A 53016-nucleotide genomic window follows, 5' to 3' on the forward strand; every position below is an offset into this window, starting at 1 on the left:
TGCGGGTGATCACCTGCGGTGGGGGTTACTCACGGAGCACCGGATATCAGGGGAACGTGGTCGTCTTCGCGCACCTCACGGGCAGCCGGTGAGCCGTTCAGCACGTTCTCCCTGCCCCACGCGCCCAGCGGCGCCAGTGCCTCGTTGAGGGCCGCCCCTCGGGGCGTCAGCGAGTACTCCACGCGCGGTGGCACCTCGTCGTACGCCTCCCGGTGGACGATGCCGTCCGCCTCCAGCTCCCGCAACTGCGCCGCCAGCACCTTCTCGGTCACCCCCCGCAGCCCGCGGCGCAGCTCGCCGAAGCGGCACGGGCGCACCGAGAGCTCCCAGAGGATGAGCACCTTCCACTTGCCGCCGATCACGTCCATCGCCGCGTCGATCCCGCAGACGTACGCTCCCGGCCGTCGTCCCACCACCATGTCCGCCCCCTCCCGCCTGGACCCTTTCCCTGCGGTAACCACCCACTCGTAAGTACGTACTTGAGCCGGCCGTTCCCCTGCGACGAGCCTAAACGGCATGTCTGACAACACGGTTACCCCTCTTGCTCCTCTGACCCTTCTCGGCACCGGCGCCATGGGCACCGCGCTCGCCCGTACCTGGCTCGCCGCCGGACATCCGCTCACCGTCTGGAACCGCACGCCGTCCCGCGCCGAGGCCCTGGCCGCCGAGGGCGCGACAGTGGCCGCCAGTGCCGCCGAGGCGGTGGCCGCGAGCCGTCTGGTGGTCACCTGTCTGCTCGACGACGATTCGGTGGGCGAGACGCTCGACGGGGTCGATCTGACCGGCCGGGACCTGGTGAACCTGACCACCGGGACGCCGGCCGACGGCCGCTCGCGCGCGGCGTGGGCCGAGGCGCGCGGGGCGCGTTTCCTGGACGGCGGCATCATGGCCGTACCGCCGATGATCGGGGCCCCTCGGAGCGGGGCGTACGTCTTCTACAGCGGGTCCGCCGAGCTCTTCGAGGAGCACCGGGAGACTCTCGCCGTCCCGGCCGGGACCACCTACGTCGGGGCGGACCCGGGGTTCGCCGCGCTGTGCGACGTGGCGCTGCTGAGCGGGATGTACGGCATGTTCGCGGGTGTCACGCACGCCTTCGCGCTGATCCGCGGGGAGGACATCGAGCCGAAGGAGTTCGCGCCGCTGCTCGTGTCCTGGCTCACGGCGATGGCCCAGTCGGCGTACGGGACCGCCGACCGGCTGCAGAGCGGTGACTACCGCACGGGCGTCGTGTCCAACCTGGCCATGCAGGTCGCCGGCAAGGCGACCCTGCTGCGCACGGCCGAGGAGCAGGGCGTCGACCCGGATCTGCTGACGCCGTTCATGACCCTGATGGAGCGCCGCCTCGCCGACGGGCACGGCGACGAGGACACGACGGGCCTGGTGGAACTGCTCGCGCCCGGAAAGGACTGAGCCGCAGGCGATCTCACAGCCCGCCCCCCACGCCTCCCGGGAACCCTCACATCCCCGCACCGGCCCCGCTGAGGGCAGCGTTCCTCGCGGGAAACAACCGTGATGCGGTCGGGAAACCTCAGCACCGCACGCTCAAGGACATGACCTCGAATACGCGTGTGGTGGTGATCGGAGCCGGCCTCGCGGGCGTACGTCTCGCCCGGCGGCTCGGTGAGCTCGGCACGCCCGCGCTGCTCGTCGGCGAGGAGGAGCACCGGCCGTACAACCGGGTCCTGCTCGCCGACGTGCTGGCCGGACGCTACAGCCCGGACGTCATCGCCCTCCCGGCGCCCGCCGCACTGACCCGCGCCCGGGTCACCGGCATCGACCGCGAGGCGCGCACCGTGGCCTGCGCGGACGGCTCGGAGATCGCATACGACACGCTGGTCCTGGCCACCGGGTCCAACCCGGTGCTCCCGCCGCTGCGCGGCCTGTTCACACCCGACCACGTCCTGCCCGAGGGCGTCCACGCGTTCCGCACGATGGACGACTGCCTGGGCCTGTCGAAGGCGGTGCGTCCGGGCGTGCGGGCGGTCGTCATCGGCGGCGGGCTGCTCGGGGTCTCGGCCGCCCGCGCGCTGGCCCAGCGCGGCGCGCAGGTCGTCCTCGCCCAGCAGGCCGAGCGCCTGATGGAGCGCCAGCTCGACCCGGCGGCCTCCAAGCTGGTCCGGCGCCACCTGAAGGACCTGGGCGTCGAGGTGCACACCGAGTGCCGGGTGCGTGACGTGCGCTGCGTCGGCGGCGCGGTCCGCTCGGTGGAGATGGCCGACGGTTACGCCCTCGACGCCGACCTCGTCGTCCTGGCCTGCGGGGTCCACCCGCGCGCAGGCATCGCCAAGGACGCCGGACTCGCCGTCCACAAGGGCGTCCTCGTCGACGACGAACTGCGCACCTCCGACCCCCACATCCGGGCCATCGGCGACTGCGCCCAGCACGAGGGCACCCTCTACGGCCTCGCCGCACCGGCGCTCGAACAGGCCGACGTCCTCGCGGAGTTGCTGGCGGGCGACACCGACGCCCGTTACACCGGTACCCGTTCCCTGACCCGGCTCACCCTCGCCGGTCAGGACTTCTTCGACCTTGCCGCGTTCGGCGAGACCGAGGCCCTCCCCGGCGACGACGTCGTGCAGCTCACCGACGCCACCCGGGGCACCTACCGCAAGGTCGTCGTCCGCGACGACCGCCTGGTCGGCGGGGTCCTCGTCGGCGAACTCGGCACCGTCGGCGCGCTCGCGCGCGCCTGGGAGGGAGCAGAGCCGCTCCCGTCCGACGGCGGCCCCCTGCTCCACCTGCTCACCAACGACGGAGGCTCCTGATGACGGCCACCCCCGGTACGAACCCCACGATCGTGCTCGTCGGCCACGGCATGGTCGGCCAGCGCTTCCTCGAAGCGCTGGCCGAGCGCGGCCTGACCGCCACGCACCGCGTGGTCGTGCTGTGCGAGGAGCCGCGTCCGGCGTACGACCGCGTGGCGCTGACCTCGTACTTCTCGGGCAAGACGCCCGAGGAACTGTCCATGACGGACATGGAGTTCATCGAGACGCACGGCATCGAGCTGTACGTCGGCGACCCCGCCGAGACGATCGACCGCGAGGCGAAGCAGGTCACCGCCAGGTCCGGCCAGGTCTTCGAGTACGAGACCCTCGTCCTCGCCACCGGCTCCTACCCGTTCGTGCCGCCGGTGCCCAACAAGGACGCCAAGGGCTGTTTCGTCTACCGCACGATCGAGGACCTCCTCGCCATCGAGGAGTACGCGAAGACCCGCACGACCGGTGCCGTGGTCGGCGGCGGTCTGCTCGGCCTGGAGGCCGCGGGCGCGCTGAAGGGTCTCGGACTCACCTCCCACATCGTGGAGTTCGCGCCGCGCCTGATGCCGGTGCAGGTCGACGAGGGCGGCGGCGCGGCGCTGCTGCGCACCATCGAGGAGATGGGTCTGAGCGTCCACACCGGTGTGGGCACGCAGGAGATCGTGGTCGACTCCGAGGGTGCCGTCACCGGCATGAAGCTCTCCGACGGTTCAGAACTCGCCACCGACCTGGTGGTGTTCTCCGCCGGTGTCCGCCCCCGCGACCAGCTCGCCCGCGACTGCGGTCTGACGGTCGGCGAGCGCGGCGGCATCACGGTCGACGAGCAGTGCCGTACGGTCTCCGACCCGCACGTGTTCGCGATCGGCGAGTGCGCGCTGGCCGCCGACGGCCGGGTGTACGGCCTGGTCGCGCCCGGTTACGAGCAGGCCGAGACGGCGGCGGCGACCATCGCCTCCGACGAGGCGGCCTTCCTGGGCGCCGACCTGTCCACCAAGCTGAAGCTGCTCGGCGTGGACGTGGCGTCCTTCGGCGACGCCCACGGCACCACCGAGGACTGCCTCGACGTCGTCTACTCCGACTCCCGCGCGGGCCTCTACAAGAAGCTGGTCATCGGCCGCGACGGCACTCTGCTCGGCGGCATCCTGGTCGGCGACGCGGACGCGTACGGCACGCTGAAGGCGTTCACCGGCTCGGTCCCGCCGGTCTCCCCCGAGTCGCTGGTGCTGCCCGCCGGCGCCGGTGAGAGCGTCCAGCTCGGCCCGTCCGCGCTGCCGGACGAGGCGGTCATCTGCTCCTGCCACAACGTCACCAAGGGCGCGATCCGCGGCGCGGTCACCGACCACCAGTGCACCACGGTGCCCGAGGTCAAGAAGTGCACCAAGGCCGGCACCGGCTGCGGCTCCTGCGTCAAGGTGCTGGGCCAGCTCGTCACCGCCGAGCTGGAGGCGTCCGGCGTCGAGGTCGACAAGGGCCTGTGCGCGTGCTTCTCGCAGACCCGCGAGGAGCTGTACGAGATCGTCCTCGCCCTGCGCATCAACACCTACCAGGACCTCCTCGACCGCTACGGCCGCGAGGACGCCCGGGGCGGCGACGGCTGCGACGTCTGCAAGCCCGCGGTCGCCTCGATCATCGCCTCCCTCGCCCCGACGATCGGCGCGAGCGGCTACGTCCTGGACGGCGAGCAGGCCGCGCTCCAGGAGACCAACGACCACTTCCTCGCCAACCTCCAGAAGAACGGCTCGTACTCGGTCGTGCCGCGCATCGCCGGCGGTGAGATCACCCCCGAGGGGCTGATCGTGATCGGCGAGATCGCCCGGGACTTCGGCCTCTACACGAAGATCACCGGCGGCCAGCGCATCGACATGTTCGGCGCGCGGGTCGAGCAGCTCCCGCTGATCTGGACCCGCCTGGTGGACGCCGGCTTCGAGTCGGGCCACGCCTACGGCAAGTCGCTGCGCACCGTGAAGTCCTGCGTGGGCCAGACCTGGTGCCGCTACGGCGTCCAGGACTCCGTGCGCATGGCGATCGACCTGGAGCTGCGCTACCGGGGCCTGCGCTCCCCGCACAAGCTCAAGTCCGCCGTCTCCGGCTGCGCCCGCGAGTGCGCCGAGGCCCAGTCGAAGGACTTCGGCGTGATCGCCACCTCCAACGGCTGGAACCTGTACGTCGGCGGCAACGGCGGCGCGACCCCGCGCCACGCGGACCTGCTCGCGCAGGACCTCACCGACGCCGAACTGATCAAGCTGATCGACCGGTTCCTGATGTTCTACATCCGCACCGCCGACCGTCTGGAGCGCACCTCCACCTGGCTGGAGCGCATCCCCGGCGGCCTGGACCACGTACGGGACGTGGTCGTGGAGGACTCCCTCGGCATCTGCGAGGAGCTGGAGTCGCTGATGACGGCCCACGTGGCGCACTACCGCGACGAGTGGGCCGAGACCATCAACGACCCGGAGAAGCTGGCCCGGTTCGTCTCCTTCGTCAACGCGCCCGACACGCCCGACCCGGTCGTCGGCTTCGTCCCCGAGCGCGACCAGATCAAGCCCGACCTGCCGCTGCTCAGCATCGGCATGCGACCCACGCACGACGTCCTGGAAGGGAGCGCCCAGCGATGACCCTGGCACCCGAGACCACCGACCTCAAGGTCCAACTCCGCCTCGACGACGACTGGTTCACGGTCTGCGACCTCAGCCAGTTGATGCCCGGCCGGGGTGTGGCCGCGCTGCTGCCCGACGGCCGCCAGGTCGCCCTGTTCCGCGACCGGGCCGGTGAGCTGTACGGCATCGACAACCGCGACCCGTTCGTCGGCGCGGCCGTCCTCTCCCGCGGCCTGACCGGCACCCACGAGGGCCGTCCCTTCGTCGCCTCGCCCCTGCTCAAGCAACGCTTCGACCTGCTGAGCGGGCAGTGCCTGGACGACGAGACGGTCAAGGTGACGGCGTACGAGGTGCGCGCCCGCTGAGACGGGCCCTCGTCCGCGGACATCAGACAGCCGGAGACCGGCGCCCGAAGCTCCAGAGCCGCGGAGCTTCGGGCGCCGGTCTCCGGCTTTCGCCCTTGGTCCTTCTTCAGCGGGTGGTGACCTCCAGCGGTCTGGACGGGCGCTGGGACGGTGGTGAGGGGGTGCCGTCTCCGCGGTCCGGGGCGGGGGCCAGGAGGATCACCGCGTCGAGGCCGCCGCGGGGCGCGGCGCGCAGCACCGCCTCGCCGCCACCGGCGTGCGCGAGGCGCTGGACGAGGGCGAGGCCCAGGCCCGTACCGCCCTTGGGGGCGTCGGGGGCGCGCCAGAAGCGGTCGAAGGCGCGGCGGCGCTGTTCCTCGGTCATGCCGGGGCCCTCGTCCATGACGTGCAGCTCGACCCGGGCGGGGCCCGACGGGCGGTGGGGGTGGACTCGGTGCGGGAAGCGGCGTTCGTGCGGGGCGGGGCGGCGCAGGTCGACGGAGACGGTGGAGCCGGGGGGCGCCACCCGCAGGGCGTTGGAGAGCAGGTTGTCCAGGATCTGCTCCACCGCTCCGGGCACCGCCAGCACCTCCCCCGCGTAGTCGCCCACCAGCACGAGCCGAACGCCGTGCTGCTCGTACAGCGGGCCCCACGCCCGGTACCGCTCCCCGCACACGCCGTCCAGGTCGACCCGCTCCCGTCGGGCGGCGCTCTCGTCGAGCCGGGCCATCGCCAGCAGCCCCTCGACCATCCGGGCCAGCCGGTCGGTCTCGGTCATCGCCGCGGTGAGGCTGCCCCGGGCGTTCAGGGCGATGTCGGACTCCAGGTTCTCCAGGCGCAGCCGCAGCGCCGCGAGGGGGGTCTTGAGCTGGTGGGAGGCCTCACCGGCGAAGGCCCGCTGGGAGGCGAGGAGGTGTTGCAGTCGGGCCGCGGTGTGGTTGAACGCGGCCGCGAGACTGCGGACCTCGGGCGGGCCCTTGGTGATGCCGACCGGGGTCGCCGTGCCGCCGTCGGCCAGCTCGCGGGTCGCGAGCTCCAGTTCGCGGATGGGACGGCCGGTCCAGCGGGCGATCGCGAAGCCCACCACGGCGACGGCGGCGAGGACCGCGAGCCCGCCGAGGATCAGCAACAGCCATACGTGCCGGACGCGTTCGACCACCATGTGGGTCGGCACGGTGATCCGGACGGCGCCCTGCTTCAGGACTCCGTGCTTCACCGGCGCCGCCACCGCGATGTACTCGACACCGCCGATCGTGGAGGTGCGCACGTCGACCGAGGAGGTGCCCCGGAGGGCGGCCGCGATACCGGGCCGGGAGGACAGGTCGTCCGACTCGGCGGCGTCCAGCCGGTGCGAGGTGGCCAGCAGCTTGCCGGAGTGGTCCACGATCAGCACCTTGCCGCCGATGCGCTCGGCGCAGTGGGCCGCCCGGCCGGGCAGGTCCTTCGCCTCGCTGCCGGCGGTGATGGACAGCGAGGCGTACGCCGACACCGACTCCGCCTCGTCCTCGGCCGCGCTGACCACCCGCTCCAGCTCGCCCCGTGAGTAGACGAAGCCCAGCGGGATCTCCAGGCAGAGCAGGACCAGGGCGGTCAGGACGAGGTAGCTGAGCAGCAGCCGACGGGTCACCGGAAGGCCGCCGGTCGACCGGACGCGGACTGCGCGGCGGGCGGCCCCGTCTGCACCGCCAGCCGGAACCCGACCCCGCGCAGGGTCTGGATCCACGCCGGGTTGCCCAACTTCCGCCGCAGCGTGGCCACATGGACGTCCAGCGTCTTGGTGGGGCCCTCGTAGTGCGGGTCCCACACCCGGTCGAGGATCTGCTGCCGCGAGTACACCGCCCCGGGGTCCTCGGTGAGCAGCGCGAGCAGCTCGAACTCCTTGGGCGTCAACGCGACGGGCGAGTCACCGACCCACACCTGCCGGGTACGGCGGTCGACCACGAGGGGGCCGGGGCCGCCACCGGCGCCGGGGGGTGGGGCCGGGGCCGGCTCGGGGGAGCGGACGGGCTCGGAGAAGCGGTTGCTCGGCTCGGAGAAGCGGTCCGACTCCGGGAAGCGGCTGCTCGGCTCCGAGAGGTGGGGGCCGGTGCCGAAGGGGTCGTTCTCGAAGTTCTGCGGGGCCGTGTAGGGCCGTTCTGCGTCAACCGGTCGGTACGAGGCGCCGGCGGGCGACTCGCCGAACGCCGCCCCGCCGGACGCCGCCCCGCCGAACCACTCACCGCCCAGACTCCGTGGGCCCGGCTCTCCGTTCCACGCCGCCCCCGCGAACTCGCCCGGGCTGCCGCCGGCGCCGGGCGCTCGTTGCGTCCGCCGGGTCACCGCCCGTACCCGAGCGACCAGCTCACGCATGCTGAATGGTTTCGCCAGATAGTCGTCGGCCCCGAGTTCGAGGCCCAGGACGCGGTCCGCCTCCTCGCCGCGCGCGCTGAGGATGATGATGGGGACGTCCGAGGTCCGGCGGATGCCGCGGCAGACGTCGATGCCGTCCACGTCCGGCAACCCGAGGTCGAGCAGGACGACGTCGCCGTACGGCCCCCTCAGCCCCTCCGTGCCGGTGCGGACGTGGTCCACCGTCAGACCGAAGTGCCCGAGGCCTTCGGTGAGAGGTTCCGCGATCGTCTCGTCGTCCTCGATGAGCAGCACTCGTACGCCCATGCGTTCCCGTCTCTCCGTGAACCAATTCCGCCGTGGAGGTGACACGTTACAAGAAAAAACTCCCGAAAACCTTCCGGACAAACTTTGTTGCATTCCTGTCCGGCTTTTAGTGTTCCCCTAACCTTCGCCTTGATCGCACTCCTCTACGGTGATGACAACCTGGTCGCGTCCCCCTCTGACCTGGTCATACACCTGCCCGGGAGGAACCGTGAAGGCATTGCTGGACCGCGCCCGCTCGTTCAAGCGACGGGTCGACTTCGAAAGCGGCGAATACCGGAAACTGGCCGAGGGACAATACCCCGAGGCATTGTTCATCACCTGCTCGGACTCACGGGTCATACCCGCGCTGATCACGGGCGCGCGGCCCGGAGAAATATTCGAGCTGCGAAACGCGGGCAATATCGTTCCGCCGCATGGCCGGCCCGGCGCCTCCGGCGAGGCGGCCACCATCGAGTACGCGCTGGAGGTGCTCGGCGTTCAGGACATCGTCGTGTGTGGCCATTCCCACTGCGGTGCGATGGGCGCCCTGAAGTCCGGCGACGACCTCTCCGCCCTGCCCGGCGTCGACGCCTGGCTGGAGCTGGCCCGCCCGAGGCTGACACCGGTCCTGGACGGTGACGTACGGGACCCCTCGCTGCCGGACGTGGCCCAGCTGAACGTCGTCAACCAGTTGGCGGTGCTGCGGAGTTACCCGGCGGCACGGCAGCGCATCGAGGAGGACCGGCTGCGACTGCACGGCTGGTACTACGAGGTGGACACCGGCCAGGTCCACGAGCTGGACGCGGACGGCCGCTTCCGGGTGCACGCGGCATGAGCGGCTCGCACAGGCGGCACGCGCGCGGCCGTTCGGGCCCCGGCGACACGGGACGCGGGGGGTGGGTGAACGACACCGGCCCCCAGCCGACGGTGCGTTCGCATCCCCCGGACGACTGGGGGGCACCGGGGCAGCACCGGACGGGCCAGGACGCGTGGTCGGACTCGTGGTCCGACTCGCGATCCGACTCACGGTCCGGCTCGTGGTCCACCCCCGCGGACCAGAACCCGTGGGCGGGCACCGCGTTCCAGGACGACTGGGGGGCACCCCCGGCCCACGAGGCGCGCGGGCCGCGTACGGACGCCGTACGGCCCGACGCTCCCTATGCGCACGATGCTCCCTATGCGTCCGACGCTCCCGACGCCCCCGCGGCCGGGAAGACGTCCCGCATGCCCAAGCTCCCCCGGGCACCCAAGGTGCCCGGGGGTGCCCCGAAGAGTGACCTGGCCACCGAGATCACGGCGTCCCTCGTCGTCTTCCTCGTCGCCCTCCCCCTGTGCATCGGCGTGGCCGTCGCCTCCGGAGTCCCACCGGAGCTCGGCATCATCTCCGGTGTGATCGGCGGTCTGGTGGTCGGCGCGGCCAGGGGCAGTACGCTCCAGGTCAGCGGCCCGGCCGCCGGGCTCGCGGCGCTCGTCTCGGAGACCGTGCTGGAGCACGGCGTGGCGATGCTCGGCGTGATCGTCCTGTTCTCGGGCATCCTGCAGATCGTCCTCGGCCTGGTCCGCTTCGGCCGGTTCTTCCAGGCCATCTCCCTGGCCGTCGTCCAGGGCATGCTGGCGGGCATCGGACTGCCGCTGATGTTCAGCCAGGCGTACCCGGTGGCCGACGCCAAGGCCCCCGGCACCCCGATCGAGAACATGGCCGGCATCCCCGGTCTGCTCGCCGACACCGTCGCCGGCCCGCAGACGATGATCGCGGCCGGCCTCGGCATCCTCACGGTCGTCCTCAGCTTCCTGTGGAAGAAGGCGCCGGGCCCGATCAAGAAGGTCCCCGCGGCCCTGGTCGCCGTGGGCATCGGCATCGCGGTCGCCGCGCTTCCCGGCGTCGAGGTGAAGACCCTCCAGGTGGGCAACCTGCTGGCCTCCGTCGACGTACCCGGCCCGGAGCAGTTCGCGGGGCTCGCCGACGGCGGCATCATCACCGCGATCCTCACCTTCACGGTGATCGCCTCGGCGGAGTCCCTGTTCACCGCGGCCGCGGTGGACCGTATGCACGACGGCCCGCGCACCCGCTACAACCCCGAACTCATCGCCCAGGGCGCCGGAAACACCGTCGCGGGCCTCCTCGGCGCGCTGCCGGTCACGGCGGTGGTGGCCCGTAGTTCGGCGAACGTCCAGGCGGGCGCCAAGACCCGGATGTCCCGCACCCTGCACGGTCTGTGGCTGCTGGCCTTCGCACTGCTGCTGCCGCAGGTCCTGGCCCTGATCCCGATCTCGGTCCTCGCGGGCGTCCTCGTGCACAGCGGCTGGAAGCTGTTCGCGCCGGAGCAGTTCCCGAAGATGTGGCGCCAGGACCGGGGCGAGTTCGCGGTCATGACGATCACCACGCTGGTCATCGTGGCGACGGCCCTGCTGGAGGGCGTCCTGGTCGGCCTCGCCGCGGGGATCGTCCTCGCCGCCCTGCGCATGTCGCAGACCGTCATCAAGCAGCACGTCGAGGAGGACACGGCGAAGGTGGTGATGGCGGGCAACGCGACGTTCCTCCGCCTCCCGCAGGTCATCGAGGCCCTGGAGGCCGCCGCCGAGTCCGGCAAGCCCCGTATCCGTCTCGACCTCACCGGTGTGACCCACCTGGACCACGCCTGCCGCAGCCAGGTCGAGGAGTTCACGGCCCAGCAGCGCGGCAAGGGCGTACGCGTGGAACTCCTGATGCCGGGCCCGGCGAAGGCGACGGCGACGGCCGCCGACGTACCCGAGCAGGAGAACGGGCCCCTGCCCCGGCGCCCGGCCACCCCGCCGGCAGACACCGGCCCGCTGCCGGGACCCACCGCCGAGTGGTTCTACCTCGACACCCGTCCCATGCCGGACGAGTACGCGGACCAGTACGTCTCGCGCTGACCAGCTCCGCGTGCGTGCCCCGCACTCTCCCCTCGGGTCACGCACGCGGTCATCGCCCGTACGTCTGCACCCTCTAGATCGGCTGCTCCACCTGACTCACACCTTGAGGGCGTCGTACGACACCCCGGTCAGGCGCTCGGAGGCGGCCCACAGGCCCCGCGCCGACCTGTCGTCCCGGGTCCAGCGGGCCCGCGGGGACGGTGCGGGTGCACCGCGCCACATGGCGACGGACGGGCCGGTGAACGAGTCGGGGCGTACGCCGGGCGCGGTCGCGGCGTACAGCAGGGGCAGCGCGCCGGCCTCCGCGGGCTGGGCGACGATCTTGTTGCCGATCTCCACCAGCCGCTCGGCGACCCGGCGCCCTTCGGCCCGCACCCCGGCCGTCTGGAGGTTCGTGGCCGCGTACCCGGGGTGGGCGGCGGCCGCGACCACGTCCGCCCCGGACGCGTCCAGCCTGCGCGCCAGCTCGTGCGTGAAGAGCAGGTTGGCGGTCTTGGACCGGCCGTAGGCGATCCAACGCCGGTAGCGACGCTCGCTGTTGAGGTCGCGCGGGTCCAGGTTGGCGACCAGGTGCATCATGCTGGACACGGTCACGACGCGGGCGCCGGGCGTGCCGAGCAACGCGGGCAGCAGCAGTCCGGTCAGGGCGAAGTGCCCCAGGTGGTTGACCCCGAACTGGGTCTCGAAGCCGTCGGCGGTCGTCCCGTACGGCAGCGCCATCACCCCGGCGTTGTTGACGAGCAGGTCGATCCGCTCGTACGGCAGCGAGGCCGCGAACTCCCGTACGGAGGCGAGGTCTCCGAGTTCCAGCGCCCGCAACTCCACCTCGGCACCGGGCACTTCCGCCGCGATCCGCTCGACCGCGGCCCTGCCCCGCGCCGCACTGCGGCAGGCGAGCACCACTCTGGCCCCCTTGCGGGCCAACTCCCGTGCGGTGACGTACCCGAGGCCACTGTTGGCTCCGGTGACGACGGCGGTACGCCCGCTCTGGTCGGGGATGTCGTGCGTGTTCCAGCCGGCCATGGCGGAACTCCCTTCGCTGCCGTCGACCTACGCCGCACCCGTCCGTCACGGCGCGGCCCCGGGGCGGCCACTCCGCCCCTCTCCAGCGTTGCACAGCGCGCGACCACGCCTTCTCCCGGGACGGCAGCCGCCGGTACTTCTCCAGCCGGCGGGGCACCAGCGGGAGCTCCCACCGTCGCCGCCGGTGACACGCCTCTGTACGCGGGTGATCCCGGCTACGACCGCCATCTCGACCGGGACGGGGACGGCGTCGCCTGCGAGTGACGTGCGGGTCGGCTCACTGGGTCAGCGACTCCAGGCCCCGGCTCCGGGCGGCCTGGTCCGTGGTGCCCGCCGGGGTCGACGAGGTCGTGCCACGGCCCAGCAGGACCAGGAGGAGGCCGAGGGTGCAGGCGATGGCCGGCCAGTACACGTAGCGGTAGTTCGTCGCCGGCATGATCGGCAGGTAGCCGAGGACGTAGGCCGCCGAGCTGATCCCCAGCGCACGGACGGGCATCGCGAACGTGCCCCTGCCCGGGCGGACGGCGAGCACGAGCGCGAGGGTGAGCCAGAACCAGCCCCGGAAGAGCGGCCGTAGGTCCGCGACCGCGCCGTTGACGTAGGTGTCGAGCGCTTCCTCGAGCCGGGCGTGTGTCACCTCGAGCCCGAGGTCGTTGCCGCTGACGCCCGGGTGGTACGGATAGCCGGTCTGGAAGAGGAGTCTCGTGAACAGCAGCAGCCGGTACTGGAGATAGCCGGGGACGTGGCCGCTCATCTCGCGCAGCCACAGGGACGTGATCTGGCCGGAGTCCCCGACCAGTCCGTCCGCCGGGCGGTCGTAGCAGGTCCAGTAGGCGTCGGACAGGGAATGGATGCGGGCGCACTTCCGCGCCGCCACCACGAGGCGGTCGCGAAGGTCCGGTGACACGTCGGCCGACCGCAGTTCCTTGACGGTCAGCACGTGGACCAGGTCGTCGAGCATGATCTGCGCGCCCTGCTTCGTCTGTACGGGCCGTGCGATCCCGGAGATGGCGACGGCGGGCACGACGAGGGCGACCACGAGTGCCGCCGTGGCCAGGGTCCACACCCGGCGCCCGGGCCGGGGCCACCAGGCGAGGACGAGCATGGCGAACACCGGGATCGCGGCGAAGAACGCGTTCTTGCGCACCAACATCGCGTAGGCGAGGAAGAGGACCCCCACCCCGAAGAGGCCCCACCGCAGCGCCCGGCGAGTACGGCGGCCCCTCAGCCGCAGCCCGACGAACGCGACCGCGGTGGCGGCGAGAAGCGCGAACGCCGTGTGGACGTCCTTCCACACCACCCCGACGAACGTCAGGACCTGGGGGGTCAGCCCGACTCCGAGGACGGCGAGCGAACCGGAACGGCGGGCGGTCAGCTCCCAGACGCACCAGGCCGTCACCCCGAGCGCCGTCCAGAAGACGACGGACTGCAGGACGGCCATGGACGCGGCCGACCCGGTCACGGCGAGGAGCGCACGCCACACCAGGCTCAGAACGGGCGGATGCCAGTCGGTCAGCGGCTTCCTCCCCATCGCCTGCCGGAGCTGGTCGAGGCTGTCGGGGCTCATGTACCCGGGGGCGAAGACGACGGTCGTGGCCAGGCAACATGCTGCGGCGATGACGCACAGCACCCAACTCCACCGCACATGCCCCATATGCACCATGTGCCGGATGCTAACAGGGCGTCACAAGGACACGAAGACATAGCGCCGATAGGTGACGAAGCGGAACACCGTGGCGAGCACCCAGCCGAAGACGCGGGCGACGTTGTCACTCAGGGCCGAGTCGAGCCCGAGCAGATATCTCGCCAGGAAGACCGTACCGGCCGTGACGGCGACGCCGACGACGTTCACGAAGAGGAACAGGGCCAGCTCCTGGGCCAGGTTCTCGCGATGCCGCCGGCGATAGGTCCAGTAGCGGTTCCCGGCCCAGCTGAAGAGCGTCGCGGCAGCCGTGGCGACCACGGACGCCAGGACGGGCGCAGCCCCCATCACCCCGCCACCCGCACCGCCGGGCAGTCCGAAGACCAGCAGGTTGTAGCCGCCGTTGTCCACCACGAAGGCCAGCGCCCCGACGATCCCGAACTTGGCGGCCTCACGCCAGACGGCCCGGACGGCGTCACGCATACGGAGCGTCAGAAGCGCTAGGACCGACACGAAGCCGAGCGTAACGACACGGCGCGCCCTCACGTACGAAACGCGCCCATAACGCATCATTTCATTTCATATAGGCGCGTGACCGGCCAAGAAGCGAAGGAGGGGCGGAGTGGCCGTGAGACCGACGATCGCTTGTGTCGTGCCGTGCCACAACGAGGAGGCGGCCGTCGGCAAGGTGGTGTGCGACCTGAGGGCGGCGCTGCCCGAGGCCGACATCTACGTCTACGACAACGCCTCGACCGACCGCACGGTGGAGGTCGCCCGCGAGGCGGGTGCGATCGTGCGGCAGGAGCCGCGCAAGGGGAAGGGCAATGTCATCCGGCGCGCCTTCGCGGACGTTGACGCCGACGCGGTGCTCATCGTCGACGGTGACGACACCTACGACGTGTCACGGGCGCGGGAGCTCGTGGACCTGCTCTTCGAGGGGCCCTACGACCAGGTCGTCGGCGCCCGGCGCGAGACGGTCAGCGGTGCCTACCGGGCGGGGCACGCCGTCGGCAACAGGCTGCTCACCGGGGCGGTGCGGTCGCTGTTCGGCAATGACGTGACCGACATGCTGAGCGGCTACCGGGTCCTGTCCCGACGCTTCGTCAAATCCTTCCCGGCGCTGTCCCGCGAGTTCGAGACGGAGACGGAGATGACCGTCCACGCGCTCCATCTGCGGCTCCCCACGGCAGAGGTGCCGGTGGACTACCGGGTCCGCCCCGACGGAAGCGAAAGCAAGCTGCGCACCTACCGGGACGGCTGGCGCATCCTCCGCCTCATCCTCAACATGGCGCGCCGCGAGCGGCCCTCCCTCGTCCACACCGTGATCGCGGGTCTGCTCGCCCTCGCCTCCCTCATCCTCGGCATCCCCGTCATCACCGACTTCATCGAGACGGGCACGGTGCCCCGCTTCCCGACGGCCATCCTGGCCGCCGCGATCATGACCATCGCGACGCTCGTGCTGCTCGTGGGCTACATCCTCGAGTCCCTCACGTACATGCGCCAGGAGCAGTCCCGCCTGGCGCACCTCGCCCTTCCGGCCCCCCACCGCCCGCCCCAGCAGCCCGCCACCGCCCCCGTGCCGCTAGTGCCGTGACCGGAAAGGTTTGCCGGGAAGCTCGCGGCGTCCGGTGCGGTGCATCGCAAGGCGGAGCATCGCCCGTGTACTGGATGTACTCGGGTGATGCGACAACGCGGCGGTGGGGGCCCCTCCCGCGCGAGCGAAGCCGAGCGTGGGGGAGCCGTGCCGGGCGCCGCGAGCCGGTGAACCTTTCCGGTCACGGCACTAGGGAAGGCCTCCACCAACTCACGCCCCCACTGAGGCGCCGGGCCTACTGCTGCCCCTGACACGCGGACCAGATCTCCCGCAGCAGCGTGCGGTAGTCGTCCCCGTAGGTGACCACCGCCGCGTACACCGCGTCGAGGGCCGCCCGGAGCGGATCCGCCTCGGCGGCGCCGAGCATCGCGGGGAGGGCCATGTGCGGCTGGGACATCGGCAGGGACCGGGCCGGCGCGCCGACCGTGATCGCCATCCGTACGGACGGGGCGTCGAGCCCCGACGTCCGCGGTCCGAGCGGGCTCGACGAGGCCACCACGGCGGCCGCGGGACCGACGACGGCCGGCGCCTGGCAGGGCTGAGGCATGTCGTCACGGGCGGGTGGCTGGAAGGGGGGCCGCTCGGGTGGGACGGCCTGGGCGACGGTCCTGTCGGGGACGCGCGGGTCGGAGTCCAAGGCCTGCCACATACGGTCGGGGTCGTCGAACGGCGGTGGCAGCGGACGCCCCTCGTCCAGGGCTGCGAGTCCCGCGGCGACCCAGTCGAGGCCGGAGAGACCGGCCGCCTCGCACGCCCGGCGCGCCGCCAGCAGGGCGACCGCGCGCTGGGTGGCGGGGCCGGCCGCGTCGACGGCGTGGACGAGGGCCGGGTCGAAGTCGAGCACGCCGTGCACATTGCCGCCCACGTCGCGCAGGGCCTGGCTGGGCAGTTGTCCGCCCCATTCCCATCGTTCGTGGGCGAGCCGGAGTTCCGTCTCCGCTCGTTCCTGTGCGAGGCGGGCCAGTCGTTCGGCTTCCGCGCGCTCGGCGGGGGTGGGAGGGGGTGGCAGCTCGCGGGCGTAGTCGTGCCAGTAGCCGGCGATGCCCGCGGTCTGCTTGAGGACACGGTCCGGGGCGGGCGGGGCGGGCCAGAACTGCAGCAAGTAGCAGTCGATCCGGGGCTCTTCGCTCAGCCGGGTGTCCTCCCGGTTCGCCTCGTCCATGCCCCTGGCGCAGTAGCGCACCCGGTAGTCGGTCTCCTCCAGCCCCAGGTCCCAGGAGGCCTCGCCCGCCCATTGCACGAGCGCGCTGCTGTCCGACACGGGACGGAAGGACACCTCGACGACGTCCTCCCACCCTTCGTCCAGCGGCGGCGCCTGGTCGTGCACCTCGACGGTGAAGCCGACGTCGCCCGTGTGCAGTCCGGTGTGCAGCCACATCGCGCCGGGCACCGCAGCCCCGCACAACCCGCCGCTCTGCCCCGCGAACGCCTCCGCGAGGTCCACTCCGAAGGTGTCCGGATCGCTCTCGACGTAGATCTGCCCATAGTGGACATGAACCTCGCCCTCGACCGGTCTGCGCACGTCTGCCCCCATCGCTCTCAAGGAACGGCCCTTGCCCGGCAGCCTAGGGACGACCACTGACAGTGCGTACGGGAAGTGCTGGAGGCGCGTGGCCCTCGGCCGTGCCCCTGTGCGACTGTTCGACCATGACCAGCGATTACGACCGCATCCGTACCGGCATCGAGTTCATGACCGCGTACGTCTCCGGGAACGAGCTCCTGACCGCGTACGTCGCTGAGCGGCGACGCGACGACCCGATGGCGACCGAGGCCCTGCTGGACGGCGCGGCGGCGCTCTGCGCCCTGCTCCTGCACAAGATGGCGCGGGACACCGGCAAGACCCAGCACGAGCTTCTGCAGGAGCTCGCCCGCGGCACCCACCGGCACGAGCAGGAGTCCGGCGACTGACCGGAGGGCGACTTCACGCAGGCCTCACGCCCGGAAGGGGCGACACCCCCGCACAGGGTGCCGCCCCTTCTCTCGCGGTCCGGAGCCGCCGTCCATCGGTACTGAGGGTCGGGGACGGGCGGCGGCTCCGGGGTCAGGGGGCGATCGGTGAGGACCGCTGATCGACTCGACGCTCAGCGGTGGTCGCTGCCCTCCGACTGGGTCGCCGCGCGGCCCGCTTCGAGGCGGGCGACAGGGATGCGGAACGGGGAGCAGGAGACGTAGTCGAGGCCGACCTCGTGGAAGAAGTGGACGGACTCCGGGTCGCCGCCGTGCTCGCCGCAGACGCCGAGCTTGAGGTCGGGGCGGGTCGCACGGCCCGCCTCCGCCGCGAGCTTGACCAGCGAGCCGACGCCGTCCTTGTCGATCGTCTCGAAGGGGGAGACGCCGAAGATGCCCTTCTCCAGGTACGCGGTGAAGAAGGAGGCCTCCACGTCGTCCCGGGAGAAGCCCCAGACGGTCTGGGTCAGGTCGTTCGTGCCGAAGGAGAAGAACTCGGCCGCCTCCGCGATCTGGCCCGCCGTCAGGGCGGCGCGCGGGAGCTCGATCATCGTGCCGATCGCCAGCTTGAGCTGCGTACCCGTCGCCGCCTCGACCTCCGCGACGACCTGGTCCGCCTCCTCACGCACGATCTCCAGCTCCTGGACCGTGCCGACGAGCGGGATCATGATCTCGGCGCGCGGGTCGCCCTTGGCGTTCTTGCGTTCGGCCGCGGCCTCGGCGATGGCACGGACCTGCATGGTGAACAGGCCCGGGATGACCAGGCCGAGGCGCACGCCCCGCAGGCCCAGCATCGGGTTCTGCTCGTGCAGGCGGTGGACCGCCTGGAGGAGTCGGAGTTCGTTCTCGTGGGGCTCCTGGCGGGACTCCGCGAGGGCCACGCGGACCGACAGCTCCGTGATGTCCGGCAGGAACTCGTGCAGCGGCGGGTCCAGGAGGCGGATCGTGACGGGCAGTCCGTCCATCGCGGAGAACAGCTCCACGAAGTCCTGCTTCTGGAGCGGGAGCAGCTCCTTCAGGGACTCCTCGCGCTCGGCCTCCGTGTCGGCCAGGATGAGACGCTCGACCAGCTCACGGCGGTCACCGAGGAACATGTGCTCCGTACGGCACAGGCCGATGCCCTGGGCTCCGAAGCGACGGGCGCGCAGCGCGTCCTCCGCGTTGTCGGCGTTGGCGCGCACCCGCAGGCTCCGCTTGCGGTCGGCGAACGCCATGATCCGGTGCACGGCCTCGACCAGTTCGTCGGCGTCGTTGGCGCCGGCGTGCATACGGCCCTCGAAGTACTCGACGACCGGGGACGGGACGACCGGCACCTCGCCCAGGTAGACCTTGCCGCTGGAGCCGTCGATGGAGATCACGTCGCCCTCCTCGACGACGTGCCCGCCCGGCACCGTCATCCGGCGCCGCTTGGTGTCGACCTCCAGCTCCTCGGCGCCGCAGACACAGGTCTTGCCCATGCCCCGGGCGACCACGGCCGCGTGGGACGTCTTGCCGCCGCGCGAGGTGAGGATGCCCTCCGCCGCGATCATGCCGTCGAGGTCGTCGGGGTTGGTCTCGCGGCGGACCAGGATGACCTTCTCACCGGAGCGCGACCACTTCACGGCGGTGTACGAGTCGAAGACCGCCTTGCCGACCGCGGCGCCCGGCGAGGCCGCGATGCCCCGGCCGACCTTCTCGACCTTCGCCTCCTCGTCGAAGCGGGGGAACATCAGCTGGGCGAGCTGGGCGCCGTTGACGCGCTGGAGCGCCTCCGCCTCGTCGATCAGGCCCTGGTCCACCAGCTGCGTGGCGATGCGGAAGGCCGCGCCCGCCGTGCGCTTGCCGACGCGGGTCTGGAGCATCCACAGCTGGCCGCGCTCGATGGTGAACTCGATGTCGCAGAGATCCTTGTAGTGGTTCTCCAGGGTCTCCATGATCTGCATCAGCTGGTCGTACGACTTCTTGTCGATCGACTCCAGCTCGGCGAGCGGAACCGTGTTGCGGATGCCCGCGACGACGTCCTCGCCCTGCGCGTTCTGCAGGTAGTCGCCGTAGACGCCCTGGTGGCCGCTGGCGGGGTCACGGGTGAAGGCGACGCCGGTGCCGGAGTCGGGGCCCAGGTTGCCGAAGACCATCGAGCAGACGTTGACGGCCGTGCCCAGGTCGCCGGGGATCCGCTCCTGGCGGCGGTACAGCTTCGCGCGGTCGCCGTTCCAGGATTCGAAGACGGCCTTGATGGCGAGGTCCATCTGCTCGCGCGGGTCCTGCGGGAAGTCCCGGCCCGCCTCCGCCTTGACGATCTTCTTGAACTTGGCGACCAGCTTCTTGAGGTCGGCCGCCTCCAGCTCGGTGTCGACCGTGACCTTCTTGGCCTCCTTGGCCTTCTCCAGCGCCTCCTCGAAGAGGTCGCCGTCGACGCCGAGGACGGTCTTGCCGAACATCTGGATGAGGCGGCGGTAGGAGTCCCAGGCGAACCGCTCGTCGCCGGCCTGGTCGGCCAGGCCCTTCACCGACTTGTCGGAGAGGCCGATGTTGAGGACCGTGTCCATCATGCCGGGCATGGAGAACTTGGCGCCGGAGCGGACCGAGACGAGGAGCGGGTTGTCGGCCTGGCCGAGCGCTTTGCCCATCTTCTGCTCGAGGGCCCCCAGGTGCGCGCTCACCTCGTCACGCAGTGCCGCGGGCTCCTCGCCACTGTCGAGGTAGACCTTGCAGGCTTCCGTCGTGATCGTGAAGCCCGGGGGAACGGGGAGTCCCAGGTTGGTCATCTCGGCGAGGTTCGCGCCCTTGCCACCCAGGAGGTCCTTGAGGTCCTTGTTTCCCTCGGTGAAGTCGTAAACGAACTTCGCTACGTGGGGTTCTTTGTTTTCCGACACGGTCTCGACTCCCTCGAGGACGCGGTGGCTGCCCTGACGGCGAGGAACATACCCAGATCGAAGGCGCCTGGGTATGTCTACTCACGCGTCATGCGCTTGTAACCACCCGTCCGCCAGTGGATCGAAAGTCAAAGCTTGGCAAGCCATGACGGGCGGATGTTTTCACTTCTTGAACGCATCACCCCTCATAGTCAGCCTCAAGCGCTCACATGAGCGACTTAGCTGCACGTTTGATTTCGATCGATGAACGATCAAGGGGTGGCACTGAGTGCCACCCCTTGGAGAAGTGCAGTCGCTCAAGATCCGCTCATCTGAGCGCAACCCATATCAGGGGTGGTGAGAATCACGCTGCCACAGGGGACCGGATTTCACCATCCGGACCTGTTCACACCCCCATCGCCAGCAGCCGTTCCTCCACCCGCTCCGGCGCGTACAGGTGCTCCACGACCAGCGCCCCGGCGCCGACCAGACCGGCCCGCTCCCCCAGCCGCGAGGTCACGACCTCCAGATGGGCCGTGGAGCGCGGCAGCGCCCGCTGGTACAGCAGTTCCCGCACCCCCGTGAGGAAGGCCGTCCCGGCCAGGTCCCCCGCGATCATCAGCACCCCGGGGTTGAGCAGCGTCACGACCGTCGCCAGTACGTCCCCGACCTGGCGCCCCGCCTCCCGGGCCAGCGCGGCCGCCTCCGGATGCCCGGCCGCGAGCAGGTCCCGCACGTCCGAGCCCGACGACGCCCGCACCCCGCTCTCCGCCAGCCGCCGGGCCACGGCGCCACCGCTGGCCACGGCGGCGAGACAGCCGTACGAGCCGCAGCGGCACAGCGCGTCCGCGCCCACCCTGATGTGCCCGATGTCCCCGGCACCCCCGTCGACGCCCCGGTAGAGCGAGCCGTCGACGACGACGCCCGCGCCGATCCCGGTGGAGACCTTGACCAGGACGAACGCGGAGCATTCCGGGTGTCCGGTGCGCTGTTCGCCGTACGCCATGAGGTTCGCGTCGTTGTCGACCAGGACCGGCACCGGCCCTGCGCCCGTCCCCTCGGTGAAGGCCCTGGCCAGGCGGCCTCTTATGTCGTAGCCGTCCCAGCCGGGCATGATCGGCGGCTGGACGACCCGCCCGGACTCGCTGTCGACAGGACCCGGCACCGCGAGCCCGATGCCGCACACCTCCCCCGCCCGGTGTCCCGCCTTCTCGAGCAGTCCGGCGAACCAGCCGCCCAGCTCGCCCAGTACGACGTCCGGGCCGTCCTCGACGACCAGGGTGCCGCCGTGCTCGGCGAGGATCTCGCCGGTCAGCGACAGCACGGCCGCGCGCGCGTGCCGGGTGTCGAGGTCGGCGGCGAGGACGACCGCGTGGGCGTCGTCGAACTCCAGGGTGATCGAGGGACGACCGCCCAGCGGCGAGTCGACCGGGCCGCCCGCACCCTCGCGCAGCCAGCCCGCTCGGAAGAGACGGTCAAGGCGCTGACCGACCGTCGCACGCGAGAGTCCCGTCACCTGTTGGAGTGCGCCACGTGTCGTGGCCCGGCCACTGCGGACGAGTTCGAGCAGGTCGCCGGCGCTCGCCTGGCTCCCGCCCCTGGTGGTCCTTCCGGTCCTGCCCGGCCGTCCGGTCATGCGCACCCCCTTGTGTTTCCCAAGCCTGCATTACATATTGAGTTTTGCGTGTTAAATAGACGTAACCCAACGGTAGCCACTGCCGCATCCGCTGCCGTACCCGTCGGCCGAACGTCTTTCGGGGAGCCCCGAGTGGATCGCACCGCCCAACTCACCGCCCGCCCCACGGACCGCGCTGTCGCATACGATCCGGCGACGTCGCCGGGCTCGCTGCACAGCGGGGCCGCGCGTGTGCTGGAGGGCAACTGGAAGGGAACCTCGACGGTGCCCTCGCGGAGCCTGTATCCGCACCAGTGGTCCTGGGACTCGGCGTTCGTCGCGATCGGCCTCAGGCACGTCTCACCGTTACGGGCCCAGACGGAACTGGAGACGCTGCTCGCGGCCCAGTGGGGCGACGGGCGCGTCCCGCACATCGTCTTCAACCCCTCCGTCCCCCTCGACGCGTACTTCCCGAGCCCCGACTTCTGGCGCTCCTCGACCGCGGGGCGCGCTGCGGGCGCCCCGCGCACCGTACAGACCTCGGGCATCGTGCAGCCACCGGTGCACGCGCTCGCCGCCTGGCTGGTGCACCGCGCCGACCCGGGACTGTCGCGGGCACGCGGCTTCCTCGCCCGGGTGTACCCCCGGCTGGCCGCCTGGCACCGGTATCTGCTGCACCGGCGGGACCTGGGCGGGGGCGGCCTGGCGTCCGTCGTGCACCCCTGGGAGCAGGGCATGGACAACAGCCCCTCCTGGGACGCCCCGCTCTCCCGCGTCACCCCGGCCCCGGCCCGCTCCTTCCGCCGTGCCGACCTCGACCACGGGGCTGCCGAGGACCGGCCCACGGATCTGGACTACGGGCGGTACGTGCGACTGGCGACGGAGTACCGGGACGGCGGATACGCGGACGGCAGCGGTGAGTTCGCCGTCGAGGACCCGTCCTTCAACGCCCTGCTCATCGCCTCCGAGCACGCACTCGCCCGTATCGCACACGAGTTGGGCGCGACGGGCACGGCCCGCCACGCCCGCGCCGAGCGCCTGACGGCGGCGCTGGTGGAGCGGCTGTGGGATCCGGCCGAGGGGATGTTCTTCTGCCGGGACGTACGAGGGGGCGGGAGGCTGATCCCGGAGAGGAGTGTGTCCGGGCTGGTCCCGCTGCTGCTGCCCGGGCTGCCCCGCGAGGTCGTCACCGCCCTCGTAGGCACGCTGCACGGCCCGCACTTCGGGCTCGGCACCACCACCCGCCTCGTCCCGTCCTACGACCTCCTCGGCGAGGCCTTCGACCCGCACCGCTACTGGCGCGGACCGGCCTGGTTCAACACGAACTGGCTGGTGGAGCGCGGCCTGCGCCTGCACGGCGAGCTCGCCCGCGCCGACGCGCTCCGCGACGCCGTCCTGGACATCGCGGACACGTCCGGTTTCGCGGAGTACGTGGACCCGTACACCGGCGAGGCCTGCGGCGCGACCGGCTTCAGCTGGACCGCCGCGCTCACGCTGGACCTGCTGCACAGCGACACGCCAGTCAGCGACGCACCAGTCGCCGAAAGCTCGGTAAGGCACAGCTCAGTCACGGGAGACCAGGGAGGGGACCGGGGATGACGGAGCGGCATCACCTGCTCGTGTACGGCGGCACGTTCGCCGCCGTGGGCGACGGCGGGGACATCAGCGGCGTACGGGGCGGCACCTCCCCCGACGGCTTGTTCGTACGGGACGCCCGGCACCTCAGCCGCTGGCAACTGACCGTCGACGGCGCGGTGCCCGAGGCACTCACACCGGTCGCGGACGGCGACAGCGCGCGCTGCGTCCTCGTCCCGCGCGGCGGCCGCGACGAACCGCCCGCCTACACCCTCTTCCGTGAACAGGCCGTCGGCGACAGCTCGTTCGTCGAGTCCCTTCGGGTGGTCAGCAACCGTCCGGTCCCGACGACGGTCCGCCTCGCCGTCACCGCCGACGCCGACTTCACCGACCAGTTCGAACTGCGCTCCGACCACCGCACCTACACCAAGACGGGCGCCGTCCGCCGCCGTCAGGTCCTCGACCACGGCGTGGAGTTCACCTACCGGCGCGGCGAGTGGCTGTCCTGCACGACGGTGACGGCCGACCCCCCGCCGGACGTCGTCGAGGAGACCGGCACCGGCGCCCGGCGCATGGTGTGGGCCCTGGAGCTGGAACCGCACGGCACGGCGGAACTGATCCTGCGGGTGATCGCCCGGCCGCACGGCGAGAAGCGCGCCCTGCGCGTCCCGCGCTCCCCCTCCGCGCTCAACGACCAGCTCAAAGCCGCCGAGGGCGAGTTCGTGGAGGGCGTCCCCTTCCCGACGGGCCGGCCCGAACTGGCCGCCGCCTGCGCGCGGGGCCTGGCCGACCTCGCCTCCCTCCAGGTGTCGGCCGCCGGTCCGGACGGCGAGGAGTTGCACGTCCCGGCCGCCGGCGCCCCCTGGTTCCTGACCCTGCTCGGCCGCGACGCCCTCCTCACCTCGCTCTTCGCGCTCCCCTACCGCCCGCAGCTGGCCGCCGCCACGCTCCCCGCGCTCGCCGCGACCCAGGCCACCGCGACCGGCACCGACCCGGTCACCCAGCCCGGCAAGATCGTGCACGAGGTGCGGCACGGCGAGCTCGCGCACTTCGGCCAGGTCCCGTTCCGGCGCTACTACGGCTCGGTGGACGCCACCCCGCTCTTCCTCGTCCTGCTCGGCGCGTACGTCGACCACACCGGCGACACCGGACCGGCCCGCCGTCTCGAGTCCCACGCCCGCGCCGCGGTCACCTGGATGCTCGACCACGGCGGCCTCACCTCCCGCGGCTACCTCGTCTACCGCGCCGACCGGGGCGGCCTCGCCAACCAGAACTGGAAGGACTCCCCCGGCGCGATCTGCTCCGCCGACGGCACCCGGGCGAGCGGCCCGGTGATGGCGGCGGGCGCCCAGGGCTACGCGTACGACGCCCTGCGCCGCACGGCGTGGCTCGCGCGCACGGTGTGGGAGGACGAGACCTACGGGGCCCTGCTCGAACAGGCGGCCGGCGACCTCCGTGACCGTTTCCAGCGGGACTTCTGGATGCCGGAGCACGACTTCCCCGCGCTCGCGCTGGACGGCGAGGGCCACCGGGTCGACGCGCTGGCGTCCGACGCGGGACACCTGCTGTGGTCCGGGCTGCTGGACAAGGAGTACGGCGAGCTGGTCGGCCGGCGCCTCCTGGAGCCGGACTTCTTCTCCGGCTGGGGCATCCGCACGCTGGCCGCGGGCCAACCGGCGTACCACCCGCTCTCGTACCACCGCGGCTCGGTCTGGCCCCACGACAACGCCCTGATCGCCCTCGGCCTCGCCCGCTACGGCCTCCACGACGAGGCCCGCACGGTCGCCCACGGCCTGGTCGACGCGGCGAACGTGACCGGCCACCGCCTCCCCGAGGTCCTCGCGGGCTACGGCCGCGACACCCACGCGGAGCCGGTGCCCTACCCGCACGCGTGCGTACGGGAGTCCAGGTCGGCGGCGGCACCCCTGGCGCTGCTCACCGCGGTGGGCGGCGTGTAGGCGGGCGGGGTGCGGGCCGCGCCCTTTGGTTGCCCTTTGGCTGGTTGACGAGGCGTTTGCCGGGTGTTTGCCCTGGGCTGTGAACGGGCGTGGGGGGCGGACCGTACGGGATGATGGCGGGCCCAGTTCCCTCATGGGGCCCGCCGTACCGTCACGGGTCTCGCACGGAAGGACCTCCGTTGCCTCAGCACACGAGCACGCGCCAGTCACCGGGATCGGCCGGGACGGCCGAGCCCGAGGCGTCCCCCTCAGAGGAGGAGCTCGAACCGACCGCGGGAGAAGGCACCGAGGCCCAGCCCCCGGAGCCCCAGGGCTCAGAGCCCCAGGCCCCGTCGGATCAGGGCCCGGAGTCCCAGGGCCCGGAGTCCCAGGGCCCGGAGTCCCAGGGCCCGGAGTCCCAGGACAGCGAGTCCGCGGAGAGCACTCCCCGGGACGAGCGAGGGCACCGGCTCACTGAGGCGGAGGCCACGGACTCGGGCGAACGTGAGGGGAAGACCGACGCGGTCGAGGTCGCCGAGGCAGCGAAGGTGGCCGGTGGCGCCGAAGATGCCGAGGTCGCCGGGGACGCTGAGGCCGCCGAGTCGGCCAAGGTCGCCGGGGACGCCGGGAACGCCGAGCCGGCCGAAAACGCCAAGGTCGCGGAGGACACCGAGGACGCTGAGGAAGCCGAAGGCGCCAAGGTCGCCGAGGCAGCCGAACCCGGCACCGAACCTGCCACCCCCTCCCAAGCCCCCACCCCCACAAGCCCCACAACCACCACGCGCCGCACCCCCCGCCTCCCGCTCCTCCGTGCCTGGCGTGGGTGGCGTGCCCGGCACCCGGGGGCCTCCCGTGTCCTCACCCTCGCAACCACCGCCCTCGCCGTCCTCCTCGTGCTGGCCGCGCTGGTGATGCCGAACCGTATGGAGAAGCTCCAGCTCGTGGAGTTCCTGCGGCTCCCGGTGGAGGGGCTGCTCGGGGCGGCCGTACTGGTGGCGTTGCCGCGGCGGGCGCGGGTGGTCACGGCGGCGCTCGGCGGGATCGCGCTGGGTGCGCTGACCGTGCTGAACCTCGCGGACATGGGCTTCAACGAGTACCTGGGCCGCGGCTTCAACGTGATCCTCGACTGGCAGTTGCTGGACGACGCCAAGTCGTACCTCGCGGACACGATGGGCGGCACCGTCGCCCTGCTGGCCGCCGTGGGCGTCGTGGCGCTGATCGTCGTACTGCTCACCCTGATGGCGCTGGCGGTCGTCCGGATCGGCAGCGTCCTCGGCCGTAACACCGCCCGTTCCACCCGCGGTCTGCTGATCCTCAGCGCGACCTGGATGACGTGCGCGACCCTCGGCGTCCAGGTCTCCGGCGTACCGGTGGCCTCCGAGCACACCGTCGCGATGGCCAAGGACCGCCTGAACCGGGTGCGCGAGACCATCCGGGACGAGCGGGCGTTCGCGAAGGAGGCGAGGGCGGACGCGTTCGGCGGCACCCCGGCGGACCAGCTCGTGCCGGACCTGCGCGGCAAGGACGTCATCTTCACGTTCATCGAGAGCTACGGCCGCAGCGCCATCGAGGACCCGATCATGGCGCCCGGCGTCGACAGCACCCTCGCGTCCAGCACCGCCGCGCTCGCCAAGTCCGGCTTCCACGCCAAGAGCGGCTGGCTGACGTCGGCGACGTACGGCGGCAGCAGCTGGCTGGGCCACTCCACCACCCTGTCGGGCCTGTGGATCGACAACCAGAGCCGCTACCGCACGGTCACCGCGGGCGATCACCTCACCCTCACCAAGGCGTTCCAGAAGACCGGCGCCTGGGACACGGTCGGCATCATGCCCGGTGTGCAGAAGGGCTGGCCGGAGGCGAAGTGGTACGGCCTCGACAAGGTCTACAACGCCTTCCAGATGGGCTACAAGGGCCCGAAGTTCAGCTGGTCGACCATGCCGGACCAGTACGCGCTGGAGGCGTACCAGCGCCTGGAGCACAGCAAGAAGCGCGACAAGCCGCTGATGTCGGAGATCATCCTGACCTCCAGCCACCAGCCGTGGGCGCCGATCCCGAAGATGGTCGGCTGGGACGAGCTGGGCGACGGCTCGATCTTCAAGGGCATCGAGGCAGCGGGCAACAAGGCGGCGGACGTCATCGCCGACAGCGACAAGTCGAAGGAGGAGTACGGCAAGTCGATCCAGTACTCGGTGACCAGCCTCACCCAGTTCCTTCAGCGCTACGGTACCGACGACACCGTCCTCGTCTTCCTCGGCGACCACCAGCCGATCGCCCGGGTCAGCGGCGACCACGCCAGCCGCGACGTGCCGATCTCGATCGTCGCCAAGGACCCGAAGGTCCTCGACAAGATCGCCGACTGGAACTGGACGGACGGCCTGCGCCCCGCGCACGACGCACCCGTGTGGAAGATGAACCTCTTCCGCGACCGCTTCCTGACGGCGTACGGATCGACCCCGCATCCCACCAAGGACTAGCGCTCGTCAGGCAGGGGGCCGGTTCAGCCGCCGGAGGTGTCCAGCTCCGCGTCCTCGCCGACGCCGGCGCAGTCGTACGGGTCCTTCAGCCAGCCGTCCGGCAGCACCACGCGGTTGTTGCCGGACGTACGGCCGCGGGGCCCGTCCGCGCCGGCGGGCCAGGGCTGGTCGAGATCCAGCTCGTCGAGTCCGGCGCGGAGTTCCTCCAGCGAGGACGTGATCGCGAGCCGCTTGCGCATCTCGGAGCCGACAGCGAAGCCCTTGAGGTACCAGGCGACGTGCTTGCGGAAGTCGACGACGCCCTTGGACTCGTCGCCGATCCACTCACCGAGCAGGGTGGCGTGCCGGACCATGACGTCGGCGACCTCGCGCAGGGTGGGGCGGGCGATGGCCTCGTGCCGCCCCTCGAAGGCGGCCACCAGGTCGGAGAACAGCCAAGGCCGCCCCAGGCACCCACGTCCGACCACGACTCCGTCGCACCCGGTCTCCCGCACCATCCGCAGCGCGTCCTCCGCCGACCAGATGTCGCCGTTGCCGAGCACGGGGATCTCCGGGACGTGCTCCTTGAGGCGGGCGATGGCGTCCCAGTCGGCGGTGCCGCCGTAGTGCTGGGCGGCGGTGCGGCCGTGCAGCGCGATGGAGGTGACGCCCTCCTCGACGGCGATGCGGCCGGCGTCGAGGTAGGTGATGTGGTCGTCGTCGATGCCCTTGCGCATCTTCATCGTGACCGGCAGGTCCCCGGCGCCGCTGACGGCCTCGCGCAGGATCGCCCGCAGCAGGTGCCGCTTGTAGGGGAGCGCCGACCCGCCGCCCTTCCGGGTGACCTTCGGCACCGGGCAGCCGAAGTTCAGGTCGATGTGGTCGGCGAGGTCCTCCTCCGCGATCATGCGGACGGCCTTGCCGACGGTGGCCGGGTCGACGCCGTAGAGCTGGATGGACCGGGGCCGCTCACTCGCGTCGAAGTGAATGAGCTGCATGGTCTTCTCGTTGCGTTCGACCAGCGCCCGGGTGGTGATCATCTCGCTCACGAACAGGCCCTTGCCGCCGCTGAACTCCCGGCACAGGGTGCGGAAGGGCGCGTTGGTGATCCCGGCCATGGGGGCGAGGACGACGGGAGGCTGAACGGTGTGCGGGCCGATCTGCAGGGGCGAGGCGGTCGTGGGCATTCCCCCATTCTCACGTACCGGACGGGGTACGGCGAAATTCATTAGTTAGGCGTACTATTGAGGCCATGCCCGAGCTCAGCCCACGCCGACGCCTGCTGGTCCTCCTGATCTGCTGCATGAGCCTGCTGATCGTGAGCCTGGACAACACGGTCCTGAACGTCGCCCTGCCGTCCATGCAGCGCGACCTGGACGCGTCCACGTCGGGCCTGCAGTGGACGATCGACGCGTACACACTCGTCCTGGCATCGCTCCTGATGCTCGCGGGCTCCACGGCCGACCGCATCGGCCGCAAGCGGGTCTTCATGGCGGGCCTGGTGGTGTTCTCGGTGGGCTCCCTGCTGTGCTCCCTGGCGCCGAACCTGGATCTGCTGATCGCGGCCCGGATGGTGCAGGCGGTCGGCGGCTCGATGCTCAATCCGGTCGCCATGTCGATCATCACCAACACCTTCACGGACCCGCGCGAGCGCGCGAGGGCGATCGGTGTCTGGGGCGCGGTGGTCGGCATCTCCATGGCGGCGGGCCCGCTGGTGGGCGGCCTGCTCGTGGAGTCGGTCGGCTGGCGCTCGATCTTCTGGCTCAACCTGCCGGTGGGCCTGGCGGCGCTCCTCCTCACCCTCCGCTACGTCCCCGAGTCCCGGGCCCCGAAGGCCCGTCGCCCGGATCCGGTGGGCCAGCTCCTGGTGATCGCCCTCTTCGGCTCCCTGACGTACGCGATCATCGAGGCGCCGAACGCGGGGTTCGGGTCGATCGCGCCGTACGCGGTGATCGCTTTCGTCGCCCTCGTGGGACTGATCCGGTACGAGCCCCGGCGCCCGGAACCCCTCATCGACCTGCGCTTCTTCCGCTCGGCGCCGTTCAGCGGGGCGACGGTGATTGCGATCAGCGCGTTCGCGGCACTGGGCGGCTTCCTGTTCCTCTCCACCCTGTACCTCCAGAACGTCCGCGGCCTGGACGCCCTGCACGCCGGCCTGTGGATGCTCCCGATGGCGGCCCCGACGTTCCTGTGCGCACCCCTCTCCGGCCGCCTGGTCGGCAGCAGGGGCCCACGTCTGCCGCTGGTCGTGGCGGGCTTGGCGATGTCGACGAGCGGCTTCCTCTTCGCCGCCTTCGACGCCGAGACCTCCAACACCACCCTCTTCCTCGGCTACGTCCTCTTCGGCATCGGCTTCGGTTTCGTCAACGCCCCCATCACCAACACAGCGGTCTCCGGCATGCCCCGAGCCCAGGCCGGCGTGGCGGCGGCCGTCGCCTCCACGAGCCGCCAGCTCGGCCAGACGCTGGGCGTGGCGGTGGTGGGCGCGGTGCTGGCGGCGGGCGTGGGCTCGTCGTCGTACCGTTCCGCCTTCGTCTCCGCCGCCACGCCCGGCTGGTGGATCCTCACGGGCTGCGGTCTGGTGGTGCTGGCGCTGGGCGCGGTGACGACGGGCCCGTGGGCCCGCCGCACAGCCGAACGGACCGCGGAACGGCTGGAGTCGGCGGAGGTGCGGGAGGCGGCTGGGGTCAGCGCGTAAGGTCTCCGGCATGTCATTACGTCTTCGAATGCGTCAGGCCCTGCCGGAAGCGATGCGCGCCCGCGACAAGGCCGCGGTGAGCGCACTGCGCGCAACGCTTGCGGCGGTGGACAACGCCGAGGCGGTGCCGGTGGACGAAGCCGCGCTGCGTGGCATGGCCCTGGAAGAGTCGCCGGTCGGTGCCGGCGCCACCGAGGCGGCGCGGCGTGAGCTGAGCGAAGCCGGCGTGGCCGACATCGTGCGTGCCGAGGCCGCCGAACGCCTGGAGGCCGCGGCGCTGTTGACCGCCCCAGCACACGCCGACCGGGTCGAGCGGCTCCGTGCGGAGGCCGCCGTACTGCTCCGTTTCCTCGACGGCACCGTCACCACGCCACCGTCACCGTCACCGTCACCCGCCGAGATCAGCGAACCCTAGGAGCGTGTCCCCGTAATCGGCAACCGGCTGGGTGTCCGTGGTCGGGGTGATCGATCCGACCTGCCGGAACGCAACGTCCGATTGCCGCCAGCAGCCTTCGCTTGCTTCAGGGAGAGTCGGTGACGGCTCGTGCACCGCATGGCGAGTCTCTCCAGCTCACATCCCGCGAAAGGCGAACGAATGCACGTGGTCCCCGGGCTCAAGGTGCTGTACTTCGGGACACCGGTGGTGCTGATCAGCTCACGCAACGAGGACGGCACCGCGAACCTCGCGCCGATGTCCTCCGCCTGGTGGCTGGGCCAGTCCTGCATGCTCGGTCTCGGCAACAGCGGTCAGACGACCGCGAACCTGCTGCGCGAACGCGAATGCGTGCTCAACCTGCCCTCATCGGCGATGGTCGACGCCGTTGACCGGATCGCGCTCACCACCGGGACATCGGCCGTGCCGGACCACAAGGTGAAGCAGGGCTACCGATACGAGCCGGACAAGTTCTCGGCCGCGCAGCTGACCGAGCAGGCATCGGAGCTGGTTCGGGCGCCCCGGGTCGCGGAATGTCCGGTCCAGCTGGAGTGCAGGGTCGTCTCGGCGCACCCCTTCGGCGGTCCCACGCTTCATGCCACCGCCTTCCAGGTCGAGGTCCTTCGCGCCCACGTCGAGGAGGATCTGATCATCCCGGGGACGCACTACGTGGACCCGCTCGGATGGGACCCGCTCATCATGAAGTTCTGCGAGTTCTTCGGCGGTGGACACAACATCCATCCGTCGAAACTCGCCGAAGGCTGGAACATGCCGCATCAGCTCCAGCCAGCGGCCCTCTGAGCTGGTACCGCGTGGCGGCATCCCGCGTGCGTTTCGTGGTCATTCGTGCGGGATGATATCGGTATGCGTGGTGGGGATGGGCTGTTCGAGGTCGAGCCGGTCGAGAAGAGGCAGCCGCAGGGCCGTGGGGTGGGGGTGGACAAGCGGTTTCGGGCGTTCGACCCGCACCAGGTCCTGCTGCTGCCCCCGTTTCTGGACGACTGGCCGCCCGAGGACCACCTGGCCCGGTTCGTCGCCGACCTGGTGGACGAGGTCCTGGACCTGGGACCTGTCCTGGCGGACTACACCGAGAAGCGCGGCCACCCGCCCTACGACCCCAGACTGTGCTGCGTCTGTTGATCTACGGCTACACCACCGGGGTCCGCTCCTCACGGGCGATCGAGCGCAAGTGCGCCGACGACATCGCGTTCCGGTTCCTGGCCGCCGACCAGGCCCCGGACTTCCGCTCCATCTCCCGGTTCCGCCGCCGCCACCTGGACGCCCTCGCCGACCTGTTCACCCAGTCGCTGCACCTGGCGGCCAAGCTCGGCATGGTCGAGATGGGCCGCGTCGCACTGGACGGCACCAAGCTCAAAGCGCGGCGCGGGTACCTTCTGGGTGTTGCCGCAGAACGGAGTTCGCCGTGCCGCACAGCACCGAGGAACACACCGGCGCTCGGATCGCCCGCATCCGGAAGCAGCGAGGTCTGACGCAGCAGGGGTTGGCGATACGGGCTCATCTGTCCAAGTCACTGTTGTCGAAGGTCGAGTGTGGGCAGAAGCCCGCCTCCCCGGCGCTCGTCGCGGCGTGTGCCCGCGCACTGGGCGTATCCACGTCCGAGCTGCTGGGACAGCCGTACGCCGAGGAGTTGCGCCGGGACCGGATGGACGCGTTGATACAGCCGATCCGTGAAGGGCTTGAGAACTGGGACATCCCCCTGGACTGGCAGACGGCTCCACGGCCTGCCGCGTTGATCTGGTCGGATGTTCAGCAGGCCCTGGATCAGCGCCGGCAGGCGCAGTACTCGGATATGGTGCGCGACCTGCCGGCGCTGATCGACGAGTCGGTACAGGCGGTGCACTGCAGTGCCGGGGAGGAGCAGCGCCTTGCCTACAAGTGCCTGGCTGGGACGTTCCGGTGTGTATTCACCGTGGCATGGAACTTCGGCTACATCGACCTGGCAACTGTCGCGCTGGACCGGCTGGCGTGGACTGCTCCGCGTGCCGACGAGCCAGGGCTGATCGCCATGCACGCCTATCTGCGCGCGCAGACCACGATGTCGTCCGGCCGCTACGACGTGGGCATTCGGGTGATCGACCAGGCCCTACGAGATCTGGATGGTCAGGATGCGCGTCGCCCGGCAGGTGTTGAGGCGATGCGCGGCGTGATGCAGTTGCGGGCTGCGGTGATCGCGGGCCGGATGAAGGACCAGGACCAGGCGGACGCGCGCCTTGCGGAAGCCCGCGTCCTGGCCCGAACTACAGGCGAGCTACCCGACTTCGGCGTCACCTGGGGCCCGGTAAATGTCGGAGTGCACGCTGTGGCCATCGCCTCCGAAATGGACGACTTCGGCCGCGCGATCGAACTCGCCGAGGACGTACACGTCCCGCGCGGCTGGACCCGCTCCCGGGCCGGTCACCACTGGATGGACCTCGGCCGGGCCCACGCCTGGGCGGGCCATCCCGAGCAGGCACGGGACTGCCTGTACCAGGCCAGGCGCATCGCCCCACAGCAGACGCGCTACCACCCGACGGTGCGAGACACGGTGCTGGCGCTCAAACGCCAGGAGCGCACGCGCAGCGGCTCACTGTCGCAGTACGCGGAGTGGGTCGGGATATAGCAGACCCCCAGCGAGAGGAGTTGCACTCTCCGGTGCAACCGGCGTGCGCCGCCAGTCGGCATGCTGACGCCTTGTCAGGACCCCCGCGACCGCGCGAACGGCCCGGGGGCGTGGTCAACGCTGACAAGGAGCGTCGGCATGCCGCGCTGGATCGCCCGTATCTTCGAGCCGCTGTTGCGACTGCTCTGGCCCCCAGCAGGCCGCCACCGCAGACTTGATCGCCGCTGTTCGGGTCTCGCCCCTGAGGCATCCCGTCTTGGCCGGACGCCCGCTGCCCCGGCACTACGCGGTGAAGACATCGGACTGGTCCGCCCGTACTTGGTCGCCCACGAGCGGCGGACAGCAGAAAGGCGCCGAGTTCGGCGTCGCGGACTGCGCCTGGCCGTGCACGGCATCGACCTGCGGCTGCTGCCCGGAGCGGAGGTACGAGCGTGGTGAGCTCACCGGAACAGCCGCGCCTGCTGCCCTGGACCGGACCGGACGGCAAGCCGTGCTACCTCTCGAGCGACAGGACCGGCTACGTCTCCCGCCTCGCCGACGACATGGAGTCGTCCCAGCTTGCAGAGGCCGGCGAACTTCTCGAAGAGGCACGGCGCGTTCTGGGCGGCCGCCAGTGGACGTCAGGTGAACTGCACCTGCTGGCGGTTGAGTTGCTGGCAGCACTGACGAACGTGCACCGCATCGCGGAAAGCCGGGGCGCTCGGCTGCCTGCGCCTACTGAGGACACGGCGTCGCACCGCACCCGAATCGAAGCATGAATAGGTGCGGCGTCCCTACTCCATGCGGATCACCCGCCATGCGTCGTCCACCCGGTCCAGCATCAGGCGGAGAGCAATCCACGGTCCGTGGCCCTGAGGTATGGCGAAGGAAGCGAAAATGATCCCGAAGATGACGGTAAAGGTACCCAGGAGGAGAAGCATGGTGGAGCTTGGGGACCTGAACCGGCCGTTCCTCATGTCTGTCGAGGATGTCTTCCCCCGGAACCAGGGCAGGCTGGTCCTGGCGACGGGCCGGATCGAGCGTGGACGGGTCCACGAGGGTGATGCGGTGGAGCTCGTCGGCCATGGCGTCGGCGCGACAGCCTGCGTGCTTGCCGTTGACGCAGGCAGCGTGCGCCTCGATGAGGCCGGCGCGGGTATGAACGTGGGACTGTTGCTGCCAGGTACGGTCGTGGCGCGAGGGCAGGTGCTGGCGGCACCCGGCTCGATCCGGGCGCACGTCGCCTTCGCTGCGGACATCGCATTGCTGTCGGAGCAAGAGGGTGGTGCGGAAGTGGCCACCGGTGACATCCTTGAGTTCTACATCCGCGCCAATGGCGTGAGGGGCAAGGTGACGCTGCCCGATGAAGTCGGCACACTTCAGCCGCTTCACATGGCCACGGCGAGTGTCATGCTCGAACAGCCGGTCGCTCTTGAGAATGGCCACTCCTTCGCTTTCCGCCACCACGGCCGCGCCGCCGGCTCAGGGACCGTGACGCAAATCCTGCGCATGTGATCTCATGAGTGTGTTGCTCGTTCTCTCACGCAGTTCTGTCCTCACCACGTTTCGTTGTCCGTTCAAGTGCGGGCAGTCGCGATCGAATTGCAGGTTCGACGGTTCGTGGAAGACTGGGCAATGTAGACTGCAGTGATGCTGGGAGGCTGATATGAGCTCCCGTCGCGATCGGCCTTCAAGAGCCGAACGATCGCTGTTGCCCGTGCGTCGGCCTGGTCCATGGTACGCAGGGACCTTCCTTCTCACTGTCGCACTGGGCACGTATCTCTGGTCTCTCGGACGCTCCGTCGCGGACCACCACCAGGACTGGCCGAAATGGGCACAGGCCGTCTGGGATACCGCGGCAGCGGTCCTCGCCGGGGTGGGACAAGCAGTGACACACAAGGATTCCGGCGCTGCGGTGGGCAGTCGGCTGCTGTGCCTGCTACTGTTGCTCGGCTGTTTCTGGGCACTGCGGCGCGCACTGCTGGCCCGTCTCGCCTACGCCCCTGGCCCGGTCGATGTGCAGCGCCTTGCTGATGCAACTCCGGCAGGAACACCCAAGCCCCCGATCGACGACTTGACTGCTTGCCTGCGTAAGCATCTGTCCGAAACGGCCCTCTATCCACCTGCCACTCTTCCTGCTGAACCCCCCGCTGAAAACTTCATCGATCTGCTCGGGGACGTGAATCTGGAGTCCGGAAAGCTCGGAACCAGTCTGCTCCACATGTTCAGCCGATTGCGCCCCAAGGTCGCGTACCGGGTCACCGGCGTACTTCAACGCGCCACCGGAGGACAGAAAGCCTGCTGTGGTGTGACGGTGACAGTCACGGCCTACACGACTCGCGGCAGCTGCGCTCACACAGTGTGGGAAACAACGTGGGACAAAGCTGTCCACGAGACGGGAAACTGGGTGATGGCCGCGATCCTTCCCGCCACACGCGCCTCGAAGAGCGCTCCGTGGCAGTCATGGCGCAAACGGACGCTACCGCCCCGACTTTTCGCCGCCTACCAGCAAGGCCGGGCCCTGAGCCGTGACCGAAGGTTCGACGAGGCGCTGCGTCAGTTCTACACGGCGGTTCACTTCGACCCGACGAACTTGTACCTGCGGACCCAGATCGCCGGCGTACAGGAGAAGATGGGGCTGCGTCTGGACGCTCTGGAGACGTACCACGGCGCTCTCACCATGGGCTCTCTGACCCCGGAGGAAGACTTCAGGACACTGTGGGGGGCGCCTTGGTCTCTGCGCCGGTTCACCTACGTGTGGCACTGGCGTCATTCGCCCGGAATGCTGCTGGCGCGTTACCGGTATGCCGCGGTTCTGGGCACCGCCGAGAGTCTGGCCCGGCAGTGGTGTCACGACTCTGACGCCGATATCCGGCCGAGCCGGTCACGCACGCGTGACGAAATCCGGAAGGCGCTCACCCCTGCCCTGGCGGACCGGTACTGGCCTGCGGTGATCGAGTTCATTCCACAAAACGACGAAGAAGAAGTAAAGGAGTGGATGAGGGAAACCCTCAACCCCAGGGAGAATGATGAACGACGCGGAGATGAAAGGCGCAAAGAGAACACCAACTGGGTACGCCTGATATTTCAACTGGCCTCACTTCAGGAATTGGATCGCCTCACACAAGACCGCACCGCTGCTGTCTTCTGCCCAAGCATGCGGGCGGACAGAATATTCACTCCGGCCGCTCTGCGGATGACGCGTGACGTCTGGGCCCCTTTGAGACTCGCCCGAGCAGCGGCAGCCCTTGACGTCTGGGCATCCCGCCCGCCCGCGAGTCCGGCGCCTGTCGGCGGTGCCGCGTTGCTCGTACCAGAGGTCGAGAGGGCTCGCGATGGGTTCAGGCCATACGTCGCTCGCGTGATCCGCCCGGTGAATACCATGATTGGGGCACCGTGGAATCTCCAGAGAGCTGTCAGGCGTGCCCGTACACCGCTCTTCCGTGAGCGCCGTCGCGACTGGATGGCACACTACAACGCAGCATGCGTGTATTCCATCGCAATGAACGCGTACATCGAATCGAGTGACCAACGTGACGAACTCGCTAACCTCGCCTATAGGGAATTGGAAGACGCCGTCGCCGGCGCCGAAAGCGAGTTCGTTACGCTCACGCGTTCCTGGGTGCTTTCCGAAGACGCCGATCTTGCAGCACTCCGCGAGAAGGACCAGAGCGAGCGCCTGGCCCGGTTCGAACGTGAGGCGTACCCACACTCGACCCCCGACCGTCGCCGTTTCGACGATCCACCGCCGATCCATATCGAGATGGCATTCGGAAACATGAAACTCTTGGGAGAAGTAGCAGGAGCGATGGAACAGACATGGCACCGACGCAATTCTCTCACCTTTGTCGATGTCCACGATGCGATCAGATGGTTCGAGAACGAATGGTCGATCTGGCACGACCTCTTCTCTGTCACTGGAAGCCAGGCCCGAAGCTGGCTCGATCGTGAAAAGCTGCTCCTGAATGTTCAGCAGAATGTGGCTCCGGATCTCGTCGCGGAGCTTCCGTGCCGGGTGCCGGAGATCACCAGCATTTTGGAAGAACACGATGGCTGGCGCGAATCGCAGGAAGCCAAGGACCGTCTCAAAGAACTGGACGCGGAGCTCACGGCTCTGAGCACACTGGTGTCGTCGGAGCCCACCGCGGATCCGCCCTCGCCCATCGATCGAAGCGCCAGCTGGCTCGCCGCCGCGAAACAGGCGGACGCAACGGGCTGCAAGCTGATGCGCGGCGCCGCCCTCCGGACGGTGTGCGATGGGTACGCAGCGGTGTGGCAGACCCTCCACGACGTGCTTCCCCTCAACGACATGGGGCCGAACCGCAGCAACTCCGAGTTCGAGAACGCTCTGCGAAGACTGCCGAAGCCGACTTCTGGAACTTGGACCGCGCCGTGAGTCCGGAGTGAGTGCTCGATGCGCCGGTCCACCACTGAGCCTCTTCAGCGTTGCCGCTCCAGGGTGAGAATGGCTTTGGCGATTGACGTCATGCGGTTGGGGCTGCAGCGGAACCTGCGGCAGATCCGCCAGGACTTCAGGCAGGCCACGCCGCGCTCAACCGGTGCCCGTGCCGCGGCCAGAGCCCGGTTGACGGTCTTCTCGGTAGGGGTGAGTTCTCGCAGGGGCCTGCGTTTGATGCCCGTGGTCAGCCAGGGGCCACCGCCCTGGTAGGCGAGATCGGCCAGGAGGGGGACGCCCTGGCGACGAGCACCACGCCCGCCAGTTCGCGACCGAGTTCCTCAGCCGTGCCGGGGTCGCGGCCACGATCCGCCGCTACCTGGAGGTCAAGCGGGCCACCGGCCCCCTGCGGCACATCCCCGGCAACGAGTTGACCCGCGAGCAGTGGCAGGCCATGTGGGACGCGGATGACGAGCTGGGCGACCTCTACCGGCGCCTCGACCGTCCTCTCGTTCACGCGGTGTCAGCCGCTCCAACGGGTCGCTGTGGCGGCGCAGCAGCAACTGGGCGATGACCTCGGGATCCAGCGCCGTGCCGCCGTCCGCGACCCGCCGTACCGCGGCGATGAACTCCTCCACGTCGGCGACACGTTGCTTGAGCAGGTAGCCGACCCCGTTGGTGTGGGCGGTCAGCAGATCGGCCGCGTACCGCTCCTCCACGTACTGCGAGAGCAGAACCACCGCCGTCCGGGGCCACTGGCGGCGGATCGCCAGCGCGGCACGCACTCCCCTCGTCGGTGAAACCCGGTGGCATCCGGACGTCGACCAGGGCGAGTTCGGGCCGGTGCTGCTCGACCGCGGTCAACAGGGCGTCCGCGTCACCCACGTCGGCTGCGATGTCGAAGCCGGCCATCTCGAGCACCTTGACGAGCCCCACGCGCAGCAGCACCGAGTCCTCGGCGATCACAGCTCGCACGGCAGCTCCGCGGTGATGGTGGTCGGGCCCCCGGCGGGACTGCTGACGCGGAACGATCCGTCGACGGAGCCGACGCGTTTGGCCAGTCCGCCGAGCCCGCTGCCGACTGAGGCGTCGGCGCCGCCGGTCCCGTCGTCGGTGACGTTCACACGTAGCACCTTCCCGGTCCGTTCGACGGTCACCTCCACGCGCGTGGCCCGGGCGTGCTTGGTCACGTTGGTCAGCGCCTCGGAGACCACGAAATAGGCGACCGACTCCACGACGGGCGCCGCTCGCTCTCCGATGTCGACGCGCAGGCTTACCGGCAACGGTACCCGGGCGGCCAGGCCGGACAACGCCGCGTCCAGCCCGCGGTCTTCGAGGACCGCGGGGTGCAACCCCCGCACGAGGTCGTTGAGTTCGGCGATGGCCCCCTTCGCCTCCCGGTGCGCCTCGTCGATCACCGTACGGGCATCGTCCGGCAGGTCGGTGAGGGTGGCCTTGGCCAGTCCCAGATTGACCGCGAGGGAGACCAGGCGCTGCTGGGTTCCGTCGTGGAGGTCGCGTTCGATGCGGCGGCGCTCGGTGTCGACGGCTTCGATCAGGTCGATGCGGCTTTCAGCCAGGTGCTCGACACGCTGCCGAAGCCGCTCGTTCCGGCTCGACCCCAGCAGCGCCGACGCGAGCCGGGTCTCGGTCCGGGCCGTCGCCCCGGCCAGCCAGGGCGCGCTGCACAGCAGCACGACGCCGCCAACGGTGTAGAAGAACGCCATCAGGCGTTCCTCCCCCGGCAGCGCCCAGGCCCACCCGGAGGAGGTGGCGCCCGACACCGCCACGGCCCACGCCGCGAGCACCAGCAGTTCCAGCGCCGCCAGCAACGGCCCGAGCAGGAGGTGGTATCCGACCTGCCGCCAGGTCTGGGCCGAGGACAGACACCGCAGGGCACGTCTCGGCCACCATCGTTCCGGCGTCGGCGTCAGCCGGGGGACGTCCACACCGAGTAACACTCGATAACGGTGTCGTTGAGCAACGGTGAGCGCCGGAACGCCGACGACGAACAGCGCGAACGGTATCGGGACCACGGCCCACGCGTTCGCCTTCACGACGATCGTCACGCCCCAGACCCACAGCGAAGTCAGGGCAAGGTGCAGCGGAATCCCGGTTGCCACGAAGCCGGTGTCCCGTCGCGCTCGAAGTAATGCGCGTCGCAGCGTCCGGGAACTCCTCATGACTCGACGGTAGAACGCCTGGTGACGCACAGGCCATGCACCGTGCATCCGGATCGATGGTGAAGCCAGTACCACCCCCAAGTCGGACCTTCGCGTTACCGACGCGCGCACCCGCCGCAGGAAAGCTTGTCCATGTAAGGCACACAAGCCCGCATCCGGGAGGAGACGAGCCCCATGGCCCCCGTCGATTCGGCAGCTTGCGGGGCTGCGGACGCGCTGCCCGCCGCCATCGCGGACGTGCTCTTCTTGTCGCGCACCGCTGGGCTGCGCGAGCAAGGCACCATCGACAGGAGGCGGTGGCCCGGCATGGCGTTGATCGGGTGCGGCCTCGCGCTGCTGCCCTGGCCGCTGGTGCTGGCGGCCGCGCTGCCCGCCACACCCAGCGTCCCGCACTGGTCGGCCGCATGGGTGGGGCTGGATGCACTGGAAGCCCTGGGCCTCACCGCCACCGGAGCACTGCTGCTGCGCCGGGACCCTCGGCACCCGCTCGCCGCGGCGGCAACCGCCGCACTGCTGGTCGTCGACGCCTGGTTCGACATCGTCACCTCTGCCCCCGGAGCCGAACTCGCCGCAGCGATCGCGATGGCCGCCGTCGCCGAACTACCGATGGCGGCCTTGTGCGTCGTGCTGGCCACGGCTTCCTGCCGCCCCGGCTTCCCCGGCCACGATCGTCCGCCCCACCATCGCCGACCCGATGTCACTGCGGGTGCTGCCGCCACGTCCCCGCCCACACCTGTGGAGGAGACCACGATGACCGAGCGACCCCCGAAACCGACGGAGCACCCCAAGCCCGCCGGGCGCCCGCAAGGCCACAGCGAGAACGCGATCGTGGACCGGTTCGTCGAACGGCTCGGGGACCGGATCGACGATCGCGTCGCCGCGTCGTTCGACGAGGTGTGCGCCGAGCGGCTGGCGGAACCCGGCCCTCTTCAGCGAGCCGTGGCCCGCGACCGAAGGGCGGAACTCAGGGTCCTGTTGCTCTCACTGATCGCTCTACGCCGCCTTCTCCTCCGCCTCCCTCCCCAGCGCCAGCTCCTGCAGCATCTCCAACCTCTCCCTCGACTCCCCGTCCACCGGCACATACGTCACCACCCGTGCCCCGAAGTCCGGGTTGAGCCACAGGTCGGTGTGGTGGAGGGTGAGGAGGCCGACGTGGGGGTTCAAGAACTGCTTGGTCTTGCTGCGGGCGACCATGACCTCGTAGCGGTCCCAGTTCTCGCGGAACTCCGGGGATTCCGACGTCAGGCGGTTGAGCAGCATTTTCCAGGCGGGCTCGCCCAGGTGGCCCGCCATGGACGCGCGGAACTTCGCCGCCATGAGGCGTCTGGCCTCGTCGAGGTGGACGATCGAGGAGCGCCAGTGCGGGTCGGTGTGGATGAGGATGAGGCAGTTGCGGTCCTCGGGGGGTACGGCGTCGAGGTCGCCCAACAGGCGGGAGTACGTGCGGTTGTAGGCGAGGATGTCGTACCGGCTGTTCTGGATACAGGCCGGGATGGGCTCCAGTTGGCGCAGCATCTCGCGGAGCGCCGGAGTGACGCTGGGGCATTCGGCGGCGGGTGTGGGGTCGGTGGAGCCCGCGAGTTGGAAGAGGTGGGCGCGTTCGCCGGCGTCGAGGCGGAGGGTGCGGGCGAGGGCGTCCAGGACCTGGACCGAGACCTGGATGTCCCGGGCCTGTTCGAGCCAGGTGTACCAGGTGACGCCGACCGCGGAGAGCTGGGCGACCTCCTCGCGGCGCAGGCCGGGAGTGCGTCGGCGGCGGCCGCGGGGCAGGCCCACCTGCTCGGGGGTGATGCGCTCGCGGCGGCTGCGCAGGAAGGTGGCCAGCTCGTGCCGCCGGATGGCTGTTTCCGAGCGGCGCGGGACCGTCTCCTCGGCCATGGTCGTCATGTCCTCCAGACTGCCGCTGCCCGGACCCTGTCGGGACCCGGTTGCCGGGTACTCCTTCTACCAGGATAAGGAGACTCTGGTACCAGGCTCGGGGTGGGCGGAGGGTCGTCCTCGTGACCGACATCGACACATCCGCCATCGACACACCCGGCATCGACACATCAGTCGTCCCCGTCAACTCGACCTCGACCCCGGTCGGCTCCCCCGCCGCGCCACCCGCGCTCAGCGGCCTCGGCCTGTTCACCGTACTGCTCACCGCCGCCCTGCCCCTGATCGACTTCTTCATCGTCAACGTCGCCCTGCCCACCATCGGCGCGGACCTCGCCGCGAGCGAGGCGGTGCTCGAACTGGTCGTGGCCGGGTACGGCCTCGCGTACGCCGTGCTGCTCGTCCTCGGCGGCCGGCTCGGCGACCTGTTCGGCCGGCGCCGGCTGTTCCTGGGCGGGATGGCGGCCTTCGGCCTGACCTCGCTGGCGTGCGGGCTCGCGCCGGACGCGTGGACACTGGTCGCGGCGCGCGTCGCGCAGGGCGCGTCGGCCGCGGCGATGCTGCCGCAGGTGCTGGCCACCATCCAGGCGACCACGTCCGGGGCGCGCCGCGCCAGGGCGATGGGCCTGTACGGCGCGACGGCCGGGCTCGCCATGGTCGCGGGCCAGATCCTCGGGGGCGTACTGGTCGCCGCCGATGTCGCCGGTACCGGCTGGCGCTCGGTGTTCCTCGTCAACGTGCCCGTCGTCGTGGTCGGGTTGGTGCTCGCCGCCCGGTACGTGCCGGAGACCCGCTCCTCGCACCCCGAGCCGGTGGACGGACTCGGCACGGTGCTGCTCGCCGTGTCGCTGCTGACGCTGCTCGCCCCGCTCACCGAGGGCCGGGCGGCGGGCTGGCCGCTGTGGACGTGGCTGTCACTGGCGGCGTTCCCGTTCGTGGCGGCGGGCTTCTACGCGGTGGAGCGCAGGGCGGACCGGCGGGGCCGTACGCCCCTGGTGCCGCCGAGCCTCTTCGCGTCGGTGTCGCTGCGGCGCGGGCTGGTGCTGCTCGTGCCGTTCGGGATCGGCTTCAGCGGGTTCATGTTCGTGATCGCGGTGGCGTTGCAGCGGGGCGCGGGGCTCGGCCCGGTCGCCGCGGGGCTGGCGCTCGCGCCGATGGCGGTGGCGTTCTTCATCGTCTCGCTCGCCGGTCCTCGGCTGGTCGCCCGGTACGGCACGCGGGTCGTACCCGTGGGCTCCGTGCTCCAGGGCATCGGCGTGGCCCTCATGGCGTGGGCCGCCTGGCGGTCCTGGCCGGACCTGGGCCTCGTCGAACTGCTTCCCGGGGCGGCGGTCGCCGGCGCCGGGCAGGCGCTCCAGCTTCCCGTCGTACTGCGGATCGTCCTGTCCGAGGTGCCCGCCGCCCGTGCCGGCGTCGGCAGTGGCGTGACGATCACCACCCAGCAGTCGGCACTGGCGCTGGGCGTGGCCACCCTGGGCACCCTCTTCCTCTCCCTGATCCCCGGCCTGGGCATGCGTGACGCCCTGGTCACCACGCTCCTGGTGCAGCTGGCGGGCATCGTCGTGACCGGACTGCTGAGTCTGCGGCTGCCCCGTACGACGGGATGAACGGGCTGAGGAGGGACGGAGGAGTCGGCTACGACTTGGTCAACTCGTCATACGGGACGTCCCGTTGATGTTGGTCCTGCCCCACACTGCTCGCATGCCACAGATGACCACGAGCACAGTGAGCCGCTGGGACCAGCACGGCCGCGAGCACGTCGTCCGGATACAGCGCAGGGGCGTACAGCGCACGATCAGATGCGACACCTGCGGCTGGCGCCAGGGCGCCCAGTTCCTGCCCTGGCTGAAGGCCGAGGAACACCTGGCGGAGGCCCACCAGGCGACCGTGAATCCCTCGGAGGGGTCGCGGCAGCGATGAGTCCGGGTGCGTGTCGCGGCAGCGATGAGTTCCGGGTGCGTGCGGAGTCGTAGCCAGGGAGAGTGACGACTCGTACGCACCGCAACGGAAGGCCGGCCCATGAGCGCTCTGCACAAGACCCTGCGACGGTACGTCGACGACGGCACGGTGCCGGGCGCGGTGGGCCTGGTGGCCCGCGGCGACGCGGTGGAGGTGGTGGCCGTCGGCTCGGTCGACGCCGACGGCTCGGCCCCGATGACCCGGGAGTCCCTGTTCCGGATCGCCTCGATCACGAAGCCGATCACGGCGGCGGCGCTGCTGATGCTGGTGGACGACGGGCGGCTGGCACTGGACGCGCCGGTGGCCGAGTGGCTGCCGGAGCTCGCGGATCCGGTCGTGGTCCGTGCGCCGTCCGGTCCCGTCGACGACGTGGTCCCGGCCGTCCGCCCGATCACGGTCGAGGACCTGCTGAGCTCGCGGCCCGGGTGGGGCTTCCCCTCGGACTTCGCCCTCCCGGCGGTCCAGGCCCTGTTCGGGGTGCAGAAGGACGGACGGGCCCCCCAGGAGTATCCCGACCCGGACACCTGGCTCGCGGACCTCGCCCGGGTGCCGCTGCTGTACCAGCCCGGCGAAGCGTGGCTGTACCAGACGGCGTCCGACCTTCAGGGCGTCCTGATCGCGCGGGCTTCGGGGCGTACGCTCCCCGACTTCCTGGCGGAGCGGTTGTTCGAACCGCTGGGCATGAAGGACACGGCGTTCGAGGTGCCGGAGGCGAAGCGGGACCGGTTCACGACCGCGTACCGGCCCGACGGAGCGGGCGCGTTGGAGGTGGCGGACCGCCCGGACGGGCACTGGAGCCGGATCCCGGCCTTCCCGTCGGGTGGTGGAGGCCTGGTCTCGACGGCCGACGACTGGCTGGCCTTCGCCCGGATGCTGCTGGACGGGGGTGGCCGGCTCCTCTCCCCCACCTCGGTGAGCCGTATGACGAGCAATCACCTGAGCGCGGAACAGCGGAAGGTGGGCGAACTCTTCCTGGAGGGCCAGGGCTGGGGCTACGGCGGTCAGGTCGACGTCGATGCCGTGGACCCGTGGAACGTGCCCGGCCGCTACGGCTGGGTCGGCGGCACCGGCACCACCGCACACGTCGTCCCGGCCACGGGGACGGTCACCATCCTGCTGACCCAGGTGGCGATGGAGAACCCGACACCGACTCCGCTGATGCGGGAGTTCTGGCGCTCCACAGCGGCGATCGGCCTGCCCTAGGGCGTGACCGGAAAGGTTCACCGGCTCACCTTTCCGGTCACGGCACTAGGCCGCCCTCAACCCCCGTACGAGCAGGTCCACGACCGCCTCGAACTCCCCCTGCACCCCCGGCTGTTCCCACTCGTGGGCGTGGCACGGATCGTGGAAACGGGCGGTGGCGTGGAAGACGGCGGCGGCGGTGGCCGCGGGGTCGGGGGCGGTGAAGGCACCGGAGCCGATGCCCGCGTGGACGATCCGTTCCAGCTGGCCGGTGAGGTCCTCGAGGTGTGCGGCGACCACGCCGCCGTGGTCGTCGGTCAGCACCGTGTACGTGGCGAACAGCTCGGGGTCGCCGCCCGCCTTGCGGCGCTTGGCGGCGAAGAGGGCGGCGAGCCAGTCGCGCAGGCGGGCCTCCGGCGTGCGGTCCTCGTCGGCGGCGATGCCGGCCAGCGCCTCGGACGTACGGTCCAGCCAGCGCTTCGTCACCGCGGCACGCAGCGCGGCCTTGGTACGGAAGTGCCGGTAGACGCTGCCGTGGCTGACGCCGAGCGCGCGGGCCACGTCCACCACGGTGGCCTTGGCCGGGCCGTAGCGGCGCAGCACCTCCTCGGTGGCTTCGAGGATGCGCTCGGCGGTCAGGGTCCCGCTGGTCGGTGCCATGAGGAGACGGTACCGGGAGGAGGGGTCAGCGCTCGCTGTCGAGGGTTGCCATCGCGGCAGGCGCGTAGCGCTCCCCGGCAGCGGCGTCCGGGGGTACGGCCTCCTCGATGGCCGCGAGGTCGGTCGCGTCCAGCGTGACGTCCAGTGCGCCCAGCGACTCCGCGAGCCGCTCCGGCGTCCGGGCGCCGATGAGCGGCACGATGTCCTCGCCCTGGGAGAGCACCCAGGCGATGGCGATCTGGGCGACGCTGACGCCCTTCTGCTCGGCGATCTTCCGCAGTGCCTCGACGAGGTTCAGGTTGTGCCGGAGGTTCTCGCCCTGGAAGCGGGGCGAGAAGGCGCGGAAGTCGCCCGCGTCGAGCTGCCGGTCGGCGGTGTAGTGGCCGGAGATCAGTCCGCGGGCGAGGACGCCGTACGCCGTGATGGAGATGCCCAGTTCGCGGGTGGTCGGCAGGATCGCCTTCTCGATCCCGCGCGAGATGAGGGAGTACTCGATCTGGAGGTCCGCGATCGGCGCGGTGGCGGCGGCCCGGCGGATCGTGTCGGCGCCGACCTCGCTCAGGCCGACATGGCGGACGTACCCCTTCTCGATCAGTTCCGCGATCGCGCCGACCGTCTCCTCGATCGGTACTGCGGGGTCGAGCCGGGCGATGCGGTACACGTCGATGTGGTCCACGCCGAGGCGCTGGAGCGAGTACGCGGCGAAGTTCTTCACGGCGGCCGGGCGGCCGTCGTAGCCCAGCCATGCGCCGTCCGGGCCGCGCAGCGCGCCGAACTTCACGCTGACCAGGGCCTGTTCGCGGCGGGCGGCGGGGGCGGTGCGCAGGGCCTCGCCGATCAGCAGCTCGTTGTGGCCCATGCCGTAGAAGTCGCCGGTGTCGAGGAGGGTCACGCCCGCCTCCAGAGCGGCGTGGACGGTGGCGATGGACTCGGCCCGGTCCGCCTCGCCGTACAACGCGGACATGCCCATGCAGCCGAGGCCGAGGGCGGAGACCTGGGGGCCGGTGGTTCCGAGGGGACGAGTTCGCAGTGTCATGATGCCAGCCTCACATGACGACTGACAGATTTCAACATCTGTCAGACGACACTTGTCATTCGTCCGGTCGACTGGGCGCGTACTCCGAGGACAATGAGAGATGTCGGCGTGCAGTCACCTCGGCGGCGCCTGCCCGTCGGCCCCGACGGCTCTCTGCGCCGCCGTGGGAGGCGAGCGATGACCATCCGTATCGGCACCTTCAACGCGGAGAACCTCTTCCGCCGCCCCAAGGTCTTCGCGCTCCAGGACGACACCGAGCGCGACAGGATCCTGGAGGACTTCAACGAACTGGTCGCCCTTCTCGAGAAGGACACCTACGCACCCGCGGACAAGGAGCGGATCGCGGAGCTGATCAAGGAGCACCAGGTCCACAACGGTGAGCCCGACAGTCCCCGGCCGTTCTTCATCAACGAGCTCAAGGGAACGGGCGCCAAGCTCTTCACGGTGAGCGGGCCCGTGGACAACCCGACCATCAAGGTCGTGGCCAAGGGGCGCGGCGACTGGCCGGGCTGGGCCGAGCTGGTGCGCGGCGACCTCAGCTGGCAGGCCGTGCAGAACACCGCGCGCGTGGTCGCCGAGGTGAACGCCGACATCCTGCTCACGGTGGAGGTCGAGGACCGTGTCACCCTGGAGCGCTTCAACGAGCACGTCCTCGGCGAGACGCTGGGGCACCAGCCGTACCCCTTCAATCTGCTGATCGACGGCAACGACCCCCGCGGCATCGACGTCGGGATCCTCAGCCGCCACCCCATCACGTCCGTGCGGTCACACCTGTTCGACCCCGGGCAGGGCGGCCGGCGCCTGTTCAGCCGGGACTGCCCCGAGTTCGAGATCGCCGTCAACGGAACGCCCCTGTGGATCCTCGGCAACCACTTCAAGAGCAAGCGGGGCGGCGGCGAGGGCCTGCGCAAGGCCCAGGCCAAGCGGGTCCGCGAGCTCTACGAGGCCGCCCTCCAGCGCTCCGACCACGTCGTCGTCGCCGGCGACCTCAACGACTTCATGGCCAGCCCCCCGGTCAAGACCCTGCTGGACGCGGGCCTCCAGGACGCGATGACCCACCGCACCTACACGGGAGACCCCGGCACCCACGGCCCCGGCACGGGCGAGGACGACAAGCTCGACTACGTGATGTTCTCACCGGCCCTCTGGGACCTGGTCGAGCACGTCGAGGTGGAGCGCCGCGGCATCTGGGCCCCCAGAACCTTCAAGCCCTTCCCCACGGTGACCTCCCACGCCACCCAGGCCTCCGACCACGCGGCCCTCTACGCCGACGTGGACATATAAACGCAGAGTTCCCCGCACCCCCTGAGGGGCGCGGGGAACTGCGCGACAGGCCACATCGGACCCGCAGCCGGCAAACAACCCGAACCAGGCAGACGAGACCCCGAAAAAACGCCTAGCAGCCGACGAGCCGCCCAGCCAGGTATCCCTCGATCTGGTCCAGCGACACGCGCTCCTGCTTCATCGTGTCCCGCTCACGCACCGTCACGGCGTTGTCCTCGAGCGTGTCGAAGTCGACCGTCACGCAGTACGGCGTACCGATCTCGTCCTGACGACGGTAACGACGCCCGATCGCGCCCGCGTCGTCGAACTCGATGTTCCAGTTCTGCCGCAGCGCCTGCGCGAGCCCCTTCGCCTTCGGGGAGAGCTCGGGGTTCCTGGACAGCGGCAGCACCGCGACCTTCACCGGCGCGAGACGGTGGTCGAGGCGCAGCACCGTGCGCTTCTCCAGCTTGCCCTTGGCGTTGGGCGCCTCGTCCTCGACGTACGCGTCCAGCAGGAACGCCAGCATCGCGCGGCCGACACCGGCCGCCGGCTCGATGACGTACGGCGTCCAGCGCTCGCCGGCCTCCTGGTCGAAGTAGGAGAGGTCCTGGCCGGAGGCCTTGGCGTGGGCGCCGAGGTCGTAGTCGGTGCGGTTGGCGACACCCTCCAGCTCGCCCCACTCGTTGCCGCCGAACTGGAAGCGGTACTCGATGTCGGCGGTGCGCTTGGAGTAGTGGGAGAGCTTCTCCTTCGGGTGCTCGTACCACCGCATGTTCTCTTCACGCAGGCCGAGACCGGTGTACCAGTTCCAGCGCTGCTCCATCCAGTACTCCTGCCACTTCTCGTCCTCGCCCGGCTTGACGAAGAACTCCATCTCCATCTGCTCGAACTCGCGGGTGCGGAAGATGAAGTTGCCGGGCGTGATCTCGTTGCGGAAGGACTTGCCCATCTGGGCGATGCCGAACGGCGGCTTGCGGCGCGAAGTGGTCTGCACCTGGGCGAAGTTGGTGAAGATGCCCTGGGCGGTCTCGGGGCGCAGGTAGGCGACGGAGCCGGAGTCCTGCGTGGGGCCGAGGTGCGTCGACAGCAGACCCGAGAACTGCTTGGGCTCGGTGAACTGGCCCTTGTTGCCACAGTTCGGGCAGTTGACGTCCGCGAGGCCGTTCTCCGGCAGGCGCTTGTGCTTGGCCTCGTAGGCCTCCTCCAGGTGGTCCGCGCGGAACCGCTTGTGGCAGGAGGTGCACTCGGTCAGCGGGTCGGTGAAGGTGGCGACGTGGCCGGAGGCGACCCAGACCTCCGAGGCAAGGATCACGGACGAGTCGATACCGACCACGTCCTCGCGCGACGTCACCATGTAGCGCCACCACTGGCGCTTCAGGTTCTCCTTGAGCTCGACACCCAGCGGTCCGTAGTCCCAGGCGGCACGCTGGCCGCCGTAGATCTCACTGCAGGGGAATACAAAGCCTCGGCGCTTGCTCAGGCTGACGATGGTGTCGATCTTGTCGGCGGCCACGGTGCTCTCTTCATTACGACGACGGGCGACGAAGCGAGATGCTTCCAGCGAATGCTTCAGCGTACCGGCGGGGACTCCCCCTCATCCAAATCGGTTCCCTTCACAGGGCCTTTGTTGACAACGGTTTCCATCTTTGTTGAAAATGACTGTCATGAACGTACGACGACTCATACCGGGCACCGCGGTCGCGGCGGCCACGGCCCTCGGCCTCGCCACCCTTTCCGCCTGCTCCACCGAGAGCGCCGCGGCCGGGAACACGGACAAGTTCGACGTCGTCGCGTCGTTCTACCCGATGGCCTTCCTCGCCGAGCAGATCGGCGGTGACCACGTCCACGTCACCAGTCTCACCGAACCCGGCCAGGAACCGCACGACCTGGAGATCAGCGTCAAGCAGACCGTGGCCCTGGAGAAGTCCGACGCGGTCCTGTACCTGAAGAACCTCCAGCCCTCCGTCGACGGCGCCGTCGCCCAGTCCTCGGTCAAGACGAAGATCGACGCCGGCTCCCTCACCTCGCTGGAGAAGCACGGCAACGAGGTCGGCGGTCACGCGGCCGAGCACGACGACCACAAGAACGACGAGCTGGCCGGTCTCGACCCGCACATCTGGCTCGATCCGGTGCGCTACTCCCAGGTCGCCGAGGGCGTCGGCAAAGCCTTCGAGAAGGCCGACCCCGGCCACGCGGCCGACTACGAGAAGAACACCGCGGCCCTGGTGAAGAAGCTCGGCGACCTGAACACCGAGTTCAAGGACGGCCTGGCGAACACCAGGACCAAGGTCTTCATCACCACCCACGCCGCCTTCGGCTACCTCGCCGAGCGCTACGGCCTGACCGAGGAGGCCATCAACGGCCTCGACCCCGAGTCGGAGCCGAGCGCCGCGCGCGTGAAGGACCTTGAGAGGATGGCCAAGGCCGACGGCGTCACGACCGTGTTCTACGAGACGCTCGTCAGCGACAAGACCGCGAAGACCGTCGCCCAGGACGCCGACCTGAAGACGGACGTCCTCGACCCGATCGAGGGCATCACGAAGAAGTCCCGCGGCACGGACTACTTCTCGGTCATGCAGTCCAACCTCAAGGCCCTGCAGACAGCCCTGGGAACCAAGTGATCGTTACGGAGGGCGTCATGGACGCGAAGGCCGAGCCCGTCTTGTCACTGCGCGGTGTCCGCGCCGAGCTGGGCTCGCGCCCCGTCCTGCGCGGCATCGACCTCACCGTGCACCGCGGTGAGGTCGTCGCGCTGCTCGGCGCGAACGGCTCCGGCAAGTCGACGGCCGTGCGCACCGTCATCGGACAGGTGCCGGCGAGCGCCGGGGAGGTGGAACTGTTCGGCACGCCCCGCAAGGCTTTCCGCGCGTGGGCGCGCGTGGGTTACGTACCGCAGCGCACCACGGCCGCGGGTGGCGTGCCGGCGACCGTGACGGAGATCGTCGCCTCGGGGCGGCTGTCCCGGGCCCGCTTCGGCATGCTCCGCAAGGCCGACCACGCGGCCGTACGGCGTGCGCTGGAGCTCGTCCGGATGGCGGACCGGGCCAAGGACTCGGTGAACGCCCTGTCCGGCGGCCAGCACCAGCGCGTGCTGATCGCCCGCGCGCTCGCCGCCGAACCCGAACTGCTGATCATGGACGAGCCGATGGCGGGCGTGGACCTGGCGAGCCAGGAGGTGCTGGCGGCGACCCTGAAGGAGCAGGTCTCCCAGGGCACCACGGTCCTGCTCGTCCTGCACGAACTGGGCCCCCTGGAGCCCCTGATCGACCGGGCCGTCGTCCTGCGCGACGGCTGCGTGACCCACGACGGCCCGCCTCCGCGCGCGGTCGGCCAGCACGCTCTGCCCGGCCACGACCACGTGCACCCGCACGCTCCGGCGGGCGCCGAACCGATCCGCACGGGACTGCTGAGCTGATGGACTTCCTCGACTACGCCTTCATGCAGCGGGCGCTGCTCGCCGCCGTCCTGGTGGGCATCACGGCCCCCGCCGTGGGCATCTACCTCGTCCAGCGCCGCCAGGCCCTGATGGGCGACGGCATCGGCCACGTCGCGATGACGGGCGTCGGCCTGGGCTTCCTGCTGTCGGCGTCCCCGGTGTGGATGGCCACGGCCGTCTCCATCCTCGGCGCGGTGTTGATGGAGCTGATCCGCTGGTACGGGCGCACCCGCGGCGACATCGCCCTCGCGATGCTCTTCTACGGCGGTATGGCGGGCGGTGTGATGTTCATCAACCTCGCGCCGACGGGCTCCAACGCCAACCTCACGTCGTACCTCTTCGGCTCGCTGTCGACCGTCTCCGAGGAGGACGTGACCGCCATCTGCCTGCTCGCGGCCTTCGTCGTCCTCGTCACCCTCGGTCTGCGCCGCCAGCTGTTCGCGGTCAGCCAGGACGAGGAGTTCGCGCGGGTGACGGGCCTGCCGGTGCGCGCCCTGAACCTGCTGACGGCGGTCACGGCGGCGGTGACCGTGACGGTCGCGATGCGCGTGGTCGGGCTGCTCCTCGTCTCCGCCCTGATGGTCGTTCCCGTGGCGGCGGCGCAGCAGCTCACCCGCAGCTTCGCGGCGACCTTCGCGATCGCCGTGGCCATCGGCGTGACGGTGACGATCGGCGGCACCGTCACGTCGTACTACCAGGACGTGCCGCCCGGGGCGACGATCGTGCTGCTGACCATCGCGGCGTTCATCGTGATGACGGCCCTGGCCACGCCGCTGGCCCGGCGCAGGGCGCGCGCGCTGGCCGCCGCGCAGGGCGCCGGGGACCCCGCGGAGTGCACGATTCCAGCCACCCGGGAGCCCGCCGACGGAGTCGGCGTCTGACCGCGCACGGTCCGGGCTGGCACAATGGCCCGGCAGGCGCAGAAGTGTGAGGAGGCAACCGGTGACGACCGCAGGACCGCCCGTGAAGGGCCGCGCCACCCGGCAGCGGGCCGCCGTGGCGGCGGCCCTCGACGAGGTCGACGAGTTCCGCAGCGCGCAGGAACTCCACGACATGCTCAAGCACAAGGGCGACTCCGTCGGTCTGACCACGGTCTACCGCACCCTGCAGTCCCTCGCCGACGCCGGCGAGGTCGACGTCCTGCGCACCTCCGACGGCGAGTCCGTCTACCGCCGCTGCTCCAGCGGCGAACACCACCACCACCTCGTCTGCCGCACCTGCGGCAAGGCCGTCGAGGTCGAGGGCCCGGCCGTGGAGAAGTGGGCCGAGGCCATCGCCGTGGAGCACGGCTACGTCAATGTGGCCCACACAGTGGAGATCTTCGGCACCTGCGAGGAGTGCGCGCAGACCTCCTAGTGACCTGAGTCGGAGATTCGTCGTTGGTTCGGTATGAGTCGTCCGGGTCCGAAGATTCCGCCGCTGTCACTGACTGATACCCAACGGGCTG

At 70.4% G+C, this 53016-nt stretch carries 44 protein-coding genes and 3 pseudogenes (1 of these 47 cut by a window edge); 30 read left to right on the forward strand and 17 right to left on the reverse strand.

Annotated features, from left to right (window positions below; translation table 11 throughout):
• A protein-coding gene (locus ACGFNV_RS29345) for a class F sortase (RefSeq protein ID WP_393626324.1) crosses the window boundary here: on the forward strand, positions 1-92 show its 3' portion. Its footprint begins 526 nt before the window's first position; only the last 92 of its 618 coding nucleotides appear in the window; its start codon lies off the left edge, out of view; the stop codon is at positions 90-92.
• Here ACGFNV_RS29345 and ACGFNV_RS29350 read toward each other — a convergent pair.
• Positions 30-419 (reverse strand): winged helix-turn-helix transcriptional regulator, encoded by a 390-nt coding sequence (locus ACGFNV_RS29350; protein ID WP_393626326.1) that lies wholly within the window; start codon positions 417-419, stop codon positions 30-32. The two genes, ACGFNV_RS29345 and ACGFNV_RS29350, sit on opposite strands and share 63 nt — an antisense overlap.
• 97 nt (positions 420-516) lie before the next feature.
• Between ACGFNV_RS29350 and ACGFNV_RS29355 the strand changes: the two genes are divergently transcribed.
• The 4 genes from ACGFNV_RS29355 to nirD all read left to right on the forward strand — a co-directional run bounded on the left by ACGFNV_RS29355 (position 517) and on the right by nirD (position 5718).
• Positions 517-1410, forward strand: coding sequence for an NAD(P)-dependent oxidoreductase (locus tag ACGFNV_RS29355; protein ID WP_393626328.1), 894 nt, complete (start codon positions 517-519; stop codon positions 1408-1410).
• 140 nt (positions 1411-1550) lie between these two features.
• Positions 1551-2765: an NAD(P)/FAD-dependent oxidoreductase gene (locus ACGFNV_RS29360; RefSeq protein ID WP_393626329.1), complete on the forward strand. Its 1215-nt coding sequence runs from the start codon at positions 1551-1553 to the stop codon at positions 2763-2765.
• Positions 2765-5371, forward strand: coding sequence for a nitrite reductase large subunit NirB (gene nirB / locus ACGFNV_RS29365; protein ID WP_393626330.1), 2607 nt, complete (start codon positions 2765-2767; stop codon positions 5369-5371). Before ACGFNV_RS29360 ends, nirB begins: the two co-directional genes overlap by 1 nt.
• Complete coding sequence (gene nirD / locus ACGFNV_RS29370) at positions 5368-5718, forward strand: nitrite reductase small subunit NirD (protein ID WP_393626332.1); 351 nt, start codon at positions 5368-5370, stop codon at positions 5716-5718. The genes nirB and nirD overlap by 4 nt, the downstream gene beginning before the upstream one ends.
• Positions 5719-5824: 106 nt before the next feature.
• On the opposite strand, the gene ACGFNV_RS29375 is transcribed toward nirD, so the two are convergent.
• Positions 5825-7324 (reverse strand): sensor histidine kinase, encoded by a 1500-nt coding sequence (locus tag ACGFNV_RS29375; protein WP_393626334.1) that lies wholly within the window; start codon positions 7322-7324, stop codon positions 5825-5827.
• Entirely contained in the window at positions 7321-8352 is a 1032-nt protein-coding gene (locus tag ACGFNV_RS29380) for a response regulator transcription factor (RefSeq protein ID WP_393626336.1), read from the reverse strand. Before ACGFNV_RS29380 ends, ACGFNV_RS29375 begins: the two co-directional genes overlap by 4 nt.
• A gap of 208 nt (positions 8353-8560) precedes the next feature.
• Here ACGFNV_RS29380 and ACGFNV_RS29385 point away from each other — a divergent pair, with 208 nt between their 5' ends.
• Complete coding sequence (locus tag ACGFNV_RS29385) at positions 8561-9166, forward strand: carbonic anhydrase (protein ID WP_393626338.1); 606 nt, start codon at positions 8561-8563, stop codon at positions 9164-9166.
• Between the two features lie 389 nt (positions 9167-9555).
• A complete protein-coding gene (locus ACGFNV_RS29390; protein ID WP_393626424.1) occupies positions 9556-11226 on the forward strand; it encodes a SulP family inorganic anion transporter in 1671 nt (556 codons plus the stop codon).
• Between the two features lie 96 nt (positions 11227-11322).
• Here ACGFNV_RS29390 and ACGFNV_RS29395 read toward each other — a convergent pair whose 3' ends face one another.
• Positions 11323-12249, reverse strand: coding sequence for an oxidoreductase (locus tag ACGFNV_RS29395; RefSeq protein WP_393626339.1), 927 nt, complete (start codon positions 12247-12249; stop codon positions 11323-11325).
• On the opposite strand from ACGFNV_RS29395, the gene ACGFNV_RS29400 reads away from it, so the two are divergent.
• Positions 12229-12513 carry an excalibur calcium-binding domain-containing protein gene (locus tag ACGFNV_RS29400; RefSeq protein WP_393626341.1) on the forward strand — a complete coding sequence of 95 codons (285 nt, stop codon included), beginning with the start codon at positions 12229-12231 and terminating at the stop codon, positions 12511-12513. The genes ACGFNV_RS29395 and ACGFNV_RS29400 overlap by 21 nt on opposite strands.
• Before the next feature lie 13 nt (positions 12514-12526).
• Here the strand turns inward: ACGFNV_RS29400 and ACGFNV_RS29405 are convergent, their stop codons facing one another.
• Together ACGFNV_RS29405 and ACGFNV_RS29410 are read right to left on the reverse strand one after the other, a co-directional pair.
• A complete protein-coding gene (locus ACGFNV_RS29405; RefSeq protein WP_393626343.1) occupies positions 12527-13912 on the reverse strand; it encodes a hypothetical protein in 1386 nt (461 codons plus the stop codon).
• A gap of 21 nt (positions 13913-13933) precedes the next feature.
• Positions 13934-14374: a GtrA family protein gene (locus tag ACGFNV_RS29410; protein WP_393626344.1), complete on the reverse strand. Its 441-nt coding sequence runs from the start codon at positions 14372-14374 to the stop codon at positions 13934-13936.
• A 139-nt stretch (positions 14375-14513) separates the two neighbouring features.
• Here ACGFNV_RS29410 and ACGFNV_RS29415 point away from each other — a divergent pair, with 139 nt between their 5' ends.
• Positions 14514-15485, forward strand: a complete 972-nt coding sequence (locus ACGFNV_RS29415; protein WP_393626346.1) for a glycosyltransferase family 2 protein — start codon at positions 14514-14516, stop codon at positions 15483-15485.
• Between the two features lie 235 nt (positions 15486-15720).
• Here the strand turns inward: ACGFNV_RS29415 and ACGFNV_RS29420 are convergent, their stop codons facing one another.
• Positions 15721-17007 (reverse strand): hypothetical protein, encoded by a 1287-nt coding sequence (locus tag ACGFNV_RS29420; protein ID WP_393626348.1) that lies wholly within the window; start codon positions 17005-17007, stop codon positions 15721-15723.
• A 125-nt stretch (positions 17008-17132) separates the two neighbouring features.
• Here ACGFNV_RS29420 and ACGFNV_RS29425 point away from each other — a divergent pair, with 125 nt between their 5' ends.
• On the forward strand, positions 17133-17393 hold the full coding sequence (locus ACGFNV_RS29425) for a hypothetical protein (RefSeq protein ID WP_393626350.1): 261 nt from the start codon (positions 17133-17135) through the stop codon (positions 17391-17393).
• A 173-nt stretch (positions 17394-17566) separates the two neighbouring features.
• Here ACGFNV_RS29425 and ppdK read toward each other — a convergent pair whose 3' ends face one another.
• Both ppdK and ACGFNV_RS29435 read right to left on the reverse strand, forming a co-directional pair.
• Positions 17567-20287 (reverse strand): pyruvate, phosphate dikinase, encoded by a 2721-nt coding sequence (gene ppdK, locus ACGFNV_RS29430; RefSeq protein WP_393626351.1) that lies wholly within the window; start codon positions 20285-20287, stop codon positions 17567-17569.
• A gap of 385 nt (positions 20288-20672) precedes the next feature.
• Positions 20673-21902 carry an ROK family protein gene (locus tag ACGFNV_RS29435; protein WP_393626353.1) on the reverse strand — a complete coding sequence of 410 codons (1230 nt, stop codon included), beginning with the start codon at positions 21900-21902 and terminating at the stop codon, positions 20673-20675.
• A gap of 132 nt (positions 21903-22034) precedes the next feature.
• On the opposite strand from ACGFNV_RS29435, the gene ACGFNV_RS29440 reads away from it, so the two are divergent.
• The 3 genes from ACGFNV_RS29440 to ACGFNV_RS29450 all read left to right on the forward strand — a co-directional run bounded on the left by ACGFNV_RS29440 (position 22035) and on the right by ACGFNV_RS29450 (position 27867).
• The gene (locus tag ACGFNV_RS29440) at positions 22035-23480 is read left to right on the forward strand and encodes a hypothetical protein (protein WP_393626355.1); all 1446 of its coding nucleotides are present in this window, start codon (positions 22035-22037) and stop codon (positions 23478-23480) included.
• A complete protein-coding gene (locus ACGFNV_RS29445; protein WP_393626357.1) occupies positions 23477-25414 on the forward strand; it encodes a glycogen debranching N-terminal domain-containing protein in 1938 nt (645 codons plus the stop codon). Before ACGFNV_RS29440 ends, ACGFNV_RS29445 begins: the two co-directional genes overlap by 4 nt.
• An 890-nt stretch (positions 25415-26304) precedes the next feature.
• Complete coding sequence (locus ACGFNV_RS29450) at positions 26305-27867, forward strand: CDP-alcohol phosphatidyltransferase (RefSeq protein ID WP_393626426.1); 1563 nt, start codon at positions 26305-26307, stop codon at positions 27865-27867.
• 23 nt (positions 27868-27890) lie between these two features.
• On the opposite strand, the gene dusB is transcribed toward ACGFNV_RS29450, so the two are convergent.
• Positions 27891-29033, reverse strand: a complete 1143-nt coding sequence (gene dusB / locus ACGFNV_RS29455) for a tRNA dihydrouridine synthase DusB (RefSeq protein ID WP_393626359.1) — start codon at positions 29031-29033, stop codon at positions 27891-27893.
• A gap of 65 nt (positions 29034-29098) precedes the next feature.
• Here dusB and ACGFNV_RS29460 point away from each other — a divergent pair, with 65 nt between their 5' ends.
• From ACGFNV_RS29460 to ACGFNV_RS29500, 9 genes and pseudogenes are all read left to right on the forward strand, one after another.
• Positions 29099-30544, forward strand: coding sequence for an MFS transporter (locus ACGFNV_RS29460; protein ID WP_393626361.1), 1446 nt, complete (start codon positions 29099-29101; stop codon positions 30542-30544).
• 52 nt (positions 30545-30596) lie between these two features.
• Positions 30597-30959 (forward strand): hypothetical protein, encoded by a 363-nt coding sequence (locus tag ACGFNV_RS29465; RefSeq protein ID WP_393626428.1) that lies wholly within the window; start codon positions 30597-30599, stop codon positions 30957-30959.
• 180 nt (positions 30960-31139) lie between these two features.
• Positions 31140-31778 carry a flavin reductase family protein gene (locus tag ACGFNV_RS29470; protein ID WP_393626363.1) on the forward strand — a complete coding sequence of 213 codons (639 nt, stop codon included), beginning with the start codon at positions 31140-31142 and terminating at the stop codon, positions 31776-31778.
• 81 nt (positions 31779-31859) lie between these two features.
• Positions 31860-32356 (forward strand): annotated as a pseudogene (locus ACGFNV_RS29475) (transposase); the annotation flags it as partial.
• 44 nt (positions 32357-32400) lie between these two features.
• Positions 32401-33597, forward strand: a complete 1197-nt coding sequence (locus ACGFNV_RS29480) for a helix-turn-helix domain-containing protein (protein WP_393626365.1) — start codon at positions 32401-32403, stop codon at positions 33595-33597.
• 138 nt (positions 33598-33735) lie between these two features.
• Complete coding sequence (locus ACGFNV_RS29485; RefSeq protein ID WP_393626367.1) at positions 33736-34035, forward strand: hypothetical protein; 300 nt, start codon at positions 33736-33738, stop codon at positions 34033-34035.
• Positions 34032-34355: a hypothetical protein gene (locus tag ACGFNV_RS29490; protein WP_393626368.1), complete on the forward strand. Its 324-nt coding sequence runs from the start codon at positions 34032-34034 to the stop codon at positions 34353-34355. The genes ACGFNV_RS29485 and ACGFNV_RS29490 overlap by 4 nt, the downstream gene beginning before the upstream one ends.
• A 118-nt stretch (positions 34356-34473) precedes the next feature.
• Positions 34474-35091: a hypothetical protein gene (locus ACGFNV_RS29495; RefSeq protein WP_393626370.1), complete on the forward strand. Its 618-nt coding sequence runs from the start codon at positions 34474-34476 to the stop codon at positions 35089-35091.
• Positions 35092-35464: 373 nt separating this feature from the next.
• Positions 35465-37972 carry a hypothetical protein gene (locus ACGFNV_RS29500; RefSeq protein ID WP_393626372.1) on the forward strand — a complete coding sequence of 836 codons (2508 nt, stop codon included), beginning with the start codon at positions 35465-35467 and terminating at the stop codon, positions 37970-37972.
• Positions 37973-38016: 44 nt separating this feature from the next.
• On the opposite strand, the pseudogene ACGFNV_RS29505 reads toward ACGFNV_RS29500, so the two are convergent.
• The 4 genes and pseudogenes from ACGFNV_RS29505 to ACGFNV_RS29520 all read right to left on the reverse strand — a co-directional run.
• Positions 38017-38289: pseudogene (locus ACGFNV_RS29505) on the reverse strand (transposase family protein); the annotation flags it as partial.
• Positions 38290-38478: 189 nt separating this feature from the next.
• Positions 38479-38947: pseudogene (locus ACGFNV_RS29510) on the reverse strand (response regulator transcription factor); the annotation flags it as partial.
• Complete coding sequence (locus ACGFNV_RS29515) at positions 38935-40155, reverse strand: sensor histidine kinase (RefSeq protein ID WP_393626374.1); 1221 nt, start codon at positions 40153-40155, stop codon at positions 38935-38937. The gene ACGFNV_RS29515 and the pseudogene ACGFNV_RS29510, both read right to left, overlap by 13 nt.
• A gap of 993 nt (positions 40156-41148) precedes the next feature.
• Positions 41149-42042, reverse strand: coding sequence for a helix-turn-helix transcriptional regulator (locus tag ACGFNV_RS29520; protein WP_393626376.1), 894 nt, complete (start codon positions 42040-42042; stop codon positions 41149-41151).
• A gap of 152 nt (positions 42043-42194) precedes the next feature.
• Here ACGFNV_RS29520 and ACGFNV_RS29525 point away from each other — a divergent pair, with 152 nt between their 5' ends.
• The 3 genes from ACGFNV_RS29525 (at position 42195) to ACGFNV_RS29535 (ending at position 45192) form a co-directional block, all read left to right on the forward strand.
• Positions 42195-43637 carry an MFS transporter gene (locus ACGFNV_RS29525; RefSeq protein ID WP_393626430.1) on the forward strand — a complete coding sequence of 481 codons (1443 nt, stop codon included), beginning with the start codon at positions 42195-42197 and terminating at the stop codon, positions 43635-43637.
• Positions 43638-43731: 94 nt separating this feature from the next.
• Positions 43732-43950, forward strand: a complete 219-nt coding sequence (locus tag ACGFNV_RS29530; protein ID WP_393626378.1) for a hypothetical protein — start codon at positions 43732-43734, stop codon at positions 43948-43950.
• A 99-nt stretch (positions 43951-44049) separates the two neighbouring features.
• A complete protein-coding gene (locus ACGFNV_RS29535) occupies positions 44050-45192 on the forward strand; it encodes a serine hydrolase domain-containing protein (protein ID WP_393626380.1) in 1143 nt (380 codons plus the stop codon).
• A gap of 45 nt (positions 45193-45237) precedes the next feature.
• On the opposite strand, the gene ACGFNV_RS29540 is transcribed toward ACGFNV_RS29535, so the two are convergent.
• On the reverse strand, positions 45238-45831 hold the full coding sequence (locus ACGFNV_RS29540; RefSeq protein WP_393626382.1) for a TetR/AcrR family transcriptional regulator: 594 nt from the start codon (positions 45829-45831) through the stop codon (positions 45238-45240).
• 25 nt (positions 45832-45856) lie between these two features.
• A complete protein-coding gene (locus ACGFNV_RS29545; protein WP_393626384.1) occupies positions 45857-46867 on the reverse strand; it encodes an aldo/keto reductase in 1011 nt (336 codons plus the stop codon).
• Between the two features lie 177 nt (positions 46868-47044).
• Between ACGFNV_RS29545 and ACGFNV_RS29550 the strand changes: the two genes are divergently transcribed.
• The gene (locus ACGFNV_RS29550) at positions 47045-48151 is read left to right on the forward strand and encodes an endonuclease/exonuclease/phosphatase family protein (protein ID WP_393626385.1); all 1107 of its coding nucleotides are present in this window, start codon (positions 47045-47047) and stop codon (positions 48149-48151) included.
• 112 nt (positions 48152-48263) lie between these two features.
• Here ACGFNV_RS29550 and ACGFNV_RS29555 read toward each other — a convergent pair whose 3' ends face one another.
• Positions 48264-49646, reverse strand: a complete 1383-nt coding sequence (locus ACGFNV_RS29555) for a glycine--tRNA ligase (RefSeq protein WP_393626387.1) — start codon at positions 49644-49646, stop codon at positions 48264-48266.
• Positions 49647-49797: 151 nt separating this feature from the next.
• Here ACGFNV_RS29555 and ACGFNV_RS29560 point away from each other — a divergent pair, with 151 nt between their 5' ends.
• From ACGFNV_RS29560 to ACGFNV_RS29575, 4 genes are all read left to right on the forward strand, one after another.
• Positions 49798-50754, forward strand: coding sequence for a metal ABC transporter substrate-binding protein (locus ACGFNV_RS29560; RefSeq protein ID WP_393626389.1), 957 nt, complete (start codon positions 49798-49800; stop codon positions 50752-50754).
• 17 nt (positions 50755-50771) lie between these two features.
• The gene (locus tag ACGFNV_RS29565) at positions 50772-51548 is read left to right on the forward strand and encodes a metal ABC transporter ATP-binding protein (protein WP_393626391.1); all 777 of its coding nucleotides are present in this window, start codon (positions 50772-50774) and stop codon (positions 51546-51548) included.
• Positions 51548-52450, forward strand: coding sequence for a metal ABC transporter permease (locus ACGFNV_RS29570; protein WP_393626393.1), 903 nt, complete (start codon positions 51548-51550; stop codon positions 52448-52450). Before ACGFNV_RS29565 ends, ACGFNV_RS29570 begins: the two co-directional genes overlap by 1 nt.
• A gap of 61 nt (positions 52451-52511) precedes the next feature.
• Positions 52512-52925: a Fur family transcriptional regulator gene (locus tag ACGFNV_RS29575; protein WP_393626395.1), complete on the forward strand. Its 414-nt coding sequence runs from the start codon at positions 52512-52514 to the stop codon at positions 52923-52925.
• The last annotated feature ends 91 nt before the right edge of the window (positions 52926-53016 follow it).

It is taken from the genome of Streptomyces sp. NPDC048751 (assembly GCF_043198595.1).
GTDB lineage: Bacteria > Actinomycetota > Actinomycetes > Streptomycetales > Streptomycetaceae > Streptomyces.

What these genes read in the sequence shown, in the direction of transcription:
- ACGFNV_RS29460 (WP_393626361.1), top strand. Translation starts at nt 29,099, where the DNA reads ATGCCCGAGCTCAGCCCACGCCGACGCCTGCTGGTCCTCCTGATCTGC.
- dusB (WP_393626359.1), bottom strand. Translation starts at nt 29,033, where the DNA reads ATGCCCACGACCGCCTCGCCCCTGCAGATCGGCCCGCACACCGTTCAG.
- ACGFNV_RS29360 (WP_393626329.1), top strand. Translation starts at nt 1,551, where the DNA reads ATGACCTCGAATACGCGTGTGGTGGTGATCGGAGCCGGCCTCGCGGGC.
- ACGFNV_RS29355 (WP_393626328.1), top strand. Translation starts at nt 517, where the DNA reads ATGTCTGACAACACGGTTACCCCTCTTGCTCCTCTGACCCTTCTCGGC.
- ACGFNV_RS29445 (WP_393626357.1), top strand. Translation starts at nt 23,477, where the DNA reads ATGACGGAGCGGCATCACCTGCTCGTGTACGGCGGCACGTTCGCCGCC.
- ACGFNV_RS29540 (WP_393626382.1), bottom strand. Translation starts at nt 45,831, where the DNA reads ATGGCACCGACCAGCGGGACCCTGACCGCCGAGCGCATCCTCGAAGCC.
- ACGFNV_RS29435 (WP_393626353.1), bottom strand. Translation starts at nt 21,902, where the DNA reads ATGACCGGACGGCCGGGCAGGACCGGAAGGACCACCAGGGGCGGGAGC.
- ACGFNV_RS29390 (WP_393626424.1), top strand. Translation starts at nt 9,556, where the DNA reads ATGCCCAAGCTCCCCCGGGCACCCAAGGTGCCCGGGGGTGCCCCGAAG.
- ACGFNV_RS29560 (WP_393626389.1), top strand. Translation starts at nt 49,798, where the DNA reads ATGAACGTACGACGACTCATACCGGGCACCGCGGTCGCGGCGGCCACG.
- ACGFNV_RS29545 (WP_393626384.1), bottom strand. Translation starts at nt 46,867, where the DNA reads ATGACACTGCGAACTCGTCCCCTCGGAACCACCGGCCCCCAGGTCTCC.
- ACGFNV_RS29465 (WP_393626428.1), top strand. Translation starts at nt 30,597, where the DNA reads ATGCGCGCCCGCGACAAGGCCGCGGTGAGCGCACTGCGCGCAACGCTT.
- ACGFNV_RS29550 (WP_393626385.1), top strand. Translation starts at nt 47,045, where the DNA reads ATGACCATCCGTATCGGCACCTTCAACGCGGAGAACCTCTTCCGCCGC.
- ACGFNV_RS29380 (WP_393626336.1), bottom strand. Translation starts at nt 8,352, where the DNA reads ATGGGCGTACGAGTGCTGCTCATCGAGGACGACGAGACGATCGCGGAA.
- ACGFNV_RS29395 (WP_393626339.1), bottom strand. Translation starts at nt 12,249, where the DNA reads ATGGCCGGCTGGAACACGCACGACATCCCCGACCAGAGCGGGCGTACC.
- nirD (WP_393626332.1), top strand. Translation starts at nt 5,368, where the DNA reads ATGACCCTGGCACCCGAGACCACCGACCTCAAGGTCCAACTCCGCCTC.
- ACGFNV_RS29485 (WP_393626367.1), top strand. Translation starts at nt 33,736, where the DNA reads ATGCCGCGCTGGATCGCCCGTATCTTCGAGCCGCTGTTGCGACTGCTC.
- ACGFNV_RS29495 (WP_393626370.1), top strand. Translation starts at nt 34,474, where the DNA reads ATGATCCCGAAGATGACGGTAAAGGTACCCAGGAGGAGAAGCATGGTG.
- ACGFNV_RS29350 (WP_393626326.1), bottom strand. Translation starts at nt 419, where the DNA reads ATGGTGGTGGGACGACGGCCGGGAGCGTACGTCTGCGGGATCGACGCG.
- ACGFNV_RS29450 (WP_393626426.1), top strand. Translation starts at nt 26,305, where the DNA reads ATGCCGAACCGTATGGAGAAGCTCCAGCTCGTGGAGTTCCTGCGGCTC.
- ACGFNV_RS29425 (WP_393626350.1), top strand. Translation starts at nt 17,133, where the DNA reads ATGACCAGCGATTACGACCGCATCCGTACCGGCATCGAGTTCATGACC.
- ACGFNV_RS29410 (WP_393626344.1), bottom strand. Translation starts at nt 14,374, where the DNA reads ATGCGTGACGCCGTCCGGGCCGTCTGGCGTGAGGCCGCCAAGTTCGGG.
- ACGFNV_RS29565 (WP_393626391.1), top strand. Translation starts at nt 50,772, where the DNA reads ATGGACGCGAAGGCCGAGCCCGTCTTGTCACTGCGCGGTGTCCGCGCC.
- ACGFNV_RS29520 (WP_393626376.1), bottom strand. Translation starts at nt 42,042, where the DNA reads ATGACGACCATGGCCGAGGAGACGGTCCCGCGCCGCTCGGAAACAGCC.
- ACGFNV_RS29530 (WP_393626378.1), top strand. Translation starts at nt 43,732, where the DNA reads ATGCCACAGATGACCACGAGCACAGTGAGCCGCTGGGACCAGCACGGC.
- nirB (WP_393626330.1), top strand. Translation starts at nt 2,765, where the DNA reads ATGACGGCCACCCCCGGTACGAACCCCACGATCGTGCTCGTCGGCCAC.
- ACGFNV_RS29470 (WP_393626363.1), top strand. Translation starts at nt 31,140, where the DNA reads ATGCACGTGGTCCCCGGGCTCAAGGTGCTGTACTTCGGGACACCGGTG.
- ACGFNV_RS29405 (WP_393626343.1), bottom strand. Translation starts at nt 13,912, where the DNA reads ATGGTGCATATGGGGCATGTGCGGTGGAGTTGGGTGCTGTGCGTCATC.
- ACGFNV_RS29570 (WP_393626393.1), top strand. Translation starts at nt 51,548, where the DNA reads ATGGACTTCCTCGACTACGCCTTCATGCAGCGGGCGCTGCTCGCCGCC.
- ACGFNV_RS29515 (WP_393626374.1), bottom strand. Translation starts at nt 40,155, where the DNA reads ATGAGGAGTTCCCGGACGCTGCGACGCGCATTACTTCGAGCGCGACGG.
- ACGFNV_RS29535 (WP_393626380.1), top strand. Translation starts at nt 44,050, where the DNA reads ATGAGCGCTCTGCACAAGACCCTGCGACGGTACGTCGACGACGGCACG.